The 57,671-nt window shown below is 50.3% G+C and carries 59 protein-coding genes, 1 other RNA gene, 1 pseudogene and 1 riboswitch (2 of these 62 cut by a window edge); of the genes and pseudogenes, 50 read left to right on the top strand and 11 right to left on the bottom strand.

Going from position 1 to position 57,671, the window contains the following annotated elements; all coding sequences use genetic code 11:
- The 8 genes and pseudogenes from dnaJ to deoC form a co-directional block, all read left to right on the top strand.
- Positions 1-289, top strand: partial view of a molecular chaperone DnaJ gene (gene dnaJ / locus C8J48_RS10385; protein WP_107726537.1) — the 3' end only. 845 nt of this gene lie to the left of the window's left edge; 289 of the gene's 1,134 nt are visible here — the last part of the coding sequence; its start codon lies off the left edge, out of view; its stop codon occupies positions 287-289.
- Between the two features lie 45 nt (positions 290-334).
- Complete coding sequence (prmA, locus tag C8J48_RS10380; protein WP_107726536.1) at positions 335-1,270, top strand: 50S ribosomal protein L11 methyltransferase; 936 nt, start codon at positions 335-337, stop codon at positions 1,268-1,270.
- Positions 1,271-1,290: 20 nt separating this feature from the next.
- On the top strand, positions 1,291-2,037 hold the full coding sequence (locus C8J48_RS10375; protein WP_107726534.1) for a 16S rRNA (uracil(1498)-N(3))-methyltransferase: 747 nt from the start codon (positions 1,291-1,293) through the stop codon (positions 2,035-2,037).
- Positions 2,034-3,380 carry a tRNA (N(6)-L-threonylcarbamoyladenosine(37)-C(2))-methylthiotransferase MtaB gene (gene mtaB, locus C8J48_RS10370; protein WP_107726532.1) on the top strand — a complete coding sequence of 449 codons (1,347 nt, stop codon included), beginning with the start codon at positions 2,034-2,036 and terminating at the stop codon, positions 3,378-3,380. The genes C8J48_RS10375 and mtaB overlap by 4 nt, the downstream gene beginning before the upstream one ends.
- Positions 3,381-3,529: 149 nt before the next feature.
- Entirely contained in the window at positions 3,530-4,033 is a 504-nt protein-coding gene (locus C8J48_RS10365) for a hypothetical protein (protein ID WP_107726530.1), read from the top strand.
- A 59-nt stretch (positions 4,034-4,092) separates the two neighbouring features.
- Positions 4,093-4,905, top strand: a complete 813-nt coding sequence (locus tag C8J48_RS10360; RefSeq protein WP_107726528.1) for an AAC(3) family N-acetyltransferase — start codon at positions 4,093-4,095, stop codon at positions 4,903-4,905.
- A gap of 81 nt (positions 4,906-4,986) precedes the next feature.
- Positions 4,987-5,340, top strand: a pseudogene (locus tag C8J48_RS19095) (NUDIX hydrolase); the annotation flags it as partial.
- A 105-nt stretch (positions 5,341-5,445) separates the two neighbouring features.
- Positions 5,446-6,117, top strand: coding sequence for a deoxyribose-phosphate aldolase (deoC, locus tag C8J48_RS19090; RefSeq protein WP_245891210.1), 672 nt, complete (start codon positions 5,446-5,448; stop codon positions 6,115-6,117).
- A gap of 37 nt (positions 6,118-6,154) precedes the next feature.
- Here the strand turns inward: deoC and C8J48_RS10350 are convergent, their stop codons facing one another.
- The 6 genes from C8J48_RS10350 to C8J48_RS10325 form a co-directional block, all read right to left on the bottom strand.
- Positions 6,155-6,610 carry a tripartite tricarboxylate transporter TctB family protein gene (locus C8J48_RS10350; RefSeq protein WP_107726526.1) on the bottom strand — a complete coding sequence of 152 codons (456 nt, stop codon included), beginning with the start codon at positions 6,608-6,610 and terminating at the stop codon, positions 6,155-6,157.
- 19 nt (positions 6,611-6,629) lie between these two features.
- Positions 6,630-8,129 carry a tripartite tricarboxylate transporter permease gene (locus C8J48_RS10345; RefSeq protein ID WP_107726524.1) on the bottom strand — a complete coding sequence of 500 codons (1,500 nt, stop codon included), beginning with the start codon at positions 8,127-8,129 and terminating at the stop codon, positions 6,630-6,632.
- A gap of 27 nt (positions 8,130-8,156) precedes the next feature.
- Positions 8,157-9,128, bottom strand: coding sequence for a tripartite tricarboxylate transporter substrate binding protein (locus tag C8J48_RS10340; protein WP_107726522.1), 972 nt, complete (start codon positions 9,126-9,128; stop codon positions 8,157-8,159).
- A gap of 311 nt (positions 9,129-9,439) precedes the next feature.
- Positions 9,440-10,468: an Ldh family oxidoreductase gene (locus tag C8J48_RS10335; RefSeq protein ID WP_211316616.1), complete on the bottom strand. Its 1,029-nt coding sequence runs from the start codon at positions 10,466-10,468 to the stop codon at positions 9,440-9,442.
- Between the two features lie 229 nt (positions 10,469-10,697).
- Positions 10,698-11,633 (bottom strand): Na/Pi cotransporter family protein, encoded by a 936-nt coding sequence (locus tag C8J48_RS10330; RefSeq protein WP_107726520.1) that lies wholly within the window; start codon positions 11,631-11,633, stop codon positions 10,698-10,700.
- A 317-nt stretch (positions 11,634-11,950) separates the two neighbouring features.
- A complete protein-coding gene (locus C8J48_RS10325) occupies positions 11,951-12,262 on the bottom strand; it encodes a hypothetical protein (RefSeq protein ID WP_107726518.1) in 312 nt (103 codons plus the stop codon).
- Positions 12,263-12,430: 168 nt separating this feature from the next.
- Here C8J48_RS10325 and C8J48_RS10320 point away from each other — a divergent pair, with 168 nt between their 5' ends.
- From C8J48_RS10320 to glyS, 20 genes are all read left to right on the top strand, one after another.
- A complete protein-coding gene (locus C8J48_RS10320; protein WP_107726516.1) occupies positions 12,431-12,775 on the top strand; it encodes a histidine triad nucleotide-binding protein in 345 nt (114 codons plus the stop codon).
- Positions 12,776-13,065: 290 nt separating this feature from the next.
- Positions 13,066-13,236, top strand: coding sequence for a 30S ribosomal protein S21 (gene rpsU / locus C8J48_RS10315; RefSeq protein WP_107727695.1), 171 nt, complete (start codon positions 13,066-13,068; stop codon positions 13,234-13,236).
- A gap of 20 nt (positions 13,237-13,256) precedes the next feature.
- Positions 13,257-13,700: a GatB/YqeY domain-containing protein gene (locus tag C8J48_RS10310; RefSeq protein ID WP_107726514.1), complete on the top strand. Its 444-nt coding sequence runs from the start codon at positions 13,257-13,259 to the stop codon at positions 13,698-13,700.
- A gap of 76 nt (positions 13,701-13,776) precedes the next feature.
- Positions 13,777-15,165, top strand: a complete 1,389-nt coding sequence (locus C8J48_RS10305) for an NfeD family protein (protein ID WP_107726512.1) — start codon at positions 13,777-13,779, stop codon at positions 15,163-15,165.
- A gap of 4 nt (positions 15,166-15,169) precedes the next feature.
- Positions 15,170-16,153, top strand: coding sequence for a flotillin-like protein FloA (floA, locus tag C8J48_RS10300; protein WP_107726510.1), 984 nt, complete (start codon positions 15,170-15,172; stop codon positions 16,151-16,153).
- A 52-nt stretch (positions 16,154-16,205) separates the two neighbouring features.
- A complete protein-coding gene (locus C8J48_RS10295) occupies positions 16,206-16,610 on the top strand; it encodes a hypothetical protein (protein WP_107726509.1) in 405 nt (134 codons plus the stop codon).
- 125 nt (positions 16,611-16,735) lie between these two features.
- Positions 16,736-16,942 (top strand): alpha/beta-type small acid-soluble spore protein, encoded by a 207-nt coding sequence (locus C8J48_RS10290; protein ID WP_107726507.1) that lies wholly within the window; start codon positions 16,736-16,738, stop codon positions 16,940-16,942.
- Positions 16,943-17,115: 173 nt separating this feature from the next.
- Entirely contained in the window at positions 17,116-17,394 is a 279-nt protein-coding gene (gene yqfC / locus C8J48_RS10285) for a sporulation protein YqfC (RefSeq protein WP_170105364.1), read from the top strand.
- 12 nt (positions 17,395-17,406) lie between these two features.
- Positions 17,407-18,615 (top strand): sporulation protein YqfD, encoded by a 1,209-nt coding sequence (yqfD, locus tag C8J48_RS10280; RefSeq protein WP_107726503.1) that lies wholly within the window; start codon positions 17,407-17,409, stop codon positions 18,613-18,615.
- A 4-nt stretch (positions 18,616-18,619) separates the two neighbouring features.
- Positions 18,620-19,576: a PhoH family protein gene (locus tag C8J48_RS10275; RefSeq protein ID WP_107726501.1), complete on the top strand. Its 957-nt coding sequence runs from the start codon at positions 18,620-18,622 to the stop codon at positions 19,574-19,576.
- Positions 19,577-19,601: 25 nt separating this feature from the next.
- On the top strand, positions 19,602-21,737 hold the full coding sequence (locus C8J48_RS10270; RefSeq protein ID WP_170105362.1) for an HD family phosphohydrolase: 2,136 nt from the start codon (positions 19,602-19,604) through the stop codon (positions 21,735-21,737).
- Positions 21,734-22,201 (top strand): rRNA maturation RNase YbeY, encoded by a 468-nt coding sequence (gene ybeY / locus C8J48_RS10265; RefSeq protein ID WP_107726498.1) that lies wholly within the window; start codon positions 21,734-21,736, stop codon positions 22,199-22,201. Before C8J48_RS10270 ends, ybeY begins: the two co-directional genes overlap by 4 nt.
- An 8-nt stretch (positions 22,202-22,209) precedes the next feature.
- Positions 22,210-22,899 (top strand): diacylglycerol kinase, encoded by a 690-nt coding sequence (locus C8J48_RS10260; protein WP_107726496.1) that lies wholly within the window; start codon positions 22,210-22,212, stop codon positions 22,897-22,899.
- Between the two features lie 25 nt (positions 22,900-22,924).
- Positions 22,925-23,623 (top strand): DUF502 domain-containing protein, encoded by a 699-nt coding sequence (locus C8J48_RS10255; RefSeq protein WP_107726494.1) that lies wholly within the window; start codon positions 22,925-22,927, stop codon positions 23,621-23,623.
- Positions 23,620-24,015: a cytidine deaminase gene (locus C8J48_RS10250; RefSeq protein WP_107726492.1), complete on the top strand. Its 396-nt coding sequence runs from the start codon at positions 23,620-23,622 to the stop codon at positions 24,013-24,015. The genes C8J48_RS10255 and C8J48_RS10250 overlap by 4 nt, the downstream gene beginning before the upstream one ends.
- Positions 24,012-24,917: a GTPase Era gene (gene era / locus C8J48_RS10245; RefSeq protein WP_107726490.1), complete on the top strand. Its 906-nt coding sequence runs from the start codon at positions 24,012-24,014 to the stop codon at positions 24,915-24,917. Before C8J48_RS10250 ends, era begins: the two co-directional genes overlap by 4 nt.
- A gap of 108 nt (positions 24,918-25,025) precedes the next feature.
- The gene (locus tag C8J48_RS10240) at positions 25,026-25,172 is read left to right on the top strand and encodes a YqzL family protein (RefSeq protein WP_425430457.1); all 147 of its coding nucleotides are present in this window, start codon (positions 25,026-25,028) and stop codon (positions 25,170-25,172) included.
- Between the two features lie 10 nt (positions 25,173-25,182).
- Entirely contained in the window at positions 25,183-25,938 is a 756-nt protein-coding gene (gene recO / locus C8J48_RS10235; protein WP_107726486.1) for a DNA repair protein RecO, read from the top strand.
- Positions 25,939-26,237: 299 nt separating this feature from the next.
- Positions 26,238-27,119 carry a glycine--tRNA ligase subunit alpha gene (gene glyQ, locus C8J48_RS10230; protein ID WP_425430456.1) on the top strand — a complete coding sequence of 294 codons (882 nt, stop codon included), beginning with the start codon at positions 26,238-26,240 and terminating at the stop codon, positions 27,117-27,119.
- Complete coding sequence (gene glyS / locus C8J48_RS10225) at positions 27,112-29,202, top strand: glycine--tRNA ligase subunit beta (protein WP_107726482.1); 2,091 nt, start codon at positions 27,112-27,114, stop codon at positions 29,200-29,202. Before glyQ ends, glyS begins: the two co-directional genes overlap by 8 nt.
- 227 nt (positions 29,203-29,429) lie before the next feature.
- On the opposite strand, the gene C8J48_RS10220 is transcribed toward glyS, so the two are convergent.
- Positions 29,430-30,353 (bottom strand): hypothetical protein, encoded by a 924-nt coding sequence (locus C8J48_RS10220; RefSeq protein ID WP_107726480.1) that lies wholly within the window; start codon positions 30,351-30,353, stop codon positions 29,430-29,432.
- Between the two features lie 286 nt (positions 30,354-30,639).
- Between C8J48_RS10220 and ccpN the strand changes: the two genes are divergently transcribed.
- The 7 genes from ccpN (at position 30,640) to trhO (ending at position 40,629) form a co-directional block, all read left to right on the top strand.
- The gene (gene ccpN / locus C8J48_RS10215; RefSeq protein WP_107726478.1) at positions 30,640-31,293 is read left to right on the top strand and encodes a transcriptional regulator CcpN; all 654 of its coding nucleotides are present in this window, start codon (positions 30,640-30,642) and stop codon (positions 31,291-31,293) included.
- Positions 31,294-31,314: 21 nt separating this feature from the next.
- Positions 31,315-32,142, top strand: coding sequence for a pyruvate, water dikinase regulatory protein (locus C8J48_RS10210; protein ID WP_107726476.1), 828 nt, complete (start codon positions 31,315-31,317; stop codon positions 32,140-32,142).
- Positions 32,139-34,787, top strand: a complete 2,649-nt coding sequence (gene ppdK, locus C8J48_RS10205; protein WP_107726474.1) for a pyruvate, phosphate dikinase — start codon at positions 32,139-32,141, stop codon at positions 34,785-34,787. The genes C8J48_RS10210 and ppdK overlap by 4 nt, the downstream gene beginning before the upstream one ends.
- 397 nt (positions 34,788-35,184) lie before the next feature.
- Positions 35,185-37,014, top strand: coding sequence for a DNA primase (gene dnaG / locus C8J48_RS10200; RefSeq protein WP_107726472.1), 1,830 nt, complete (start codon positions 35,185-35,187; stop codon positions 37,012-37,014).
- A 127-nt stretch (positions 37,015-37,141) separates the two neighbouring features.
- Positions 37,142-38,260 (top strand): RNA polymerase sigma factor RpoD, encoded by a 1,119-nt coding sequence (gene rpoD / locus C8J48_RS10195; protein ID WP_107726470.1) that lies wholly within the window; start codon positions 37,142-37,144, stop codon positions 38,258-38,260.
- 257 nt (positions 38,261-38,517) lie between these two features.
- Positions 38,518-39,648, top strand: a complete 1,131-nt coding sequence (locus C8J48_RS10190; RefSeq protein ID WP_107727694.1) for an acyl-CoA dehydrogenase family protein — start codon at positions 38,518-38,520, stop codon at positions 39,646-39,648.
- An 87-nt stretch (positions 39,649-39,735) separates the two neighbouring features.
- Positions 39,736-40,629 (top strand): oxygen-dependent tRNA uridine(34) hydroxylase TrhO, encoded by an 894-nt coding sequence (gene trhO / locus C8J48_RS10185; protein ID WP_107727693.1) that lies wholly within the window; start codon positions 39,736-39,738, stop codon positions 40,627-40,629.
- A gap of 53 nt (positions 40,630-40,682) precedes the next feature.
- On the opposite strand, the gene C8J48_RS10180 is transcribed toward trhO, so the two are convergent.
- Positions 40,683-41,282, bottom strand: a complete 600-nt coding sequence (locus tag C8J48_RS10180; RefSeq protein WP_107726468.1) for a nitroreductase family protein — start codon at positions 41,280-41,282, stop codon at positions 40,683-40,685.
- A gap of 220 nt (positions 41,283-41,502) precedes the next feature.
- Between C8J48_RS10180 and C8J48_RS10175 the strand changes: the two genes are divergently transcribed.
- Both C8J48_RS10175 and C8J48_RS10170 read left to right on the top strand, forming a co-directional pair.
- Positions 41,503-43,161, top strand: a complete 1,659-nt coding sequence (locus tag C8J48_RS10175; RefSeq protein WP_281261199.1) for an AMP-binding protein — start codon at positions 41,503-41,505, stop codon at positions 43,159-43,161.
- Positions 43,162-43,432: 271 nt separating this feature from the next.
- The gene (locus C8J48_RS10170; protein WP_107726466.1) at positions 43,433-44,857 is read left to right on the top strand and encodes a M1 family metallopeptidase; all 1,425 of its coding nucleotides are present in this window, start codon (positions 43,433-43,435) and stop codon (positions 44,855-44,857) included.
- A gap of 66 nt (positions 44,858-44,923) precedes the next feature.
- Here C8J48_RS10170 and C8J48_RS10165 read toward each other — a convergent pair whose 3' ends face one another.
- Both C8J48_RS10165 and C8J48_RS10160 read right to left on the bottom strand, forming a co-directional pair.
- On the bottom strand, positions 44,924-45,127 hold the full coding sequence (locus tag C8J48_RS10165) for a spore germination protein (protein WP_107726464.1): 204 nt from the start codon (positions 45,125-45,127) through the stop codon (positions 44,924-44,926).
- 53 nt (positions 45,128-45,180) lie between these two features.
- Positions 45,181-45,384, bottom strand: coding sequence for a spore germination protein (locus C8J48_RS10160; RefSeq protein ID WP_107726462.1), 204 nt, complete (start codon positions 45,382-45,384; stop codon positions 45,181-45,183).
- Between the two features lie 106 nt (positions 45,385-45,490).
- Between C8J48_RS10160 and C8J48_RS10155 the strand changes: the two genes are divergently transcribed.
- The 6 genes from C8J48_RS10155 to C8J48_RS10130 all read left to right on the top strand — a co-directional run bounded on the left by C8J48_RS10155 (position 45,491) and on the right by C8J48_RS10130 (position 50,010).
- Positions 45,491-46,189, top strand: coding sequence for an endonuclease/exonuclease/phosphatase family protein (locus tag C8J48_RS10155; RefSeq protein WP_245891209.1), 699 nt, complete (start codon positions 45,491-45,493; stop codon positions 46,187-46,189).
- Between the two features lie 47 nt (positions 46,190-46,236).
- Complete coding sequence (locus C8J48_RS10150) at positions 46,237-46,992, top strand: tRNA (adenine(22)-N(1))-methyltransferase (RefSeq protein ID WP_170105360.1); 756 nt, start codon at positions 46,237-46,239, stop codon at positions 46,990-46,992.
- Positions 46,959-48,077 carry a Nif3-like dinuclear metal center hexameric protein gene (locus C8J48_RS10145; RefSeq protein WP_245891121.1) on the top strand — a complete coding sequence of 373 codons (1,119 nt, stop codon included), beginning with the start codon at positions 46,959-46,961 and terminating at the stop codon, positions 48,075-48,077. The genes C8J48_RS10150 and C8J48_RS10145 overlap by 34 nt, the downstream gene beginning before the upstream one ends.
- 87 nt (positions 48,078-48,164) lie before the next feature.
- Positions 48,165-48,590, top strand: an RNA gene (rnpB, locus tag C8J48_RS10140) — RNase P RNA component class A.
- A 206-nt stretch (positions 48,591-48,796) separates the two neighbouring features.
- The gene (locus C8J48_RS10135; RefSeq protein ID WP_107726454.1) at positions 48,797-49,630 is read left to right on the top strand and encodes a GDSL-type esterase/lipase family protein; all 834 of its coding nucleotides are present in this window, start codon (positions 48,797-48,799) and stop codon (positions 49,628-49,630) included.
- A gap of 74 nt (positions 49,631-49,704) precedes the next feature.
- On the top strand, positions 49,705-50,010 hold the full coding sequence (locus C8J48_RS10130; RefSeq protein ID WP_107726452.1) for a hypothetical protein: 306 nt from the start codon (positions 49,705-49,707) through the stop codon (positions 50,008-50,010).
- A 207-nt stretch (positions 50,011-50,217) separates the two neighbouring features.
- Here C8J48_RS10130 and C8J48_RS10125 read toward each other — a convergent pair whose 3' ends face one another.
- A complete protein-coding gene (locus tag C8J48_RS10125) occupies positions 50,218-51,864 on the bottom strand; it encodes a hypothetical protein (protein ID WP_107726450.1) in 1,647 nt (548 codons plus the stop codon).
- Positions 51,865-52,080: 216 nt separating this feature from the next.
- On the opposite strand from C8J48_RS10125, the gene C8J48_RS10120 reads away from it, so the two are divergent.
- The 7 genes from C8J48_RS10120 to C8J48_RS10090 all read left to right on the top strand — a co-directional run.
- Positions 52,081-53,154, top strand: a complete 1,074-nt coding sequence (locus tag C8J48_RS10120) for a M42 family metallopeptidase (protein WP_107727691.1) — start codon at positions 52,081-52,083, stop codon at positions 53,152-53,154.
- A 159-nt stretch (positions 53,155-53,313) separates the two neighbouring features.
- Positions 53,314-54,048: an isochorismatase family protein gene (locus C8J48_RS10115; protein ID WP_107726448.1), complete on the top strand. Its 735-nt coding sequence runs from the start codon at positions 53,314-53,316 to the stop codon at positions 54,046-54,048.
- 11 nt (positions 54,049-54,059) lie between these two features.
- Positions 54,060-55,205, top strand: coding sequence for an NADH-quinone oxidoreductase subunit D (locus C8J48_RS10110; protein WP_107726446.1), 1,146 nt, complete (start codon positions 54,060-54,062; stop codon positions 55,203-55,205).
- 270 nt (positions 55,206-55,475) lie between these two features.
- Positions 55,476-56,087: a DedA family protein gene (locus tag C8J48_RS10105; RefSeq protein WP_107727690.1), complete on the top strand. Its 612-nt coding sequence runs from the start codon at positions 55,476-55,478 to the stop codon at positions 56,085-56,087.
- 110 nt (positions 56,088-56,197) lie between these two features.
- Positions 56,198-56,683 carry a COG2426 family protein gene (locus C8J48_RS10100; protein WP_107726444.1) on the top strand — a complete coding sequence of 162 codons (486 nt, stop codon included), beginning with the start codon at positions 56,198-56,200 and terminating at the stop codon, positions 56,681-56,683.
- 140 nt (positions 56,684-56,823) lie between these two features.
- A complete protein-coding gene (locus C8J48_RS10095; protein WP_107726442.1) occupies positions 56,824-57,123 on the top strand; it encodes a 2Fe-2S iron-sulfur cluster-binding protein in 300 nt (99 codons plus the stop codon).
- Between the two features lie 67 nt (positions 57,124-57,190).
- A riboswitch (TPP riboswitch) is annotated at positions 57,191-57,292 on the top strand.
- Positions 57,290-57,671, top strand: partial view of a thiamine phosphate synthase gene (locus tag C8J48_RS10090; RefSeq protein ID WP_107727689.1) — the 5' portion only. It continues 275 nt past the right edge of the window; 382 of the gene's 657 nt are visible here — the first part of the coding sequence; the start codon lies at positions 57,290-57,292; its stop codon lies off the right edge, out of view. Its footprint overlaps the riboswitch before it by 3 nt.

Raw genomic sequence — 57,671 nt, 5'->3', positions numbered from 1 at the left:
AGGGGATGAAGTGGTGGTACCCACCTTGGACGGAAAGAAAGCGAAAATGAAGATTCCAGCCGGAACCCAGACCGGTGCCGAATTCCGTCTACGCGGCAAAGGTGTTCCCCGACTGTACGGCAACGGCGAGGGCGATCAGCGGGTGAAGGTGAAAGTGGTCACCCCGACCAATATGACGGAGGAGCAAAAACGCATCCTACGCGAATTTGGCCGCTTGAGCGGAGACTATATTTCTGAACAGAACTCCAGCTTTTTTGATAAAATGAAACGGGCCTTTACCGGAGATTGATAAAAACGGGTTTTGCCCGTTTTTTTGTGAAAGGGAAGTGACGTAGTGGATTGGATCGAAGTGCGCGTCCATGTGGGGGCCGATGCGGAAGAAGCGGTCTGCTACCTGTTGCAGAGCCATGGTGCTGAGGGTACGGCGATCTATGATTCAGCCGTGTTGCGTAAGGAGTGGGATACTCCCTTTGGGGAATGGTATACACTCTCACAAGAAGATTATCCCGCTGAAGGTGTTTGGATCTCCGCCTATTTTCCGAAAAGTGTCTACCCCGATGGGTTAGCGGAAAAGCTGGAAAAGGAAATTCGCGGATTATCCCGGTTTGGACTAAATCCGGAACCAGCCCAAGTGATGACGCGCCGGTTGGCGGAAGAATCCTGGGAACAAGCGTGGAAAGCGTATTATAAACCGTTGCGGGTCACTTCCCGTTTGACCGTTAAACCCCGATGGGAGACGTATCACCCGGAATCATCCACTGAAGCTGTCATTGAATTAGATCCCGGCATGGCTTTTGGTACCGGAACCCATCCTACTACCATCCTCAGTATGCAATTGCTGGAACAGTGGTTGCAGCCAGGAGCCCAGGTGGTCGATGTAGGGTGTGGCAGCGGCATATTATCGATTGCTGCGGCTAAGCTGGGAGCCGCTAAAGTAACCGCTTTGGATCTGGATCCGGTAGCGGTGGAGAAAGCGCAGGAAAATGTCGATCTCAACGGGGAAAGCCATCGCATCGCGGTACGGCAGAACGATTTGCTCCATGGCTTCAACGGTGAGGCTGACCTAGTGGTTGCCAACATTTTGGCGGAGATCATCGTCAAGCTGGTTCCCGACTTGAGGCGGGTGTTGGAGCGGCAAGGGACGTTTCTTGCATCTGGCATTATAAGGGAAAAAGAGGAAGTGGTGGCGGAAGCCTTGCAACAACACGGCTTCCAGGTGGTGGAAACCCTTCGTGACGGCGACTGGGTGGCTCTAGCAGCCCGAACATGATAGGATAGTGGGAGTGAATCATGCAGCGTTATTTTATCGACGCTCACCAATGCAGCAGTGATGCTATCCGCATTGAGGGGAGCGACGCTCATCATATTACGCGTGTGTTGCGTATGCAGCTGGGAGCGCAGGTGATCTGTTGTGATGGGAAGGGAACCGACCTCCTGGCGGAAGTGAAAGCGGTGGAGGGGGACGCTGTTCTTTTGCGTGTCCACAAGCGGATGACCTCCCGTGGAGAGCCTGCGATCGCGGTAACCGTGGCCCAGGCATTGCCCAAAGGCGACAAATGGGAATGGGTGTTACAAAAGGGAACGGAGCTAGGTGCCGTCTCTTTTTTGCCGGTATTGACAACGCGTACGGTGGTCAAACTGGAGGCGAAAAAAGCGGACAAAAAGCGGGAACGCTGGCAGAAGATCGTCAAAGAGGCAGCAGAACAATCGCACCGCGGCCGTATTCCTGTAGTGGAACCGGTTATCCGCTGGAGTCCGTTACTTGATCTTTTTCCCACCTATGACCGTGTTTTGTTCGCCTATGAAAAAGGGGGGCAACCGCTGCGTCATGTGTTGGAGGAAAGTCGCTGTGAGCGGATGCTGATCGTCGTCGGACCCGAAGGGGGCTTTACAGCGGAGGAAGCGGAGCAGGCACAAGCGGCCGGCGCTGTGGCGATCACCCTGGGATCACGTATTTTACGGGCGGAAACCGCTCCACTGGCACTGTTGTCTTGTCTGATGTATGCGCATGGAGAGATGGGAGGTGAGCCATTGTGAATACAGTGGCATTCCATACACTGGGGTGTAAAGTGAACGCCTATGAAACGGAAGCGATTTGGCAACTGTTTCAACGGCACGGTTACGATAAAGTGGAATTTGATCAGCAGGCGGATGTTTATGTGATCAACACCTGCACCGTTACCAATACCGGGGATCGCAAGAGCCGCCAGATGATTCGGCGGGCGGTTCGCCAAAATCCGGAAGCGGTGGTGGCGGTAACCGGCTGCTATGCTCAAACCTCACCGGGGGAGATATTGGAGATTCCCGGTGTTGATGTAGTAGTAGGAACCCAGGGGCGGGAAAAATTGCTGGAGTATATCGAAGAGCACCGGCAAACCCGCCAACCGGTTAACGCCGTTAAAAACATCATGAAAGCGCGGGAATTCGAGGAGTTGGATGTTCCCACCTTCTCTGACCGTACCCGGGCCTCTCTGAAGATCCAGGAAGGGTGTAATAACTTTTGTACCTTTTGCATCATTCCTTGGGCACGGGGGCTTCTGCGCAGCCGCAAGCCGGAAAGTGTGCTAAAACAAGCTCACCAACTGGTGGAAGCCGGTTACAAAGAGATCGTACTGACAGGTATCCATACCGGTGGGTATGGCGAAGATATGGAGGATTACAAACTGGCTGATCTCCTGTGGGATCTGGATCGGGTCGAAGGGTTAAAACGAATCCGGATCAGTTCCATTGAAGCCAGCCAGATTGATGAACGGGTGATCGAGGTCCTCAATCACTCCGAAAAAATGTGCCGTCATCTGCACATCCCCCTGCAAGCGGGGGACGACGCGGTCTTAAAACGGATGCGTCGCCGCTATACCGTGGATGAATACCGGCGCAAGGTGGAACACATTCAGCAAGCGATGCCACAGGTGGGTATTACCACTGATGTGATTGTGGGTTTCCCTGGTGAATCTGACGAAATGTATGAAAACGGCTATCGTCTGATCGAGGAGTTGCAATTCTCCGAGCTGCACGTTTTCCCCTATTCGCAGCGGACCGGTACACCGGCAGCGCGGATGGAGGACCAAGTCGATGCCGAAGTCAAACAGGAGCGGGTACAGCGTTTAATTCAATTGTCGGATCGATTGTCGTTGCAATACGCTTCCCGCTTTACAGGAGATGTGTTGGAAGTAATCCCGGAGCGGCCGTATAAAGAAGAGCCGGACAGCGGTTTGTATATGGGATACTCCGATAACTACCTACAAGTCGTTTTCCCCGGTAATGACGATCTGATCGGCAAAGTATGCCGGGTGCGCCTCGATCAGTCGAGCTCCGATGTCAACAGAGGCACCTTTGTCCGAGTGGTGGATGAAGTGCCCCGTCCCTCTCGGGCAGTGTAAGGGACCATCGTTGTTTTAACCTCGCGCTTTAGACGGCGCGGGGTTTTTTGTGGTTTCCCTAGACGGTTCTTTGTCCTATACTGTTTGTTGCGGCATCTTTTGTATTTTTTACAATTCATCCGCGCGGACGCAAAAAAGGGGGAACTTCGATGAGCCAAAACGAGGATTGGGAATCCGCGTTGGACAAGATCGATTGGAACGATGTGTTGCAGGATGTAGACAAACAACTGTTGGAAAATCTGGCGGCAGAACTTCGCTTTAAAAGTTATGAATCGCTGGAACTCGCTTCTCAACCTCTGGGGGACGGGTATTATATCACCTATTTATCGGAGGGAACATGGGCTTTTTGGAACAATGCCCGTTATGTAGAAGAGGATGTTCAATTCTTTGAAACAAGTCAGCAATTTTTGCATTTCGCCCTTGAGCGCTTTAAGATCCAGGGTGAAGAAGTGGAGTCACTGATAAATTTGTTGTCTGAAACACGTCAGATGAAACAATGCGCTTATTGTGAATGTGAGTTTGATCCAGAAGATCCGGCACGAAAAGAGTTGGGCATTGACGGTATTTACCTGGATGAAGAAGAGCAGGAGCGAGAATGTTGCAGTCCGCAGTGTGCGGTGGAAGCGATGGTGCAGGAGTGGAAAGAGGGTTAAGGATTTTGTGACTGGAGCATGTGGAGACTAAGACAACCCCAGTTGGAGGAGGGATCTCAATGGGACAAACGGATGTGGAGAAACGAAGCGAACTGCCACAGACGCGGGTTCGTGTGCGCGACGATCTAAGAAAGCTGGGAGTGTCAGCAGGGGAGATGTTGATGGTTCATAGCTCCCTTTCTTCCCTCGGCTATGTGGTGGGGGGAGCACAGACAGTGGTGGAAGCGCTGATGGAGGTGGTTACACCTACCGGTACTCTGGTGATGCCGTCCCAGTCGGGGGATTGGTCGGATCCCGCGCGGTGGGAAGCGCCACCGGTACCGGAATCCTGGTGGCAAACGATTCGCGCAGAAATGCCCGCCTACAACCCTCGCCTCACACCAGTACTGGGAATGGGGCAAGTAGTGGAACAGTTTCTCAAATATGATGCCGTTTTTCGCAGCCCTCATCCCAAACTCTCCTTTGCTGCCTGGGGAGCAGGGGCGGAAGAATTGGTACGGCATCATCCGCTCGATGACGGGTTAAGTGATCACTCTCCCTTGGGGGAAATGTATCGCAAACAGGCGCGGGTGCTGTTTTTAGGTACAGATTATCATAGCTGTACCGCCTTTCACCTAGCGGAACACCGCGCCGGTGTGGTAGATGAAATCACCGATGGTGCTCCGGTGTTAGAAAATGATCAACGTCGATGGAAATGGTATCGCGACTTTGATTATCGGACGGACTGCTTTGCCGCGATTGGAGAAGCGTGGGAACGCCGAGGGAATGTGATCAGAGGCAAGGTAGGCTCTGCAGAAGTCCGCCTGTTTCCGTTAAAAGAAGCGGTTGATTTTGCGGAAGAATGGCTTCGTAATGAGGGAAGCCGTAAATGATAAAAAACATCGTCACTCTAGTATGATACAATCAACCCGAGCATAGCCGGAAGCGACTTCAGGGGAAAGGATGTGAAAGCGATGAAAGAAGTATCTGCAGGCGGTGTTGTCTACTTTGAAGAACGAGGGTGCCCCTATATTTTGCTGATCGAGGACCGGTATTCCCGTTGGACGCTACCAAAAGGAAAACAGGAACCAGGAGAGACGTTGCTAGAGACGGCTCTACGTGAAATTGAAGAAGAGACGGGAGTGAAAGGGCGGATCATCGCTCCCCTGAATCAAATCGGTTACTCCTACTTTCACCCTGACCATGGTGATGTGGAGAAAGAAGTCCATTACTACCTGGTGGAAACGGATATTTTGCAATTCCTGCAAGCAAAAGCACAGCTGTCGGAGATCGATCAAATTGCATGGTTTACACCGCAACAAGCCTGGGAAAAACAGCGCCAGGACGGGTATGATAACAATCATCAGATTTTGTTGCAGGCGTTGTTGCGACTGGAGTCGAAGGGATTTGTGGATGAGAAAGGAGTATCGACATTGACACAACAGGATTTAGCCTCTTTGATTGATCATACTTTACTAAAACCGGAAGCGACCGCTGAACAGATCGATCGCTTATGTCAGGAAGCGGCTGTGCATCATTTTGCTTCGGTTTGTGTCAATCCAACCTGGGTGGCACGGGCGGCGCAGCGATTAGAGGGGACGGATGTAAAAGTTTGCACCGTAGTCGGTTTTCCTCTGGGCGCCTCCCATACGGAGATAAAAGCTGTAGAGACCAAGCGGGCGATTCAGGACGGCGCTCAGGAGATCGATATGGTAATGAATATCGGCGCATTAAAGTCCGGCGATCTCGAAGCGGTTCGTCGTGATATCACTGCCGTGGTAGAAGCGGCTGACGGGGTTTTGGTCAAAGTGATCCTGGAGACAGGGCTTTTATCCGCAGATGAGATTCGAATTGCATCGGAGCAAGCCAAAGCAGCGGGGGCTCACTTCGTCAAAACTTCGACCGGCTTTGGCAACGGCGGTGCGACAGTGGAAGCAGTCGCCCTGATGCGCCAAACCGTCGGCCCGGATTTAGGCGTCAAAGCCTCCGGCGGTGTCCGTGATCGCAAAACTGCGGAAGCAATGATCCGTGCCGGCGCCACCCGTATCGGCGCCAGTGCCAGCATCGCCATTGTTACCGGTGGCGTGGGAAACGAAGGGTATTGATTGGATTGGGGAGAGGAGGAAATCCTCTCCTTTTTTATTAGCTTCCAAACAATACCCCGTTCGGTAGCGGAACCACAAAAACATAGCGAAACAGCAGATAAAAGGAGCCACCGACGGCAAACGCAAAAACAACGGCCCGCATCAGGCGCAATCGTAGCTGTAACTCTCTCTTTTGCAGAAAGCAGGCAAAGAATGTGAGATAGAGCAAACTGGCCCATAAAAACCCGATCAACCCTATCAAGGCGCCGTAAAATACGATCCCAACCGTTGCGATAATGACACGCCGTCGATCGACCGCGGCGAATCGCTTTTCTCCCCTTGGTCGCCAGAAACTCTTGCTGAAATAAACGATGCTTAAGCCCACCAAAATCCATCCAACCGTACGGGGAAAAGCAGCACTCATCTCATTTAGTTCCCGTGTGTGCCACAGTGCGATCGATGCCACTAACATTAAGAGGATGGCGGTGATCCCGTCGCTATTGATTCCTCGCAAGATATTTCCTCCCTCCCGCTTATTTGGGCGATCGTGTGAAACGATGGGAAAGCAAAGGCCACAGCAAGGAAAGAAGACAAAACACCATCAGTACCATCGACAGGGGACGGCTGAAGAATATCGTCCAAACACTTCCTTGCGCTTGAGCCATTAACATGGTTTGCGCCAATCCCGTCTCTGCGATCGGGCCTAAAATCAACCCCAGCACAATCGGCCCCGGTTCAAATCCCACTTTCTTCAGAATGTATGCTGCAATGCCAAACGCAATCATCATGGAGATGTCAAAGAAGTGGTTACGGATCGCATACGATCCTATCACGCTTAAAAAGACGATTAGTGGTGCCAGGTAATGGGTGGAGAGAGTGACGATTTGAGCAACATATTTTGAACCGAAGAAACCAAATAGAAACATCACGAGGTTGGCAACGATAAAAGCCCAGCAAAAGGTGTACACCAGCCCAGGGGAAGTGGCGTATAAATCGGGTCCCGGCTGTATCCCTTGCATCATAAGGGCTCCCAGCAATACCGCAGCAGGGGCGGCCCCTGGAATCCCCAGCGAGAGCAGAGGGACCAACGAGCCGCCGACTTCGGCGTTGTTTCCCGCTTCAGAAGCGGCCACGCCTTCGATGTTCCCTTTGCCAAAGGATGATTTCTGTTTGGAAAAGCGCACCGTCATGTCGTAAGAGAGCAAACTGGCTACATTGCCGCCAGCACCGGGAATTATCCCCACCATAATCCCGATCACAGCGGAACGAAGATATAAGATCGGTTTTTGAAACAATTGCTTGATGACGGTGAGAGCTACCCCTTTTTGGGGGTTGTAGGAGACTTGCTTTCCCGTCTGTCCTTTCCGTTCAATCATGTTGAGCACTTCAGGAATGCAAAACATCCCAATCATAATCACAATCAATTGCAATCCTCCGAGAAGAGGAGGAAATCCAAATGTAAAACGGGATTCTCCACCGACCGGCGCGATCCCGATGGTACTTAACAAGAGGCCGAGGCATCCACCGATTAACCCTTTTATGATGGAGCCGGTGGATATCGTGGCGATAATCGTTAAACCTAGTACAGCGATCCAAAAATATTCCGGTGGTCCAAACTTCAAAGCGAGGTTGGCCAGCAGCGGTGAAAGCAACAGCAGGGCGCATCCCCCCAGTACCCCACCAATCCCGGAGCTGACGGCGGCAGCCACCAACGCATGTTCCGCTTTGCCTGTTTGCGCCAAGGGATAACCGTCAAAAGTTGTGGCGATGGAAGAGGGGGTACCGGGGGTGTTGAGAAGAATCGCCACAATGGAGCCACCGTAGATGGCGCCGATATAGATCCCCCCCAGCATAATCAATGCGGCATCCGCTTCCATGGAATAAGTAAAGGGCAGCATCAAGGCCAGGGCCATGGTGGCAGTTAAACCGGGCAAGGCACCAACCAAGATTCCTCCGGCCACACCGGTGATTAATAAGGCGATATTGATCGGGTCCAATAGAGAGGCGAAGATCTCAGGCAAAACGGATGACATCGCTATCCCCTTCCCTCTGTGTAAATGTCAATCTGCCACGACACCCAATTCCCTCAATAGCGATTGATATTCCAATGTTTTTTCTTTTATATAAGATTCAGACTCCCTTGCGTCTAATGACTTAGGCTCAAAACCTTCCGCTTTCATCTGTTGTTGGACCTTAGAATCGTCGGCGATCTTTAAGAAGGCGGATTCCAGCGTTTGCACAATCGCTTGCGGTGTATCAGCCGGGACTGCAACACCCCGATCGATGCTGGCGGTAATGTTGAGGCCCGCCTCTTTAAAAGTAGGCACATCAGGCAGCGGTTCAAACCGCTCTTCCGATCCAATCGCCAATATACGTAAGCGATCCTTATGTTTTACCAAATCATCCGAGTTGGCCAAAATGGCTGTTGTGTTGCCGCCGAGAAAAGCTTGCACCTGTGTAGCGGCGCCGGTAAAGGATATATATTGCAGATTGATATCGGCGCTGTTTTGCAGTTGTTGATAGGCCAAATGGTGTCCAGAATAGGTGCCAGAGCCAGCGATGGTGATTTTACCCGGTTGTTTTTGGGCGGCAGCGATAAAATCTTCAATCGTTTGCAGATTACTCTCTTTTGGAACGGCTAAGCCAATTGGGGTTGCTTGGAATATCGCGACCGTCTTCAGCTGTTCTGTTTGATAGCCGGCGTCCTTTTGCGCGATTGGCTGTAGAATGATATGAGGGAGATTGATCCCGGCGATATAAGTTCCATCCGGCTTTTTTTGCGCCAGTTCAGACCAACCGATGGCACCACCGCCACCGGGTCTATACTCGATAATAATCTCTTGCCCCAGGGTATCGCGCAATAGCGGTTGTTGCCTGCGGGCCTCAATATCTGACTGCCCACCTGCATCAAAGGGAATCACATAATGAATCGGTTTTGACGGATAGTTGCCTCCCCCATCAACTGTCTGGTTGCAAGCGGTAAGTACCATGATCGCCACGATTGAAAAAATCCACTTCAAACTTCTGTACATACGAATTCACTCCCTGGTGTGGAAGATTGGATATTTTGAAACCGTTATTTCCTTCATGAAGGATAGCGATATCAACGATGAGACATGAGCCCAACATCGATTAAACGGAAGAAAGGCCCACTGTTCCCGTGAAAAAGGGAAGGGGCCTTCGTTTGTGTGATCGGCATATATTCGACTATAATCATTTGTTTAGTCGTGATTGAATTGAATCTTAGCGATTTGTTCGTTGTCAAAAACTTTGGGCCCCACATCAGCATATGTGGGCGCTTATAAAGTGATATGGGTATCCGCCCAAAAAGTGATTGTCTGTTTCAATGGTTCATGCGTTGCAATTCCGACCAAACTTCTTCCGCCACAGGAATGCCGTCACGCCGGTAACGACACTCTTTGCGCTGCTTTCTTTCGCCGGGGAGTAGAATTTCGGTAAAACCTTCCGCTAATGAGTTGGCTTTTATTTCGGATTTCATTTGTTCGACGCGCTTTTCATAAGCGTTGACATCGATAAATTTTGCAATGTCCATCAGAATAAAAAAGTGTCCAACATCGGCAGGTTCACGGTTGTCATCGTATATCCAACCTACATGGGGGCCGAATGCGGCTCCCGTCAGCATGGCCGCCATCATTTCAACGGCGAGTGCAAGTGCATAGCCTTTGGGTCCGGCCATCGGCAAAATGGCCCCTTTTAAGGCCGCTTCTGCGTCCGTCGTTGTGCGTCCGTTTTCATCCACTGCCCAACCAGTTGGAATCGGTTCCCCGTTTTTGGCGGCGAGTATGATTTTCCCGCGCGCTGCTACGCTTGTCGATAAATCGACCACAATCGGCTCATCCCGGTAAGGAAAGCCAAATGCGATCGGATTGGTGCCAAAGTAGGCTTCTTTGCCACCCCAAGGCGGCATGCCTTTGGGCGAATTGGTGAAAGCGATCATGGCCAGTTGATGTTGACACATGTGTTTACAGTAATAAGAGGCAGCACCAAAGTGGTTACTCTGTTTGACGGCGACACCGACTAAGCCCAATTCCTTTGCTGTCGGGATCGCTGCATTGAGAGCGTGCATCGATGTGATAATCCCCAGTCCGTTATCGCCATCCACCGATATGACGGCCCCTTTTTGGTTAATTGTGATGGATGGCGTCGGGTTGATCTTGCCGGTTTGTAAACAGCGAATATAGACGGGGAGTCGAGAAATACCGTGGCTGTGGACGCCTTCCAGATCAGCCTGTACCAGTGCGTTTGCGCTGATCGTCGCATCACTCTCACTCATGCCCGCTTTTATAAAAGCCTCAATCGCAAGAGATACCAGCGTTTCAGCCTTAACCGTGATGGTTTTTTTGGCGGTCAAGGAGTAGCCCCCTCTCTTGAAAGATCGAAAGCGAAGTGCCTTTGCTGTGCCACTCAACGGAAGCTGCTGAGGCGGGAAAAGCGGACTACATGTTTGAGCGACAGCGAGTTTTGTCTGCTCCCGTCCTCGGCGGATGGAGTGGACAGGTTCTTTCTTCTTGCAAACAGCAAGAGTATAGAGATACAATAGTCCCCCTTCAATAGGATCGGCATACTCGATTGTATCACGCTTATGATCGGCTCTGCTCCGGTAACAGTCGATCGATAAAAGTTGCAAACCAACCGGCAAAGGGGAGAACGAGCAGGGAGCAGATAAGATTGTATAAGGTTTGGATGTGGGCGATTTGTGCAGCGGGGTGAGAGGAGAGCAGCGGGGCAAGTGGTGCGATCCATCCGATCAAGGGGGCGAATAATAGAATGCCGCCCACATTGAGCACCAAATGGGCCAAAGCGACCCGCTTCGCTCCACGGTTAGAACCGATCGCCGCCAACAAACCGGTAACACAGGTACCGGCATTGCTTCCCAATACGATAGCAATCGCAAACGGCAGACTGATCAGGCCCGTCGCAAAAAAACCCATAGTCATGGCGATGACGGCATTACCGCTCTGTACGATGGCGGTTACTACAATGCCCGCCAGCACGCCCACCCATAGGTTATCGCCGGTAACATCCATGACCGCTCCCAACCACCCCCGGCTTTTTAAGGGTTCCACGATCCATTGCATTGCTTCCATCCCCAGAAAGATGCAGCCAAAACCGCCCAATACCAAGCCGGTGGTCTGCGTTCCTTTCCAGGGGATCATATAACAAACAGCGCCGATAAGAAGCAGAGGAACAGCGAAATCCTCCACTTTCAACGCCAAGATCTCAGTGGTGATGGTGGTGCCGATATTGGTTCCCAAGATAATGCCGATGGTATGTGTAAAGCTGATCATACCGGCATTGACAAATCCAATCGTCAAAACAGTGACGGCGCTGCTGCTCTGAAGCAGGGCTGTTGCGATCATTCCCGTCACCATGCCGCGGGTGGGGGTTTTGGTAAATCGGAGCAATATCGAACGGAGCCGATCTTGTGCGGCCAACTCCAACCCTAGTCGCATCAATTGCATACCAAATAAAAAAATAGCCAAACCCGTTGCCAACGGGATCACGATTTCCTTCACGATGCATGCCCCCTCCACCCTCGTTTCCATATATATGGGACAGGGCGGACAGGCATGACGCCAATAAAGTGAAACTTCAATCGAAAGCGTAATAAAAAACCACCCTGCTACAGGTGGTAAAGATGCTGATAAAAGGAAACATAGGCTAGATATCCCTCTCACTAAGTTGGAGCGGGCTAATCCCTCGCCCTAATCTGCGGCCGTTGGAAAAGCGTGTATGGCCGTAAAGCGGTTGGGGTATTTAAGCACTCGCCGGAACCGGCCTTCCCTCTTAGGCTGAGTGATCCTGGGGCAGCTCCTTTAGTCGACGGTTTCCTCTACTGTTTGTTTCGAGGCGGTATATAGGGCGGGGGATTTAGATTTGATTGCGCAAGAAAAGGACCGAAGTTTTTTTGTGGCGATAAAGGAGCGGAATTCGTAAGTTCCGGTGCGGGTTGGGGTGACCCAAACACTGCCCAGGGGGACGATGAGGAGGGTTGCGCTTCGGAAGGGATTTCCCATTCTTCTTCCCCAAAATCGGTCGTATCCAGCGCAGAAGGGTGATCCAACTCCATCCGCGACAATTCTTCCCGTAAAATCTGCCGAATCAATCGGCGTAGCGCAGATTCAATCTGTTTCTCTCTGCTCAATGTGGCCACTCCTTTCCAGGCGGGGTATAGGCGTAATCCCATGTTATGCCCATAACATTAAGAGGTGAGCGGGAAGGTTTGTGATTGGATGTTGCCATAGAAGCTCTGGTATAATGGGGATAGTAGTGGGATATCGATTCCCGGTATCAGTGGGAAAGGAGGATACATATGGCGGATTGTATTTTTTGTCAAATTATTGATGGGAAAATTCCATCCCAAAAAGTATATGAAGATGCGGATGTACTCGCTTTTAACGATATCCATGCGCAAGCGCCGGTACATGTGCTGGTTATCCCGAAAAAACATATTGCTTCCGCTCAGGAATTGGGAGAAAAGGACGGTGCCCTTCTCGGCAAGATATTTACTGTGATCAAGCGGGTGGCTGAGGAGAAGGGGCTGGCGGAGAAAGGATATCGAATTGTCAACAACTGCGGTGAAGATGGGGGACAAACGGTTCATCATATTCATTTTCATCTTCTCGGCGGCCGCCAACTAACGTGGCCTCCAGGTTGATCAGGCGAAAACGAATGGGGGTTTCTTCCCTCGACCGTTCCGCGATCGGTTTGTCAGCGGCTTTGGGGGATTTTCGCGCCAAAATGGGATGAAATATCGTTTGCTACTTTGACACTTTCTTTTTCCCTATAGTATAATGGACGGTGTTTGTGGCTTCTTTGTACCAATAGAAGCTCGGCAGGTGTAGGTCGGTCTCCCTCTGGGGAAGCCTTCGCTTGCATTATCGCTTCAGGGTGTACATCCCGGCGATCAAGCCCGGGCGATTGCCGCCCGCGGAGGGAGGGAAAGAGATGGCGGAAATTCACGTTCGTAAAAACGAATCGCTGGATAAAGCGCTGCGCCGCTTAAAAAAATCCATCGCCAAAGATGGCACCATGCGGGAGCTAAAAAAGCGCAAATTCTATGAGAAACCCAGTGTGAAGCGGAAGAAAAAAGCTGATGCCGCGCGTAAGCGTAAATAAGAGTGTGAGGTGCGGTTTCCTTGACTTTGATTGAGCGGTTAAACCATGATATGAAAACCGCGATGAAAAATAAAGACAAACAAACTCTAACTGTCATTCGCACGATTCGATCCTCGATAAAAAACGAAGAAATCGGATTACAACGCTCCCTCAATGAAGAGGAGGCGTTGGGCGTGGTTATGAAAGAACTAAAACAGCAGAAGGACGCCTTAGGCGAGTTTGAACAGGCGGGGCGGGACGATTTGGCTCTCAAAGCAAAGTCCGAAATCGCTGTTTTAGAGAAATACCTTCCACAACCTTTGAGCGATGATGAACTCCGTACGGTGATCCAAGAAGCGATTAACCGGATTGGAGCAGTTGCCAAAAGTGATATGGGCAAAGTGATGAAAGAAGTGTTGCCCAAGGTGAAAGGACGCGCCGACGGCAAACGGGTGAATCAGTTGGTGCAGGAGTATTTACAATGAACACAGCGTCTGTTTGCGCTGTGTTTTTTCACTTCCGATCGTTGCTTGTAAAACGATCGGGCAGGAGGGAAGTCGGATGAGGATAAAGGGATCCTTGCTGGCAAGTGTCCTCTTGTTGTGCTTGGGATTAGCCAGTTTGTTTTCTACAATTTCCCCTCCCGCTGTAGATGCCGCAGATAGTCAAATGGTATACTGGATACCGGTGGAACAGGAAGTGGAGCGGGGATTACTCCGTTTTTTGGAACGAGGCTTCCAGGAAGCACAGGAAGCCGGTGCCGATGAAATCGTCTTGGAAATGGACACACTGGGTGGTGAGGTAAACGCCGCTCTCGACATTGGCAAGCTGCTCCGCGCCTCTGAGATCCCGGTAACCGTGTATATTAAGGGAGAAGCGATCTCAGCCGGCGCCTATATCGCTCTCAATGCCGATCATATCCTGATGACGCCCGGCAGTGCCATGGGGGCTGCTGCTCCGGTTACCATTACCGGTGAAGAGGCCGATCCCAAAACTGTTGCTTTCTGGCGGTCCAATATGCAGGCAGCGGCGGAAGCACAGGGACGCGATCCGGAAATTGCCGGTGGAATGGTGGATAGAAACGTCGAAATTGAGGGTATAAAGGAGAAAGGGGAGCTGATCAGTTTGTCCGCCCAACAGGCGGTTAAGCTGGAGATGGCGGATAAGTTGGTGGCCAATGAGCAGGAAGTGCTCCGTTTTCTTAAGGCGGAAGACGCAGAAGTGGTCCATACCGATTTGACAGTGAGTGAACGGATTGCCCGGTTTGTGACCAGTCCCTATGTGATCCCCGTACTGTTTACCATCGGTCTGGCCGGAATCGCGATTGAACTTTTCTCCCCCGGATTTGGTATTCCCGGCACCATTGGGCTTGGCGCGTTTGTACTTTACTTTTTTGGACACTTCCTCGCCGGATTTGCCGGTTATGAAACCCTTGTTCTGTTTGTGATCGGTTTAATTCTGTTGGCGATTGAAATTTTTGTGGCAGGTTTCGGCCTGTTTGGTATCTTGGGTTTAATTGCGTTGGTAGCTTCCCTCATCACCGCTGCACCCAATGTAATTTTTGGTTTGATCTCGCTGTTGATCGCTATGGCAGTGACAACGGTGGGAGTTTATCTGGCGATCCGCCGCCTGGGAACGCGGGGAGTGTGGAAGCGTTTGGTTCTCTTGGATAACCAACGCAACGAATCCGGTTACATTTCACAAGCGAATCGCTCTACTCTGACGGGAAAAAAAGGGAAGACAGTCACTCCCTTGCGCCCGTCTGGAACTGCAATGATTGACGGAGTGCGACAAGATGTGGTGAGCGATGGGGGATTTATCCCTGTGCACACCCCTGTCGAAGTTGTGGGAGCGGAAGGAGGGCGTCTGGTTGTACGCCAGGTGAAAAACCCGCCACCCGTATCTGCCGCGGATGACTCCGTTAACCATAAATCAATCAAGGAGGACTGACCTTATGGATCCTGCTGTTTTAAGCTTCTTCTTTATCGCAATTCTCGTCGTAATCGGCTTGTCCATCTTATTAACCTTCGTACCGGTCATGCTCTGGATTTCGGCAATGGCCTCAGGTGTATATGTCGGACTGACAACCTTGATCGGAATGCGGCTGCGGCGAATTGCACCCGCTAGAATCATCAATCCGCTGATTAAAGCGCGTAAAGCTGGGTTGGATGTCAACATTGCACAGTTGGAAACACACTACCTCGCTGGTGGTAATGTTGACCGTGTTGTCGATGCTTTAATCGCTGCGCAACGGGCCGATATCGACCTGATGTTTGAGCGGGCAGCGGCGATTGACTTAGCGGGTCGAGATGTGTTGCAAGCGGTACAGATGAGCGTCAATCCCAAAGTGATTGAAACACCAGTCGTCTCCGCTGTAGCTAAAGACGGAATCGAAGTAAGAGTCGTGGCCCGGGTAACCGTGCGTGCCAATATCGACCGCCTCGTCGGGGGTGCTGGTGAAGAGACCATCATCGCGCGTGTTGGTGAGGGGATCGTCACCACCAACGGTTCTGCCAACAGTCATAAGGAAGTGTTGGAAAACCCGGATCTAATTTCAAGTACAGTCTTATCTAAAGGCTTAGATGCCGGAACCGCTTTTGAAATTTTGTCCATCGATATTGCCGATGTGGATGTAGGGAAAAATATTGGTGCCACACTGCAGATCGACCAAGCAGAAGCGGACAAAAATATCGCCCAAGCGAAAGCGGAAGAGCGGCGTGCCATGGCTGTGGCCAAAGAGCAAGAGATGCGCGCTCGTGTCGAAGAGATGCGCGCCAAAGTGGTAGAAGCAGAAGCCGAGGTTCCGATGGCGATGGCCGAAGCCTTCCGTGCAGGGAAACTGGGTGTAATGGACTACTACAACATGCAAAACGTCATAGCCGATACCGATATGCGTAAATCCATCTCCCAAACGGAAGAAGACGAAGAGAACAAATAACGGGGATTAACCGGAAACTCCGTCCCCAGGTTCTCATGAGGGAGGTGTCGCTGTGGAAGAACTATTTAAGCTCCTCTTTGCCAATGGGTTTATTACATTGCTGGTTATCTACTTTATCATTTCAGCTGTTTCCCGAATGTTGAAAGGAGCAGCAGAAGAAAAGCGGCGCCAGCAACAATCCCCTAAAAAACAAACAAAACAAAATTCCTGGGCTCAAGCTAAAAACCAGGGTATACAGGAAACAAAAGAGTTGAAGGAGCGGCTGAAAGAAAAGCATCGTCACCGCTTATCCGATGATTTAGCTGAGAATCCGATTGTCATGATGGAAGCCAGCTCAAAAAAGTCCTCCTCTCCCTGGGCGAAACTGCCCAAACAAGAATGGAAGCGGGGGATCATTCTCAAAGAGATACTGGATCCACCCAAAGCCCGCCGTCGCAGCGGATACCCTTATCGTTGATAAAACACACCCGCCAATAAGGCGGGTGTTTGTTTTGGTATCCTCTCCAACCCTTCCCATGGAAACATGTATGTAACATGACTCTTCTCGCTGTGCTCAGACTAGAGATACAGGAGGTGAAGATCATGCCACGTACTCGCAGTAGCAACCGCTTGCTGGTCCCGGGTTCCGCCGGCGTCTTGCAACAGTATAAAGAAGAGATCGCTTCTGAATTCGGCGTTCAACTGGGGGGGTCCAGCACTGCACGCGCCAACGGTTCCGTTGGCGGAGAGATCACAAAACGCCTGGTACAACAGGCCGAACAACAGCAATCCGGTTACGGCCAACAATAATCAAGAAATCATCAACTTTGCGATGCGATGTCCGCATCGCTTTTTCCTTTTTCATGGGACAATGGCTTCTTACATACACTGATATGATTTGATGTCCAGAGGGAATGAGACGACCTTTCATATTTGTGGACAATCATGCATACAAGTACTATTGATGGATGGAGGGCGTTTCCATGGGGAAAATCGGAAACAAACTGCGGAAGATCGCTTCCGATTGGTTGGATATTCCTCCCGATGTTGCCGCCAATGTACCCAGGGTGCTGATGGTAGGGCCTTATCGGATTCATGTGGAAAATCATCGCGGTGTGGAGTCGTTTCAAGAAAACGAGCTCATTTTGAAAACAGATCAGGGAGCGGTGGTGATTACGGGAGAGCGCCTAAAAATTAAGGTGATTTACCCGGAAGAAATATGGGTGGAAGGGGAGATTTCCGAGGTTCGACTTCGGGGATAGGGGGGAGGAGCGTTGTCTCAGGCTGGATGGCCTCGCCAGATCAAGGGTCAATTGGTGGTGGAATTGACTGGACCGGAGTTGACCCGGTTTATCAATGAAGCGACCCGTGCACGGCTACAACTACAATCCATCACCTGGGTTGGAGCCGAAAAGATTCGGTTCACCCTTCCGGTGGCTGACTTTTTTCGGTTGCGTCCCTTGTTACGATCAACGGGTTCAAAGGTACGAATTATCCGTAAACAAGGGTTTCCGTTTTGGTGGGCGCGTCTGATGCGACGTCGCTTTTTCGCCTGGGGGGTGGTGTTGTTTCTCGTCATTCTTTTTAGCTTGTCCTCGCTGGTGTGGAGTGTAGAAGTGGAAGGGAACGAACGGATCCCTGAGTCGGAGCTGCGATCGTTGTTACGGGAGGAAGGGGTATACATCGGTCAATTGAAACATCGGATCGGGTCGGCGGAGGATATTCAGTACAACCTTAGTGCTAAAATGCCGCAGTTATCCTGGATCGGGTTTCGCATGGAAGGAACCCGAGCGATATTGACGGTGGTGGAGAAAAAAAGGGTGGAAGAAGGAGAGAGCGAAGGGGAACGAGGTCCTGTCAACCTGATCGCCAAACGGGGTGGCTTGATTTACGACATGCAGGTGGAACGAGGACGGCCGGTGGTGGAAGTAAAGGATGTCGTCAAAAAAGGAGAGCTTCTGGTGTCCGGTTATTACGGGAACCCGGAGCAGTCTAATGAGGGGAAACTGGTGGGAGCTAAGGGCAAAGTTTGGGGACAGGTATGGTATGAATCCGAGGTGGAAGTTCCGCTGGTACAAAAGCGAAAAGTGTATACCGGTAATCGTGAGACCGGATACTATCCGTTTCTGGCTGCCCGAATTGTGCGCCCCCCTTTTTGGCAAAAGGAATCCTTTACACGGTTTGAGACGATCCAACATGTAAAAGCATTACAATTGGGTTCATGGCGCATGCCGTTTGGTTGGGTGGAAGAAGAGCGGTTGGAGATGGAATGGGTAAAGAAAAAAATCCCTGAAAAGGAAGCAATCGCTTTAGGGGTGGAGCGTGCGAGAGAAGACCTTTTGTCTCAGATGGGTGAAGGGGCAAGGGTTTTAGACCAAAAAGTTTTGCACCCTCGCGTGGACAATGGTAAAGTTGTTATGAAGATACAGTTTGACGCGATTGAGGATATTAGCCATCCACAACCGATTTTGCAAGGAGAATGAGACATTGTCAGTGGACCAAACAATTAAAATCCGACTGAAGGATCCCCATGAGGCACTCAGCCTGTTCGGTCCCCAGGACGGGTTTTTACGTAACATTGAAGAACACACCAATGCAAAAATTGTTTCCAGGGGAGAAGAGGTGGTCATCTCCGGTTCCCAGCAAGAACTGGAAATCCTGAGCCACCTGTTTCGTGTGCTGTTAACATTGATCCGGCGTGGGGTCACCCTGACGGAGCGGGATGTGGTCTACGCTCAACGATTGGCTCGCGATGGAATAGCGGATGAAATATTGGAGCTATACGGCGAAGCCATCGGCGTCACCCAAAAAGGAAAGCCGATCCGAGTAAAAACACTGGGACAACGGGATTACGTCAGTGCGATTCAAAAATCGGACATCGTTTTTGGGATTGGCCCAGCCGGGACGGGTAAGACTTTTTTGGCCGTCGTGTTGGCGGTGACTGCCTTAAAAGCGCAACAAGTGAAACGGATTGTGTTGACGCGTCCCGCTGTGGAAGCGGGGGAAAGCTTAGGCTTTTTGCCAGGAGATCTACAGGAAAAAGTGGACCCTTATCTCCGTCCCCTCTATGACAGCCTCTACACGATGATGGGAGTGGAGCAAGTCAATAAGTTGATGGAACGGGGTATGATTGAGGTGGCTCCATTGGCTTATATGCGGGGGCGTACTTTGGAAGATTCGTTTGTCATCTTGGATGAAGCGCAAAACACAACCACGGAACAGATGAAGATGTTTCTGACACGCTTAGGTTTTGGCTCTAAGATGGTGGTAACCGGCGATGTAACCCAGGTGGATCTGCCAAAAGGCAAAGAATCCGGTTTACGCGTGGCGGAAAAGGTGCTAAAACCGGTGCAGGAAATTCCTTTCGTCTATTTAACCCAAGCGGATGTGGTGCGTCACACGCTGGTGCAAAAGGTGATTGACGCCTATGAACAAGCGGAGTAACTCCCCCATAAGGAGTTGGTCATCGATGAAAGAACCCCATCAACCGAAAAAACCAACTTGGCGGAGACGATTCCGCTTTCCCGCCTTTTGGAGGACAAGCAGGCGGGTCCGTTTTTTACTGTACACCGGTTTGGGTTTATTCTGTTTTCTGTTACTGATGAAAGATGTACTCCCACAGCAGTATGATCTCTCTCCCGGCTCCGTTTCAGCGGAAACAATCGTCTCTCCGGTAACCAAGGTGGATCAAGAGGCAACGGAGCGGGCGCGTGAACAGGCTGCGGAATCGGTAGGGAAGCAATATCAAGTAGATGAGCAGTTGACGGAGCGGCAATTGAAGCGGTTGGAGACGATCTTTACCGATGTACGCCGCAATCTGGAAGATGAATCGCTGTCAGAAAAAGAGAAGATCACCAACTTTCAAGATATTATCCCGACAGAGATGTCGGAAGAATTTTATCTTAAGCTGGCGAGGATCCCGGTGGAGCAATTGACTGAGATGCGTATCATCAGCCGGGATATTTTATATGATACACTCTCCAACGGTGTGCGGGAAGAGGAGTTGGAGAATAAGCAAGATCAGGTGGATCGTGCTTTGGTCACTTCCAATCTCGGGGCGGATGCTCGCTTTATTGTGCGGGAATTAATCCGGGAGATGATCTTGCCCAACGAGTTGTATGATCGCGAACGAACGGAAAAGTTGCGGGAGGCGGCACGGGACAGCGTTGAACCGATCCCGATACGGAAAGGGGAGACGATTGTAGCGGCCGGCGATGTTGTCACCAGCGATCAATATCGTCAATTGCAGGAGCTGGGAGTATTACGGGATCAAACCAATTCTTGGCCACTCATCGGTTTAGGATTATTGGTTGGGCTGTTGATGGGGTTGTTGGCTTGGTTTATTCGCCGTTTTCAGCCGGAAGTTTATCGTGACAACTTAAAAACGTTGATGTTGGTCTCCGTTTTTCTTATCACCCTGTTAGGGATGAAGATCCTCAGCCTGGGGCAAAATTTGGAGTGGAGCACGGTAGGCTACTTGGCTCCTGCCGCTCTGGGAACCATGCTGGTCACCTTGCTGCTCAATCTGCAATTGGCGCTGTGGTGTAGCGTGCTGCTCAGTATTTTTGCCGGGATGTTCTTTAATGCGGAAAATCATCTGCTGTTTGATTATCGTTATGGGCTGGTTGCATTGGTAAGCGGTTCGGCGGGGGCTTTTGCCTTGGCGGGTGTACGCGATCGTCTCACCATTTTCCGGGCGGGTTTAGTGGCTGCGGCTGCTGCGGTGGTGACGATTGCTGCTCTTTACGCTTTAGCTCCTGTCGATGGGGATTGGAAGGTATTGTTGCAATCCCTCGCCTTTGGTGCCGCTGGAGGTGTGTTTTCGGCGGTATTGACGATCGGGTTTCTGCAGCACTTTGAGGCGTTGTTTGATATTTTGTCACCACTGCGTTTATTGGAGCTTTCCAATCCCAATCACCCACTGTTGCGTAAATTGCTGACCAAAACACCGGGAAGCTACCATCATTCCATTATTGTGGGTAATTTAGCGGAAGCGGCGGCAGAGGCGATTGGGGCCGATGGTTTGTTGGCGCGAGTGGGGTCCTATTATCATGATGTCGGCAAAACAAAACGGCCGCAGTTTTTTATCGAGAATCAACTGCAATCGGAAAATCCTCACGATAAAATTTCCCCTCATCTGAGCAGGACGATTATCATCTCTCATGCCCGTGACGGATATGACATGCTAAAAGAGTACAACATTCCAACGCCGATCTGTGATATTGCGGCACAGCATCATGGAACGACATTGCTGAAATACTTTTATTTTAAAGCAAAGGAACAAGGGGACGGTTCCAATGTGTTGGAGGCGGATTTTCGCTATCCGGGACCCAAAGCGCAAACAAAAGAAGCGGCCATTGTCGGGATCGCTGATTGTGTCGAGGCAGCGGTACGTTCCCTAGCGCGGCCGACTCCAGACCGGATTGAAACCATGGTGCGTAAGATTATTCGCGATCGGCTGGATGACGGTCAGTTTGATGAGTGCGACCTTACATTAAGGGAACTGGATGTGATTGCCCGTTCCATCTGTGAAACGTTACAGGGAATTTTTCATTCCCGTATTGAGTATCCCGAAGAGGGTGGGAAAGGGGTGAAGCCTGCATGAGTCTTTATGTGGATATGGATATCCAAATCGATTGGGATGAATCGAAACAAGCCGTGATTGCGGATATGGAGCGCTGTTTAGAACAGGCTGCTGCGATGGAAGGGATAAAGGAGGCGGAAGTATCCGTCTCCATCGTCGATGATGACACGATTCATCGCTTAAATCGGAAATTTCGTGATGTGGATCGTCCCACGGATGTGCTCTCTTTTCCGCAGTGGGAGCCAGGGGAGGAACCGAGCACAATAGTAGGAGAACTGATCCCGTTGGGAGATGTGGTGATCTCGTTTACACGGGCACAGGAGCAGGCGCAGGCTTACGGCCACAGCCTAGGGCGGGAAATGGCGTTTCTCGCGGTTCATGGATTTTTGCACCTGCTCGGTTATGATCACCAAGATGAAGACGAAGAAAAACGAATGTTTTCCCGGCAGGAAGCGATTTTAGCCCATGCCGGCCTAAAAAGGTAGGAATTTTTATGTGGTGGTCGAAAGTACTCCACAGTTTTCGCTTCGCCTTGGAAGGATTAAAATATACGCTGGTAAGTCAGCGAAATATGCGGATTCATTATATGGCCGCATTGATCGTGCTGCTTTTGGCGCTTTATCTGCCCCTCAGCAAGATGGAGGTTTTGCTACTGTTTATCAGCATCTTATTGGTGCTGGTGGCGGAACTGTTTAATACCGCAGTTGAGGCGGTGGTTGATATGGTCTCCCCTGACTTTCATCCCCTAGCCAAAGTGGCCAAGGATGTAGCAGCAGGGGCGGTGTTGTTGTGTGCCGGGTTGGCGGTGGTGGTAGGGGTCAGCATTTTTTATCCGTATTTGGCCGCTTTTGCCTTTCAAACTTTTGAACAATCGTCTCATCCACCTGATATCAGTTTGGCCGCTTTAATCACTCTGGATTTCTTTTTAACGTTAATGTTAAAAAGCGCTATGCACCGTTGGGGACGTCCAGAGCTTGAACCCAGTATGACAACATCCCTCGCCAGTTGTATCGCCACCTCATTGGTGCTGATGACCGGTCATTTATTGGTTATCTTATTAGTTCTGTTTTTGACAGCGCTATTGATCGGGACACGGTTGCGCATCAAAACACGAAAAAACCCGGTCATCCTGGGGACGATTCTGGGTATTGTCATCGCTTGGATCGGTTTTCAATTGATGTGAGAAAGAAAGGGGTCCGACATCAGGAATGTTCAAGCGTTTTCGCACCTACCTCATTATCGGTGTCATCGCGTTATTGCCAACCCTTGCCACACTTTATATTTTAAAGCTGCTCTTTGGGATCATCGATCCTACCTTGGGCATTGCTGTGGCAAATATATTGGATTGGCTGGGCATCTTGGAATTCCCCTTGGTGGTTGGGGGGATTGTTTTTCAGACCCACATCCCTGGGGTGGGTACGATTTTAACATTACTCTTGCTGGCATGGTTCGGCATGATCACCCGCAGTTTTGTTGGGACCCGATTGTTGCGATATACGGACTATCTCTTTTATCGGATCCCTTTGGCCCGTACGATTTACTCCACCGTCAAGCAGATTACCAGTACTTTTGAAGGGGATCAAGCCAGTTTTAAAAAGGTGGTTTTGGTTCCGTACCCGCGCCATGGCATCTATACCATGGGCTTTTTTACAGGAGATTCCAGTGGAGAAGTGCAGGAAAAAGGAAAAGAAAAAGAGAAAGGGCGCATCCTTAATATTTTTCTGCCAACCACACCCAATCCCACTTCCGGTTGGTTGGTGATGATTCCGGAAGAAGATGTGATCTTTTTGGAAATGACTGTAGAACAAGGATTAAAATATATTATCTCTGGGGGAGTGGTTACTCCCACCTGGCCAGTAGCGAGTCCAGGCGATTCCACCGAACAGAAGGAAGAGAAGGTCCCATGAAGCGAGACCGACTGATTGAGGAAGCCATAGAAGCGCGCAAGCAGGCGTATGTCCCTTATTCAAACTTTGCCGTGGGGGCGGCAGTGGTCGCTCCAGATGGCCGTATTTTCCGGGGTTGCAATATTGAGAACGCCTCCTATAGTCTAACCAACTGTGCCGAACGGACCGCTGTGTTTAAAGCGGTCTCTGCCGGAATTACTTCGTTTGTTGCGGTGGCTGTGGTCGCCGACACCACTGGTCCCGTTTCCCCCTGTGGTGCCTGTCGCCAGGTGCTGGCGGAATTTTGCCAAGCGGAGACACCGGTTTATCTGACCAACCTATACGGGGATATTGAGGAGACATCGGTAGGGGAGTTATTACCGGGGGCATTTACCAAGGGGGATTTGTTATGACGGGCAACGGGTTTCGATCGGGATTTGCAGCGTTGATCGGACGTCCCAATGTAGGGAAGTCAACACTCTTAAATCATGTGCTGGGGCAAAAAGTGGCGATTATGTCGGATAAGCCCCAGACGACGCGCAACCAGATTCGCGGGGTTTACACCACTGAGGAGTCACAGATTATCTTTTTGGATACCCCGGGTATTCATAAACCGAAGTCACGGCTGGGTGAATGGATGGTGAAAACCGCGCGAGACACCTTTGCCGAAGTGGATGTGGTGTTGTTTTTGATCGATGCCAAAGAAGGGATGGGAGCAGGGGATCAGTTTATCATGGATCTGCTGCAAGAGGTAAAAACGCCGGTGTTCCTGGTGGTAAACAAAATTGACCAGGTTCATCCTGAATCGCTGTTGCCACTGATCGATCAATATCGGACGCGTTTTTCTTTTCGTGAAGTGGTTCCCATCTCGGCGAAACTGGGTAACAACACCGGCAAACTGTTGGAGCTGATTTTGGCAGAATTCCCGGAAGGCCCGCCTTATTATCCCTCCGAATATGTAACCGATCATCCGGAACGGTTTATCGTCGCTGAACTGATCCGGGAAAAAGTGTTGCACCTGACGCGAGAAGAGGTGCCCCATTCCGTCGCTGTCGTGGTGGAGGAGATGTCACGCCAGGATGAGGGTGATCTGGTGGATGTACGGGCGACCATCATTACGGAACGGGCTTCGCAAAAAGGGATTTTAATCGGTAAACAGGGATCGATGCTAAAAGAAGTGGGCCGCCGTGCCCGTCACGAGATCCAGCGTTTATTGGGTAGTAAAGTGTATCTCGATTTATGGGTAAAGGTAAAAAAGGATTGGCGCAATGAGGATTTTTATCTGCGTCAGTTTGGCTACCGCGACGAAGAGTAGATTTCTATTTGGAAAATCTTATCGGTCCGATTCTGGTTATACTCCTGCTGCGATCGGCCCATCCTAATTCCTAGAGTTTTCGTTTGACCGATTTCTCTGATGGGGAGGATGAACCGTTTGTGTGACTTTTCGTGGAAATGTTTCACTGTGACGGGCAGTATTGATGCATACCTCTTGTATAAGGATGCCATCACTTACACCGACAGCAGCGACAAAGGAGGGCAACGGGAATCGGAAGCGAAGGTGGAGGGTTGACACCTGTTCCATGCTGGCAAAATGTGAAGGGATTGTGATCCGAACTCGGGATTACGGAGAAAGCCATAAAGTGGTCACTCTGTTTACACAGGAGCAGGGGAAAATTGCGGTAATGGCCCGTGGAGCCAAAAAAACCAAAAGCCGTCTGGGAGCGGTGACGCAACCCTTTACATCCGGTTGGTTCCTCTGTTTTTCCGGCTCCTCGGGTATGGCCACTCTTTCCCAGGCGGAAATTCAACGTGCGCGCTACTCCCTGCGTTCCGATTTAACGCTGACGGCGGTGGCCGCCTACATGACGGAATTATTGGATAGACTGACAGAGGAAAGGGAAGTGCAGCCGGTTTTATACTCGCTGCTGGAAACAACCTTGGATATGTTGGAAGAAGGGGCCGATCCCGATATTCTCACCCATATTTTTGAACTAAAGGTGTTGGAAGTCGGGGGATACCGTCCGCGCCTGGACGGTTGTGTCCACTGTGGGGCCGTTGATCGATCGGTCCGCTTTAGCGTGGCGATGGGTGGTTTTCTCTGCCTTGATTGTAGCCACCGGGATCGACAGGCGATCGCCATTTCTGCGGCGACGGCTCGTGTGTTAAAGTTGTTGCAACGGATGACGCCTGACCGTGTCGGTGAGGTGGATTTAAAAGCGGAAACCCGTACCCAATTGGAGAAGGTAATCCGCGCCTTTCTTGACGAATATGTGGGCCAATCCCTGAAATCACGGGATTTCCTCGATCGGATGAAGCGGGATTGGCGCGATGAATGATTGACAGGCAACGGTACAGTTTGGTATATATATAATTATATATAGCTGTAAAATTTACGCGCGATGATAGAAGGGAGTAGCCGGTCCTTTGTGACCTCAGCGAGCCGGGAATGGTGCAAGCCCGGACACAAATCCGGTGAAGGGCGGTCTGGAGCGCTTGTCCAATGAAGGGGATTCGGTGAGTTACCGGGTCAATTAGGGTGGAACCGCGGGAAACCTCCCGTCCCTATGAAAGCGATCGCTTTCGTAAGGAGATGGAAGAGGTTTTTTTATTTGCCTGAAGGTGGGGGAGATTGAAGATGCAATCAATTATTTTAAAATTGCAGGCGTATTGGAGTGCCAGGGGATGTGTATTGGCCCAACCCTATGATGTAGAAAAAGGGGCTGGTACCATGAATCCGATGACTTTTTTGCGTACATTGGGACCGGAACCGTGGAATACAGCCTATGTGGAACCTTCCCGCCGCCCGGCTGACGGCCGTTATGGTGAAAACCCTAATCGGGTGTATCAACACCATCAATTTCAAGTGATTATGAAGCCGTCACCGGACGATATTCAAGAAGTATATCTCAACAGCTTAAAAGAGTTGGGGATCGACCCTCTGGAACATGATATTCGCTTTGTTGAAGACAACTGGGAAAATCCGGCCATGGGAGCTGCCGGTTTAGGTTGGGAAGTATGGTTGGACGGAATGGAGATTACCCAGTTTACCTATTTTCAACAGATCGGCGGCCTGGAAGCCGACCCGGTCTCAGTAGAGATCACCTACGGGTTGGAGCGTTTGGCTTCCTATATCCAGGATAAAGAAAATATCTACAATCTCTCCTGGGTGCATGGAGTGAAGTACGGCGATATTTTTAAACAGCCGGAATATGAGCATTCCAAGTATTCCTTTGAGGTTTCCGATAGTGCCAAACTGTTTCGTTGGTTTGACGAATATGAGGAAGAGGCCAACCGGGCATTAGAAGAAAATCTGGTGTTTCCCGCTTATGATTATATTTTGAAGTGCTCGCACACGTTTAACTTGTTGGATGCTCGCGGCGCCATCAGCGTCACCGAACGGACCGGTTATCTGGCACGGGTGCGGGCATTGGCTCGCCGCTGTGCCAAAACCTATGTGGCGGAACGGGAACGCCTCGGCTTTCCGCTGATGAAAGAGGGAGGGAACGCCCATGTCTGAACGGGATTGGCTATTGGAAATCGGATGCGAGGAGATTCCCGCCCGTTTTGTTGAAGGCGGATTGAAACAATTGCGGGAGAAGACAGTCACTTGGCTCAAAGAAAAGCGGATCGCCCACGGTGAAGTAAACGCCTATGCCACTCCCCGCCGCTTCACCTTGTTGATCAAGGGAGTGGCCGCAAAACAAGAAGATATCGCTGCGGAAGTGCGCGGACCCGCCAAAAGAATCGCCATGGACGAAGACGGCTTCTGGACCAAGGCGGCACAGGGGTTTGCGCGGAAGCAGGGCGTAGATGTGACCGGCCTCGCCTTAAAAGAGTATAAAGGGGAGACTTATGTCTTCGCTTTAAAGCATGAAGAGGGAAAAGAGACCGACAGCTTGCTGCAAGAAGAGTTGCCCACAGTGCTGAACAGTATCCATTTTCCAAAAGCGATGCGCTGGGGTAGTGGCCGCACCCGTTTTATCCGCCCGGTTCGCTGGTTGGTCTGCCTGTGGGGAGAAGAAGTGGTGCCCGTATCCTGGGCAGGTGTAACCGCCGGACGTCAAACCCGGGGGCATCGTTTTCTCGGTGCTGCTGTTGATTTGGATCATCCGGCTTCCTATGTAGAAACGCTGCGCCAACAACATGTGATGGTCGACGCAATGGAACGGCAAGCCTTGATCCGCTCCCAGCTTGAACAATTGGAGCAGCAGCACGGCTGGACGATCCCGGTGGATCCCGATCTGTTGGACGAGGTTACCTATTTGGTGGAAACGCCTACTGCTTTGTTCGGTCGCTATGATGAGGCTTATTTAAGCTTACCCCCAGCCGTCTTAATTACGACCATGCGAGAGCATCAGCGTTATTTTCCGGTGGAAGGGGCAGACGGAAAGCTGTTGCCCTATTTTGTAACCGTGCGCAATGGTGATGACCATGCCCTTGTCACAGTGGCGAAAGGAAATGAAAAGGTGCTCTCCGCCCGTCTAGCCGATGCCCGCTTCTTCTATGAAGAAGATCAAAAGCTGCCGATTGCGACTGCGGTGGCGAAGTTGGACCAAGTGGTTTATTACGAAGAGTTGGGTACCATCGGGGACCAGGTCCGCCGCATCCGTGCAGGGGTGCAGGAAATGGCCGCACGGTTGCAGCTTTCTGAGGCCGAAGTAGCGCAATTGGCGCGGGCGGCAGAGATATGCAAATTTGATCTATCGACGCAGATGGTGTATGAATTTCCCGAGTTGAGCGGCTTAATGGGGCGAGATTACGCTGTAAAAGCGGGGGAAGACCAGCAGGTGGCGGATGCGATCGAGGAGTATCACTATCCGCGCTTTGCCGGTGATCGTCTGCCGACGGGAACCATCGGCACCCTCATCAGCATCGCCGATAAGATGGATGCGGTGGTCTCCGCCTTTGCTATCGGCATTCAACCCACCGGTTCCCAAGATCCATACGGCTTACGCCGTCGCGCCGCAGGGGTGATACATATCTTGGCTGAACGGGGTTGGAGTCCATTGACCCTTTCGGCTTTGATCGATCTCACCTTGCAAAAGCTGACCGCAGACGGGTGGGTGAAACGCTCCGAAGAGGAAGTGCGGGCGGAATTGGAATCCTTTTTCCGTTTGCGGGTAAAAGCATTGCTACAAGAAGCAGAAATTCGCTACGATATTATTGATGCGGTGTTGGCGGCAGGTGTGGATCAACCGAAGTTGGTATTGGATAAAGCCCGTACGTTGGCTACCCGCGTCAATGCGGAGGAATTTAAAACCGTAGTAGAAGGATTTAGTCGCGCGGCCAATCTGGCAAAGCAAGGAACGGATGAGAGTACAGTGGACAGTGGTCGCTTTGAGACACCGGCGGAGCATGCCTTGTGGAATGCGATCCAAGAGACACGGGAAACCTTTGCCACCGCAGCGGCTGACCGAGACACAGAGCGCATGCTGGATGCGTTAAGTGAACTGGCTCCATCCATCCACACGTTCTTTGAAGATGTGCTGGTGATGGCGGAAGATGAGGCGGTGCGACGCAATCGTCTAGCCCTTCTGCGTGAAATTAACGACATCGTTGGTCGCTATGCCGCCTTTAATCAGTTGGTGTTTGCTTCTTGATGTCGTATAAAAAAAGACTGCTCCCAAACAGGGGGTAGTCTTTTTTTAAAAGCTATATTTAATGACATGACGGTGAATTTCAGTGATTCCTAATTGACTCAAAAGTTCAGAGGTATCACGGGCCATTTGAGCAAAACTTAAGGGACGGTTAATGTCATCAGTATGGCTAAGCCAGCGACCAACCCGTCGTTGGTTGCTGGCTTTTCACATCTTCGATAAGTGGTTTTCTATCGCATTTTCAAGCGCATCAACGGCTCCATCATTTCCTTCAATTTGTTGTTGCCGGTGGGAAGGATAACAGGGAGCTCCGGATGAAGAAGTTGTGCAAATGCCAACAGCTCCGGATATGCGCCTTCAGGAAAAGGGATATGGTGGGTTGCCGGAGTGTCTCCCCAACTGATGGCGAAGGAAAGGCGAGTGAGAGCGGTATGCTCTTTCAACTCCCGGTAAAAGTCGATCCATGTGCGGGTGGCATTGAGAACTTCTTTTTCCGTTGCCGCTGCAAACAGGCTACGGGAGCGGTGCATATAGGATAAAACGTGAGAGGTGATACGGGCATTGGCGCTATCAAAGCAGATACCCGTTCCTGTGGCCTCCGCGATCTGCAACAGATGGCGCGGGGTCCGTAAAGCGGGGTGAATCCAGTCCTGTCCCGGTTCAAAGTATTCTTGACCGCTCATGGGGGCATTTTCGATTAACAGTTTGATGTTTAAAGCTTGGGCCACGTTTTCTAACGTGTTCAATTGTTGGATGACAGTTTCTACATATTGTGTTTTGTAATCATGTAGACCGTTAAAATCGCGGGGCCGGGCATCCAGATAGTCAAACACCTCATTTAAAGTGACCGCCGCACCATGACAAATAAAATATCGATAAGGGCTATCGCCATATAATTCAGCAGCGGTTTCCAGCCAAAACTCCCAATCCTCCAGATTGAGGGGGACTTTTCCTAAAGCCATATTTTCCGGTGCCCGCAATGCAATCGGCTCTATCTGGCTAAAGCTGAGCAGATTGAACAGCTCATGGGTAGCAAATGAATGCCGGGTACTGGGCAATTGAAGTTCAACATACTGTAAACCCTGTTTGCCGACCAGGGATACCTGGTGAGGGTCCGCTTCTACTCGGGCAGCCAACGGGTTGGAAAACAACATAGGCCTTCCTCCAATCGATATGTTCCGTCCTCATTCTAAAGAGAATTTTGTCCGTTGACAATGAACTGCGCCAAAGTTATTCCATGAATCGATAAAAGGTACAAAAATGCTTGCTTAAAAGGATAGTGGAATATAGTATATACTATATAGTATTTACTATCCTAAAGTATGTCATATTTAAAAGTCGGTTTTATAATTCGAACGAAGGGGGGATTTTGAAGCGAAGTGCCTTTGCTGTGCCACTCAAAATCCCACCTACTACAATGAATCGGGCCATTTACGAAGATTGAGGAGGTGTCCGACAATCGAGCTAAGCCAGCGACAGGAAAAGATCTTGCAAATCGTAAAAGATGAGGGACCAATCACCGGCGAACAAATCGCGGAACGATTAAACTTAACCCGTGCTACTCTGCGTCCGGATCTGGCGATTTTGACGATGTCCGGATTTTTAGATGCTCGTCCACGAGTGGGGTATTTTTATTCCGGCAAATCGGGGAATCAACTACTGGGTGAACATCTGAGTAAGCTAATGGTGCGGGATTACAAATCGGTACCCGTCGTCTGTCAAGATGAGATGTCGGTGTACGATGCGATCTGCACCATGTTTTTAGAAGATGTAGGAACCTTGTTTGTGGTGAAGGAAGGTGGAATTCTCACCGGTGTTCTCTCCCGCAAGGATCTGTTAAAAAGCTCAATGGGAAATCAAGCGCTACAAAATATTCCGGTGGGTGTAGCGATGACCCGTATGCCTAACATTGTCACCTGTGGTTTAGAGGAAACATTATTGACAGCTGCTACGAAGCTGATCCGTAACCAAGTGGACGCCTTGCCAGTCGTCAAAGAGCCGGAAAAAGGTGATGGCTTGGAGGTTGTAGGACGAATCACAAAAACCACCATTACAAAAGTATTTGTAGAGATGGGTCAGGGTACTTCAGTCTAAACTGTCAGGGAGGGATCAACGATTACTACTGCGTCCGATCAACCAGTTATTTTCATTTTGTCCGATTCCGTGGGGGAGACGGCGGAATTTGTCATCCGCGCCGCCTCTAGTCAGTTTAACGGCGGTCAGGCGGATATCCGCCGCATCCCTTATGTGGATGATAAAAAAACGATAGCGGAAATGGTACAGGCGGCCGCTGAGGTAAACGGCATGATCGCATTTACCATGGTGGTGAGCGAACTGTACCAATTTCTCCTTGATGAAGCAAATCGCAAAGGGGTTCCGGTGGTGGATATTATGGGACCGATGATAGAGGGTCTCTCCGCGCTGTATGGCCGGGAACCAAAACGGGAGCCGGGTTTGGTTCGCCGCTTGGATGATGAATATTTTCGTAAAGTGGAAGCGATTGAATTTGCGGTGAAATACGACGATGGCCGCGATCCGCGCGGGCTGTTACGGGCGGATGTGGTTTTAATCGGTGTTTCCCGCACCTCAAAAACGCCTTTATCCATGTATCTGGCCCATAAGCGTCTTAAGGTGGCCAATGTCCCGCTCGTGCCCGAAGTGGAACCGGCAGAGGAATTATTTATGGTACCGGCGGAAAAATGTATTGGGTTGACGATCAATCCCGATCAATTAAACGGAATTCGGCGGGAGCGGTTAAAGTCTCTCGGACTTACTGCCAGGGCTAATTATGCCAATATGGAACGGATTTTGCAGGAGCTGGAGTACTCAGAAAAAGTGATGAAGCGGGTGGGGTGCCCCATTATCGACGTTTCCAATAAAGCGGTGGAAGAGACGGCCAACAGCATCCTCGATATGCTTCGTAAAGGAGGGAAGCACTTATGAGTGTGGCCACGATTATTCCCTTTGCTGAAGGTGGACAGGATTGGAAGCATTTGATGGGGGGGAAAGGAGCCAACCTGGCGGAGATGACCCGTGCCGGGTTGCCTGTCCCCCCTGGTTTTACAATTACGACTACGGCGTGTCTGCAATATTATGACGCGGAACGCACCTTAACGGATGAGCGTAAACAAGAGATCGCTCGTGCCTTATCCGAACTGGAGAAACACTCCGGTAAAAAGCTTGGCGATCCTGCCGCCCCTCTATTGGTATCCGTTCGCTCCGGTGCGGTTGTATCGATGCCGGGGATGATGGATACCGTACTCAATCTGGGTCTAAACGATCGCACCGTTGCGGGCTTGGCCACCCTTACCGGCGATGCTCGCTTTGCTTGGGATTGTTATCGGCGCTTTATCCAGATGTTTGGGGATGTGGTGTTGGAAATCCCCTCCTATCGATTTGAGCGGGTGATCGAACAGAAAAAAGAAGCGCGCGGAGTCGCTGCCGACCCCGATTTGACGGCAGATGATTGGATGGATGTGATTCAATCTTTTAAGCGAGTGGTAACGGAAGAGACAGGGGAATCGTTCCCACAGGATCCCGTCGATCAGCTGTACCGTGCGATTGTGGCGGTGTTCGATTCCTGGAACAACCAACGCGCTCGTATTTATCGCAATATTCATCGTATCGCGGATGATTTGGGTACCGCCGTCAATGTGCAGATGATGGTATTCGGCAATATGGGAGAAGACTCTGGCACTGGTGTCGCCTTTACACGCAATCCCTCCACTGGGGAAAAAGAGTTGTATGGGGAGTATTTGATCAATGCTCAGGGAGAAGATGTGGTAGCGGGGATTCGAACTCCTGAGCCGATTGCCCGCTTGGCCGACCGAATGCCACCCATCTATGATGCATTTGTTCAGATTACCCGACAGTTGGAAGCGCATTATCGCGATATGCAGGATATTGAGTTTACGGTGGAACAGGGAAAGCTCTACCTTCTCCAAACCCGCTCCGGCAAACGGACGGCTCATGCCGCCGTCAAAATCGCTGTCGATTTGGTGGAAGAAGGCGTCATCACTAAGGAAGAAGCCTTGATGCGGGTTGATCCCGATCAACTGGATCAAATTTTACACCGCCGCATCGATCCTGAAGCAAAACTGGATGTCTTGACCAAAGGGCTTCCCGCCTCCCCTGGAGCCGCTTCGGGACAAGTGGTGTTTGAGGCGGATACCGCAGAACGGTGGGCACAAACCGGGAAAAAAGTGATCTTGGTGCGGCCGGAAACGACGCCGGAAGATATTCACGGCATTGTAGCCGCGCAGGGGGTGTTGACTACCCGTGGCGGTATGACCAGTCACGCCGCTGTGGTCGCCCGCGGAATGGGAAAACCGTGTATCTGTGGTTGTGAAGACGCTATCATCGACCACAAGAAAAAAGAGCTTCGCATCGAGGGGCAGGTTTTAACGGAAGGGGATGAACTTTCGATTGAAGGTGGCAGCGGTCGCGTGATCCGCGGGCAAGTGCCGCTGATCGATCCCGAACTGTCCGAGGAGTTTAAGCGATTGTTGCAATGGACGGATGAGATCCGGACGTTGCGCGTACGTACCAATGCGGATAATCCCGCAGATGCGGCCAAAGCCCGTGAATTTGGGGCGGAGGGAGTGGGTCTGTGCCGGACGGAGCATATGTTTATGGATGCGGACAGGGTGCCGTTGGTTCGCTCCATGATTTTGGCGGAATCGGCAGAAGAACGACAACTGGCCCTTGAAGCGCTGTTGCCGTTACAGCGTGAGGATTTTTATGGAATCTTTCGGGCGATGGAGGGGTTGCCAGTCACCATCCGCCTGTTGGACCCCCCTTTGCACGAGTTTTTGCCCAACCTGGAAGAATTGCAGTTGGAAGTTGCCAAACTGCAGGTAATGGAAGGAATCGACCTGGGGGATTTACGAAAAAAAGAGATGCTACTGCGTCAGGTTCGTGCCTTACACGAATTTAATCCGATGTTGGGTCATCGCGGTTGCCGCCTAGGTTTAACCCATCCTGAGATTTATGCAATGCAGGTAGAAGCGATTTTTCAGGCGGCTGCTCAGGCGATCGAAGCAGGAATCATAGTGGAGCCGGAGATTATGATTCCACTGGTGGGACATATCAATGAATTAAAGGAAATGAGACGATTGGTGGAAGAGGTGGCAAGGGAGGTGCAGCGGCAAAGCGGCATTCCCATCCCTTTTACGGTGGGAACAATGATTGAGGTGCCCAGAGCCGCTCTAACCGCAGGAGAGATTGCAACCGCCGCCGACTTTTTCTCTTTTGGCACCAACGACTTAACGCAGACCACGTTTGGCTTTAGCCGTGATGACGCAGAGGGAAAGTTTTTGCATCAGTATCTGGACCGCAAGATTTTGCCTGAAAATCCGTTTATCACGCTGGACCACGACGGAGTGGGACGGCTCGTTTCTCTCGGAGTGGAGGAAGGGCGACGTGCCAAGCCGAGTCTAAAAACTGGTATCTGCGGGGAACATGGCGGTGAAAAGCACTCCATTCACTTTTGCCACCAAGCTGGGCTTGATTATGTCAGCTGCTCGCCATTTCGTGTGCCTCTTGCCCGCTTGGCAGCGGCCCAAGCCACCCTGCAGGAAAAAGAGTAGCAGCAAAAACAAATTGATGACAAACGACTGGAGTTTGAGACGGATAATCACCCCGACCGTCCTGCGACCAGTTTGTTAACATCCACATCTCCCACTCTCCAGTTTAGCAGGAGTGTGGGCCTCTTTTTGAAAAGGATTTTTTTCAAGTATCCGCGTATAATACAAGAGATGATGAATCGAAGACGCAACCGATTTTCTCACATGGAAACAGTGGCAGGGTTTTGGGGAATCGTGTAGAATAAAAGGATGTGTGGTTGAATATTTGCCGCATTCATCCAACTTTTCCCTGTGAAATCAAAGAAGGAAAAATGCAGGATTTTGACGAATCTCGGCGAATAGGTACGATTGTTACCCTGCCTGGGCAACGAAAAATGGATTTCTAGGAGGCGGTGATTTCATGCGGGGACGTATCCCTGACGAAGTCATCGACCGTATCCGGGAGCATCATGATATCGTCGATGTGGTCAGCCAGTCGGTACAGCTAAAAAAAAGCGGCCGCAACTACTTCGGTCTCTGTCCATTTCACTCTGAAAACACTCCCTCCTTTTCTGTCTCCCCGGATAAACAAATTTATTACTGTTTTGGCTGTGGGGCTGGTGGGAATGTCTTTAAGTTTGTCATGGAAATGGAGCAGTTTACCTTTATCGAGGCTGTCCGATATTTGGCGGAACAGGTGGGAATTGAACTGCCTCGTTGGGATGAAGGCGAGTCGGATCCAGAGGAGAAACGGCGGCAGCGGTTGCGGGAAGCGGTCGAGTTGGCCGCGCGCTTGTTTCACCATCTGTTGATGAATACCGAGCATGGAGAGGAGGCGAGGGACTATCTGACCCGCCGCGGGATCCAACGTTCCACAATGGAAGAATTCCAACTGGGATATGCCCCCGACTCTTATCGCTTCTTGCTGTCCTTTCTTAAACGGCGGGGATTTCAAGAGGAAGAATTGATCAATGCCGGTCTGATCGCCCAACGAGATACTTCCGCTAACGGCGTACTCTCTTATTATGATCGCTTTCGGGGGCGGGTGATGTTTCCCATCCACGACTCCCAGGGAAGGGTTATCGCTTTTGGGGGGCGGTTATTGGGAGAGGGGCGGCCCAAATATTTAAATAGCCCGGAGACGCCTTTGTTTCATAAAGGGAAATTTTTATTCAATCTGCACCGTGCCCGCAAATCGATTCGCAAGCAAAATCAAGCGGTGCTGTTTGAGGGTTATATGGATGTGATCGCAGCGTGGCAAGCTGGTGTGACACATGGTGTGGCCACCCTGGGTACGGCGCTGACGGATTCTCAGGCTCAGGTTATCCGTCGTAATGCGGAGACGGCGATTATCTGTTATGACTCTGACACCGCCGGACAACAGGCGGCGGACCGAGGGCTGGACGTGTTAAAAAATCGGGAATGTATCGTGAAGGTTGCTCAGATGCCTCATGGAATGGACCCCGACGATTATATTGGTCGCTTTGGGTCGCAAGCATTTATCGATAAGGTGCTGGCCCAGGCCCTTCCCTTTACCGCGTTTAAGCTGGAAACCCTCAAAAAAAATGTAGACCTAAAAGATGAAGATGAGCGGATGCAGTATCTGACTCAGGCCGTTGAAGTGGTGGCACAATTGCCCCGAGCGATTGAGCGTGATCACTATCTCCGCCGCTTATCCGAGGAGTTTGGCATCTCACTGGATGCCCTCAAACAGGAACAACGGAAAGCGGCGTCGAAAAAGAAGAGAGAATCGATGGGGGATAAAGGTCAGGGGAAGTGGAATAATGGATATCATGGCAGCAAACACATGGTCGCTTCCAACCGGTCGCGATCGTCCCTTGCGATTGCAGAGCGGCGGTTGTTAGCGATCTTGCTCCAATATCCCGAGTATGTGGGCAGGGCAATGGAAGGTCTTCAGGTTGACTTTCAGACGGAGGAGCACGAAGCGATCGCTGCATACCTTTATTCATACCACCGGTCAGGCAGCGACGGGGGGTTACACGCATTCATCCGCTTGGTTGACGATGACCAATTGACTTCGGTGATCACAGAGCTGGGTATGATGGATTTGCCCCAGGACCATTTGCAAGAAGAAGTGGATGGTTGCATCCGTCGCATTCGCCAATTAATGCGTGAACAGGAACTGTTGGCGCAAAAGCGGGAATCGGAAAAGGCGATCGATCCGATCGAGGCTGCACGGTTGGCACAAGAATCCATCCTCCGTCTGTACCGGGATCGAAACCATGACTGATTATCCATATTGTTTGATGATGTGCTGGCATTTGCCACAGCCGTCCCGATGCGATTGAATGGATGCATTTACGGGAACAGGTTTAAAAGAGGCTGAAGCAAAGGGCCAGGAAGGAGGGAACGCAACGTTGGCAAACGAACAGAATGTAGACATGGAGCAAGAACTGACACTGGAACAGGTGAAAGAGCAATTGGTGGATTTCGGGAAAAAACGCGGGATCCTCACATATAAAGAGATTATGGAAAAGATGTCTTCCTTTGACCAAGATCCTCAGCAGATGGATGAGTTTTTTGAAGCCTTAAATGAGCAGGGGATCGAAGTAATCAATGAGGAAGACGACAATATCGTCTTTTCCCAAAATGATAATTCCGATGGAGACGACTTGTTGGAGGATGACCTGAGCGTTCCTCCCGGCGTAAAGATCAATGACCCCGTTCGTATGTATCTAAAAGAGATCGGTCGGGTTCCACTGTTGTCTGCACAGGAAGAGGTGGAGTTGGCCACCCGGATCGAACAAGGCGATGAAGAAGCCAAGCGCCGTCTGGCTGAAGCCAACCTGCGTTTGGTCGTAAGCATTGCCAAACGGTATGTGGGCCGTGGCATGCTGTTTCTCGACCTGATCCAGGAAGGAAATATGGGTCTGATCAAAGCGGTAGAGAAATTTGACTACCGCAAAGGATTTAAGTTTAGCACCTACGCCACCTGGTGGATCCGTCAAGCGATTACACGGGCGATCGCCGATCAGGCGCGTACGATCCGCATCCCTGTGCACATGGTTGAAACGATCAACAAGTTGATTCGCGTATCCCGTCAACTATTACAGGAACTTGGGCGTGAACCTACGCCGGAAGAGATCGCGGAAGAAATGGGTCTCAGCCCGGAGAAAGTCCGGGAAATTATGAAAATTGCCCAGGAGCCAGTCTCTTTGGAAACACCGATCGGTGAAGAAGACGATTCCCATCTCGGCGACTTTATTCCGGACGATGACGCCCAGGCGCCGGCGGATGCAGCCGCTTATGAACTGTTGAAAGAACAGCTGAAAGATGTGTTGGATACGTTGTCCGACCGGGAAGAAAATGTTTTGCGGCTCCGGTTTGGGCTGGATGATGGTCGTACCCGCACACTGGAAGAAGTGGGCAAAGTATTTGGCGTCACCCGAGAACGGATTCGTCAGATCGAGGCGAAAGCATTGCGCAAGCTTCGTCATCCCAGCCGCAGCAAACGGTTGAAGGATTTCCTCGAATAACGAATAGACAACTTCATATGTTTTGGCAAAAGCACCGATCAAATGGGTGCTTTTATTTTTTGTTTTTCCTTGGTGCCTTTTTTCTGGTTTAATTTTATCCCTTTTCCGACCCCAATGCAAACCTCTTAAGCAGGCGGAGAGGTCGAAAAATAGGTGGATTCTAAAAATTCTTGCTGCAAATTCGTTTCTGCTCATATAATGGTGATGAAAGCGCTGCCATCATTGGGGGGTATGCAAAATACTCGGGGGTGGAGAAAATGGACTTTGCTCTAACGGAAGAACAACGGATGATACGGAAGTTGATGCGAGATTTTGCTGAAGGGGAAGTAGCGCCGGGGGCGGATGAACGGGATCGGACCAAGGAATTTCCGCGGGAGATCTTTCTCAAAATGGCCGACCTCGGTTTGATGGGGTTGCCTTTTCCGGAGGAGTTTGGCGGTGGTGGCGCAGATACCATCAGCTTCGCCATCGCGGTGGAGGAGTTGAGTCGGGTTTGTGCTTCTAGCGGTCTTACGTATTCCGCCCATATATCCTTAGGTTGTGCGCCGCTGTATTTGTTTGGTACCGAGGAGCAGAAAAAGATGTACTTGGTCCCGCTCTGTACAGGTCAAACCTTAGGTGCATTTGGCTTGACCGAACCCAATGCTGGCTCCGACGCCGGCGGTACAAAGACGACGGCGGTTCTAGAGGAAGGGGAGTGGGTGATCAATGGTTCCAAATGTTTTATCACCAATGCCAGCTATGCCGATTTTGTCGCTTTAACCGCGGTGACAGGGCCGGGCCCCGAGATTACTGCCTTCCTTGTTCCTACGGATAGTGCCGGGTTTCAAGTGATCGATCAATATCACAAAATGGGATTGCACAGTTCCAATACAACGGAGTTGGTGCTGGAAAACGTTCGCATTCCAAAAGGGAATGTCTTGGGTACGATTGGTCAAGGGTTGAAACAGTTTCTGATCACTTTGGACGGCGGACGGATCGGGATTGGGGCGATGGCCGTCGGAATTGCGCAGGGGGCTTATGAAGCGGCCCTTCGCTATGCAAAAGAGAGGGTTCAGTTTGGTCAGTCGTTGTCCAAATTTCAGGTGATCCAACATAAGCTGGCCGATATGGCGATGAATATTGAACTGGCGCGCACCATGGTACATAAAGCGGCGTGGTTGAAGGATCAGGGCAAGAAAATGACCAAGGAAGCTTCTATCTGTAAGTTGTTTGCGTCGGAGATGGCGATGAAGGTGTGCGACCAGGCTGTTCAGATTCACGGTGGGTATGGTTATATGCACGATTACAAGGTGGAGCGCTTTTTCCGTGATGCCAAGTTGACGGAGATTGGAGAAGGCACCTCCGAAATTCAACGACTGGTCATCGCCCGAGAGATTGGTTGTTGATACTTTTTTCGGTTTTCCTTCCGGGCGCGGTTTGGGTTACAATGGTGATAGTGGATGCCCTTTGTGTTGGAAGGAGAGAAACAACCGATGACCACTAAACCAACCTATCAGGTTTTGTTATATTATCAATATGTCCGGATTGAAGACCCGAATACCTTTGCTGCGGAACATTGGCAGCTTTGTCGAAAGCTGGATCTGAAGGGGCGAATCCTGGTGGCGCCTGAGGGAATCAACGGCACAGTGTCGGGAACTGTCGCACAAACGGAAGCTTATATGGCGCATATGCATCAGGATGAGCGTTTTGCGGATATGGTGTTTAAAGTGGATCCTCATGACGGCCACGCGTTTCCCAAGATAGCGGTAAAGCCAAAAAAAGAATTGGTAACGTTCCGGGTAGAAAAAGAGTTGGACCCCAATAAACGTTCCGGCAAACGGTTAAGTCCGCAGGAGTTTTTTGAGGCGATGCAGCGGGAGGATGTTATCATCGTCGACGGGCGCAATGACTATGAATATGATCTGGGCCATTTTCGTCATGCGATTCGTCCTGATGTGCGCTCATTCCGCGAGTTTCCTGATTGGATACGCGACCATCTGTCCTCCTATAAGGATAAAACGATCTTGACGTACTGTACCGGCGGTATCCGTTGTGAGAAATTGACTGCTTTTATGTTGGAGGAGGGCTTTCAAGACGTTGCCCAGCTGGAGGGTGGCATCGTCACCTATGGCCAGGACGAGCAAGTGCGCGGACGCGGCTTTGATGGAAAATGCTTTGTCTTTGATGAACGCCTATCTGTACCCATTAACCGCGAAGAAGAAGTGGTGGTGGGCACCTGTCACCATTGTGGTACAGCGACGGAAAACCTTCATAATTGTAACGATCCCCGTTGTCACCAGTTACATCTGTGTTGTAGCGATTGCCTAGAGCAGCATCAGGGATACTGTTCTCCCGCTTGCCGGGATCATCATGCCGCTGTCTCCTAAGCGTCAACAACGGCAAAAAACCTGACCCTTTAGGGGTCAGGTTTTTTGGTGTTTTACTTATACATTTTTAAGCGCTCTTCCAGCGGTTGGAAATCTTTATCCGTGGGCGGGGCGGTCGGCTTTCCAAAAGGCATCTGCGCCCGTAATTTCCATTCGGCGGGGATGTTCCACTCTTTTTTCACTTCATCGTCGATCAGTGGATTGTAGTGTTGCAAAGAAGCGCCGTATCCTTCCAGTTCAAGGGCGGTCCAAACGACAAATTGGAGCATACCGGAAGATTGTTCAGACCATACTGGGAAATTCTCTTTGTACAGTGCGAATTGTTCTTGCAAGCCTTGGATAACGGTTTGATCTTCAAAGAATAAGACGGTCCCATAACCGCTTTTAAACCCGTTCATTCTTTCTTCCGTTGAAGCAAAGTCCGCTTCCGGAACAATTTTGCGCAAGGTTTCGGTTGTGATGTTCCACAGTTTGTCGTGTTGTTCGCCGAGCAAGATAACCACTCGCGCACTTTGCGAATTAAAGGACGAAGGTGTATGGAGTACAGCCTCGCCTACGATTTCTTTAATTTTTTCATCGGAAGTGACCGCTTCTTTGCTTAGCCCATAAATGGTACGTCTCTTTTTGATATCTTGCAAAAACTGGTTGCTCATACTGATATCCTCCTTTGGGGTTGCTCTAAATTAATTTATCCAATTGTTGAGGTCAACATCTATTTTTAATGATAGTTAGTCAGTAACTTTTTTTCAAGTGCTATCTTTAATAAAGTTTATTTCCTGAATGGGAAGAAGGGAATGCTGCCAAATTGTACGAATAGAAGGGATAAGAATTCAGATTTGTTAATGATCTGTACACTTCCGCAAGGGGGCCGGTATGGTGAAGGAGTTGCGGGATAGAACAGTAGGCGGCTTGCTGGATGAAATGGCGGAGCGTTTTGGGGAACGGGAGGCGGTCGTTTATCCGGAGCGACAACTGCGATGGAATTACCAGGAGTTCCACCGCCAATGCAATCAGGCGGCCAAGGGATTGATGAGACTGGGAATCCGTGCCGGGGATCATTTGGCAGTGTGGGCGAGTAATCAGCCAGAATGGCTGGTGATGCAATTTGCTACGGGGAAGATGGGGGCGGTATTGGTAACGGTGAATACTAACTACCGCACGCAGGAGTTGGAGTATCTGTTACGCCAGTCGGATACGGAAACCTTGATTTTGATGGACTCCTTTAAAGGCGTCAGTTATGTGGATATGTTAGTTGAAATCTGTCCTGAGCTCATGCAGGCGGAGCCGGGGCAACTTCGCGCAGAGCGGTTACCGCGTCTGCGCAATGTGATTTTTCTGGGAGATGAACGGAAGCCGGGGATGTTCAACTGGTCTGAAGTGATGCGTATGGGTGAACATGTACCCGATACAGCCCTATGGGAACGACAGCGATCCCTCCGCTGTGAAGAGGTGATCAATATGCAATACACATCCGGAACCACCGGCTTTCCCAAGGGTGTGATGTTGACTCACCACAATATCGTCAATAACGCGCATCAGATCGCCGCTTGTATGCAATTAACGGAACACGATCGCATGTGCATTCCCGTTCCTTTCTTTCATTGTTTTGGGTGTGTGTTGGGAACGCTGGCCTGTGTCAGCGTGGGGGCGACGATGGTTCCAGTCGTGGAATTTAATCCGCTTACAGTGTTAAAAACGGTGGAGAAAGAACGGTGTACCGCTTTACACGGGGTGCCGACTATGTTTATTGCTGAATTGGATCACCCTGACTTTTCTCGTTTCAACTTGTCCAGTCTGCGCACCGGGATCATGGCGGGGTCCAATTGTCCGATGGAAGTGATGAAACGCGTCATACACGATATGGGAGCGACGGAAATCACCATCGCCTACGGCCAGACAGAGTCGTCTCCGGTTATTAGCCAGACCCGGACAAAAGATTCGATTGAGCGACGGGTCTCTACTGTCGGCCAAAAGCTGCCCCATGTGGAGGTAAAGGTAATCGATCCGGATACTGGGGAAGAAGTGGCCCCAGGGGTACAAGGGGAGCTCTGCACCCGCGGTTATCATGTGATGAAAGGATATTACCGCATGCCGGAGGAGACGGCTCTTGCGATCGACGATGACGGCTGGCTGCACACCGGTGATTTGGCACGGATGGATGAAGAGGGATATCTCAGGATTACCGGCCGTCTAAAAGATATGATCATCCGTGGTGGGGAAAATATCTACCCCCGAGAGATTGAGGAGTTTCTGCATACCCATCCCAAAGTCCGGGATATACAAGTGGTCGGTATCCCGGATGAAAAATACGGGGAAGAAGTGATGGCCTTTATTCGAGTAGAAGAGGGGGAGAGCCTCGATCTGGATGAGATGCGCGCTTTTTGCGACGGGATGATTGCCCCCTATAAAATTCCCAGCCGTATGGAGATTGTAGCCGACTATCCCTTAACCGCCAGCGGCAAGGTGCAGAAGTTTCGACTACGGGAGATGGCCGTCAAGGCATTGGGACGAAGCGATTTGGTGGAGCGGTGAATCTGGTAAAAAAGCGCGATAATGAGGTTGGCAATCGAAGGCATACCTCGGCTTTTTCTGTAAACAGGTTGTCAGACTTGTGGGAGGGGTAAAGACACCCCTCCCACAAGTCTGACGCGCCATTCCTCTCACCGCTTATAGAAGCGGGAGACTTCTGACGCAATAGGTTAAAGGATAGACTGGATCGACTTTTCCCTATGCATCCACATAACGGAAAACCCGTTGGGCAACCTATTGAAGTAGGATTTTCCAACGAACGGAGGAGCGATGGATGCAGATACGGTGGGTTTATACGGTTTTCTTGGTGATGTTGATAGGGATGGGATCGTTGGGGTTATCGCTACCGACAGCACAAGCGGCAGTACAACCAACGGGAAAAGAGCGTCCCTATTATCGATTGGAAGCGACATACTCCAATGAAAGTCAATCGGTGTGCGGACATATGAAGGTGAGACTGCCCGATCAACGGCAGCAAGCATGGAATGAGGTGTATTTTCATCTCTATCCCAATGCGTTTAAGGATTGGAAGTGGGGAGCGGAATCAAAGCCGGAAAAGCCAGGGTATCTCAAGGTAAATAAGGTGAAAGTAGATGGGGTGCCGGTCTCCACGCAAGAAAAGGGGACTCTCCTAAAGGTGAAATTGAAGCGACCCCTTAAGACAGGAGAAACAGCTGAGGTAGAGATGGATTATGAACTAAAAATACCCAAGGGGGGCACCCGTCTCAATGTTTACGGCAATACCGCCTTTTTAGCCCAATGGTATCCGATGTTGGCTGTGCACGATTCCAAGGGGTGGCATACGGATCCGTATACGACGACTGGGGATCCTTTTTTCAGCCAAGTTTCCGATTTTGAAGTAAAGTTTCAAGTGCCAAAAGGATACCAAATTATCTCCAGCGCTCGAGATGCCGAAAAGCCCACATCGACGGTATTTTTGCGGCAAGCCCGTGTACGGGATTTTGCGGTGGTAATTACAAAGGATTACGAACCGATCAAAGGGAAAATAGGCAATACCAGTGTCAACCTCTGGTATCTCAAAGGGATGGAGGATGTGGCTCAACCCTTACACGATGCGGCGGTCAGCAGTATGTCTTTCTTTACAAAAAAATTTGGCGCTTACCCCTATCGCGAGGTGGATGTGGTGCTGGGGGAGACCGGTTATGGTATTGCCGGGATGGAGTATCCTGGATTAGTAACCTCGGTAGCCCGCATTCCGACGCGGAATGGAGAACAAGCGGCAGTCAATGTGGTGGCGCATGAGCTGGCGCACCAATGGTGGTATGGTGTCGTGGGAAATAATCAAGTGAAAGAACCCTGGTTGGATGAAGGATTGACCACTTTTTCTGAACTGCTATTTATGCATGATCAGATGGGTCAAAATGAGCGGGAATGGTTGATGCGGGCGGCACAACGAACCGATGAGATTTACAAGCAAAAGGGTGTGACTTCAGTAGAATCACTCTACAAGTATTCCGATCCCATTTATGGTTTGATGGTGTATACCCGTCCGGCAGCGATGATGTGGGAACTGGTGGATCGGTTAGGGAAAGAGCAGGTACTAAAAATCCTGCACACCTATTATGATCAGTATCAGTTCCAAACGGCCACCACGGAAGATTTTATTCAAGTGGCCAATCGGGTGTCAGGACAAAATTTGCGTCCCTTCTTTGAGCGATGGCTTTACTTTAAAGGATAAATGTTTATAAAAGTGAAGCCCAGCGAATCTTCGCTGGGCTTTTGATTATGAGACGATTGAGTAAGATCACACTTGATCGATCACATCTGGATCAAAGGAGAAGTTGTTATTGGCCTTAATATTACTGATGAAGTCACCGACGGGAAAGTTGGGACCCAGTGTTTTTTGATTGAAAAGGCGCCCAACATTAACGACATCCCCCATATTGACAGCACCCGTCGAGGCGACTTGTAAAATCTTTGCATTAAAAATTTGATTTGCTACAGGCATTCCGTATCACTCCATTGCTTATTTTTTCAGTAGCTGGATAGATGTAAATTCGGTCACACCTGATCGATGACATCCGGATCAAAGGAGAAGTTGTTGTTGGCTTTGATATTGCTTATAAAGTCACCAACTGGAAAATTAGGACCCAATGCTTTCCAATTGAAGACACGACCGACATTGACGGCATCTCCCAAGTTGACGGCACCGGTCTGGCTAACCGATAAAATCTTTGCGTTAAATATTTGGTTGGCCACAGCCATAGTGGACCACTCCCCTGTTATTTTAGATGCCCATATTGTACGTTGTATCGGCAGAACGAGTACCTGTCTTCCATCTTCTTTTGAGGAGGAAATTCGCGTGAAAGTGATGAGTTATAATATTCGCCATGGATTAGGGTGTGATGGCCGTTTGGATATAAACAGAATTGCCGAGGTGATACAGCTGCAGCAAGCGGATGTAGTCGGCCTCAATGAAGTGGATGTTCGATTTCATCGCCGTACTGCGTTTGCCGATCAGCTTGATATTCTCACAACTCGTTTAAACATGGATGGCGCATTTGCACCGGCCATCAAAGTGGGAAACGAGGCGAGCAATGATGGCTATGGTAATGCGCTACTGCTCCGAAAAGGCGGTTTGATCGATTATACTTCCGAGATATTTACGGGAAAAGGAGAAGAGTGCCGCAGCTTGTTATTGGCCAATGTTGAAATAGACGGTTGCCACTGGCGCATAGCGGTTACGCATATCGGATTTAGTCCGTGGATGCGGCGCCGTCAAGTGGAACGATTGGAACAGTTGGCGTTGGAAAGGACGCCGCCGTTGGTGGTGATGGGGGATTTTAATATGAGTCCGGGACATATCGCATTAGCTCCCTTGGAATGTCGGATGATAGATGTGCTGGCCCAAGTAGAAGAAGGAACCTACCCTTGTTATCGCCCACGTCGGCGAATTGACGGCATTTACTGCACCCCAGGGGTGAAGGTGATCACTGGCTGGGTGGTGGATACCCCCGATTGTCCATCTGATCATCGACCGGTAATGGGAGAGTTGCAATCCTCGCTTTAAACAAATCGGAAATTCGATATAATGGCAGGGGAGGAATGGACGAAGAGATGAAAATGAACAAGCAGGTCAGACAGGTTGATGGTTTATCCCTGCGTTTGTCTGCGGTGGCGGATGCAATTCCATCCGGTCGTGTAGTGGCGGATATCGGCTCGGATCACGCCCAGTTGTTGATTGCCTTGGCTCAGGCCGGTTTGCTAAAGCGGGGAATCGCAGGGGAAGTAAATGAAGGCCCCTGGAAAAATGCAAGCCAAAACGTCAACGATGCCGATTTACAACACCAGATCCAGGTGCGAAGAGGAAACGGCTTGGATGTGTTAAAGGTTGGAGAGGCTGAGGTAGTGGTCATTGCCGGTATGGGTGGCCACTTAATCACATCCATCCTGGATCGCAGCTTGCATAAGATGGAGAAGCTGGAACGGTTGGTATTACAACCGAACAATGGTGTTGACCATGTACGTCGCTGGCTTTATCGTCACGGATGGGAGATAGACGGGGAAAACCTGGTGCGCGAAGCGGGTATCCTTTATGAAGTGGTGACCGCCTCACCGGGAGATCCCGATCAACCTTATCGCGGGTTGCCGTTGCCGTTGGAACAGGCATATGAGGTAGGCCCGCTATTGTGGCAAGAGCGGCACCCGCTGTTGCTGCACAAATTGACGGAGAAGTTGGAAGGATTGGATCGTATTTTACAACAGTTGGAATTGGGGCGCTCCCCAGAAGCGCGCCAACGCTTGCAACAACTGAAGCAAACACGGGAGGAATGGAGGCGATGGCAACAATGGCTACAACAGGACGAAAATTGATCGCGCAGATGGAGCGGTTATCTCCACCTGTACTGGCGATGGAAAAGGATCGCATCGGACTGCAAGTGGGCGATCCGGAGGCGGAAGTGAAGGGAGTGCTGTTGGCACTGGATGTGACGGAAGCCGTTGTAGATGAAGCAATTGCACTGGGTGCTAACTGGATTATTGCGCATCATGCCGTCATCTTTCGGCCTCTGGGCGATTTGCGGCGCGATCGCCCGGCGGGACGCCTCTTCGCCAAACTGTTAAAGCACGATATCCAAGTGTATGTCGCCCATACCAATTTTGATTCCGCCACTGGCGGCGTTAACGATGTGCTGGCGCAAAAGTTGGGCCTGACAGAAACAGACGTGTTAATCCCCGTTCATCGCGAAACCTATAAAAAATTGGTGGTCACGATCCCGAAGGACCATCATGACGCGGTGTTGCAAGCAATTTGTAAAGCGGGTGCTGGCTGGATCGGCAATTATAGCCATTGTACTTTTAACTTGGAAGGGACGGGTACGTTTCGGCCGGAGGAAGGGACCGATCCTTACATCGGTGAACAGGGTCAATTAGAGCGAGTAGGGGAAGTACGGTTGGAGACGATTGTGCCGACCACTATTCAAACCCGGGTAGTCTCAGCGTTGATCAAAGCGCACCCCTATGAAGAAGTGGCGTATGATCTTTATCCTCTCGACCTGGAGGGAGCGGTGCAGGGACTGGGACGCGTAGGCCGATTGGATCAAACCCTCTCTTTAAGCCATTTGGCTAATCAAGTGAAAAAAGCTTATGGTTTATCCCACTTGCGCTTTGTAGGTAATCCAGATGTGAGGGTACAGACGGTGGCGGTTCTCGGTGGTGCAGGTGGCCGCTACTGGCCTGAGGCTAAACGGTTGGGTGCTGATGTCTATATTACCGGCGATATCGATCACCATACAGCAATGGATGCCCGAGAAGCGGGCGTCTGTCTCATTGACCCGGGTCACCATGTGGAATATTTGGCGTTGGAATCGCTTCGACAGCAGCTATCGGAAATGAACACTGAAAAAGAAATAACCATCCAGGTTTCAACGATTGAAACCAGTCCTTTTTCCTTTGTTTAAATCTAAAAATAACCATTAAAACCATTTAAATGATCTTGATTGCCGTCGTCATTTTTGGTAAAATCATGGTTGTCGTTTGACTTTAGGAAAGTAAACTAGGCAATCGCCGGTGGAGTACCGCAAGGTCCCACGGGAGGAAAGTCCGAGCTCCGCAGGGCAGGGTGCCGGCTAACGGCCGGTGGGGGCAACCCTAAGGCTAGTGCCACAGAAATGGAGACCGCCGATGGGAACGAAACCTTTTTCGTTTCACAGGCAAGGATGCAACGGTGCGGTAAGAGCGCACCAGCAGCATGGAGACATGCTGGCTAGGTAAACCCCACCTGGAGCAAGACCTGAAAGGGGATCGGCGCATTTGATGCGCAGCTGTTGCCCGCAGTGATCCCGGGTTGGTCGCTGGAGCGACGCAGCAATGCGTCGCCTAGATAGATGATTGCCACTCCAAGGGTGGGAGGTGACAAACGTCACCGCTGTACCACTGGGAGGACAGAACTCGGCTTATGGTTTGCTTTCCTGATGTCATCAAGGAATAAAAACGGTACCGTTTTTTGGTGCCGTTTTTTCTTTTGCATTGAATGTAATAATAAGGTTATCGAACTGTCATTGCTGTGAGAATGGCATGTAATGGTATTTTGTTAATATTGGATTCAAATGGATAGAGCGTTTGCTCGTTATTTTTAACTTTTACAAGTAAAGCGCATTTGAAAGGAGGGGTCTTCAACATGAAAAAGCGGCTTTTTATCATCGGTGTTGTGCTCTCCCTGGTTGTAATCGCCTTTGCCGTTATCCGATATTACCCCATCGCCCAACTGATGTTGACAAAAGATGAACAAGACCCCTTCGTGGTTTCCAATGTTAATATCCTATCCAAATTACAGAAAGACGCCAGTAATAAAGATTCATTGCATTATCTAGTATTGGGTGACTCTGTTGCCAGGGGGGTCGGTTCCAACCAGTCTGCTCCCCATGGATATAGCAGTTTAGTGGTAAAAGGTCTGGGCGATGCGGAACGCATTCCGCTTCAATTGAACAATCAAGGTGTCTCGGGTCAAACATCCCAACGCCTACTTTCGTCCTTACAGCGTTCGGATCTACAACAGCAGATCGCTGATGCCGACTTAATCTCCCTTACAATCGGCGGAAATGATGTATTGAAAAAAGCATTGCAGAAAAATAATCCGGTCAGTGTTTTGTCTGATTTTCCAGCTATACAAGAGGAGTATTATCGTAATTTAAACAACATCCTCAAAGAAATCAGGGGGTTAAATCCAGATGCACCTATTTTACTCACCTCCCTCTATAATCCCATTTCACCGGATGAATCTTATTACGGGCTGTCGGTTAAATTGCTACAGCAATGGAATCGGGGGATGAAAAAGATCGCTTATCAATATGGCCTTACCCATGTGGTGGATGTGGATGATCGTTTACGTACAGCTCATAACAGTTGGCTATCGGATGAAATTCATCCCAATGAGAAGGGATACCGGTTGATCGCTGACGGAATTCTAGAGGAAATCCGTAACCAACCCCGGTCTTCCGCCGATAATCGCTAAACGATCTTCATTTGTATAACCCTGTTTTCTTTTCGGCATCTTAAGGGATAATCGATGGCGGGGAGGGAATGGGGGTGTATCCGTTTCACACCTATGAAGCATACCTGGATCGTTACCGTACATTTTGGTCGGAAGAGGGGGACGGTCGTCCCGGAATCATGGACGAAAGTGATTTTTCCCGGTGTATGAAGTTACTGCGAGAGAGTTATGACAACTATCAAGGGTTGTTAATCTCCGGTCAAGAAGAGGAGGCAGCGACATACTACGGCCATGTGATTCATGCATTGGAAAATCAATTGGCAATCGCTGACGGATCGGACAATTTTCTCCCTCCCGGTGTGATCGACAGGGGTGAACTCCGGGATAATCATGATGTATAGGGAGCTCTCACACGGAAATTCTAATAATAATACAACTTAGAGGCAGGAGTGAGGGCGATGCCGTGGATAATCGGTTATATTGCCGGAGCGGCGCTCGGTGCTTTAACAATGGTGCTCTCTTAACGGTAAAACAACAAGGCTGTTGATACAGATCAACAGCCTTGTTGTTTTTTTAGCTGCCACAGGTGGCTTTTTTATTTCTGCCCTTTATCGCTTTGTCGTCAATAAATGTTTTAGCAGTTGGCCTTCTTCTACCAGCTTTTTCCCTTGTGGATTTCTTTTTAAGGGTTGCATCAGTTCATCTAAAAACAGAAGTGCTTGTGAAGATCGCCCCTGCAACAAATGATCGCGAAAGCTTATTTGCTGCTCTTGCCATCGCTCAGGCAGGATTGAAGACACCTCTTCCTGCCAGCGGTACCCCCGATATAAAGCCATTGCATTGAGAAAGACGCGCATGCGACGCTGGGGATCGTATATCAGCGTGTCACCGATGATCGCAGAATGGTTAGCGTAAGCGCTCCAGCCGAGGGAGCTTTCAAACTCGGGACTTTCCAACTGAAATCCCTGTGACTCCATATGGTCAAAGCCGGCAAACAACCAAGTGGGTGAACCGGTACGTTTTCGCGTCAATCGCAATTGCAGGACCGCTTCCGGTTTTTCCTTTAACCAAGGGGTAAGATCCAATTCTTGTCGTTGCCATCCTTTGCGGGAGGCGGTGGCGGCGTCCTGCGACCAGACTTTTTTTCCGTCGATACGGATTTCTTGCATATATTGTCCCACAGGTAGCCGGGCTGGTGCGATCACCCGCTGATAAAATCTGAGTCGATAAGAGGAGGTGCGATCTGGGAACACAACTTGTTTCAATTCGCCGAATCCCCCTGCGGGTGGATGGGAACCGGGAGGAACAAAGAGACATCCATAGCCGTATCCCACTTTAGCCAGGTGATCGTTGCTTTCTGGAAACCAATTTTTTTGCAGAGCATAAGTAACCACTCCTTGCAATTCCTCTTTGCCTAAATGGTGCAGGCCGGCTCGCAAGGTTTCATCGACATAGCGGGTGGAGGGGTTGGCAGGTGTGGCTGATAACTTACTGGCGTGAACCATCAATACAAAAGGAACTCCTTCTCGTTTCAACAGACGGGAGGTTTTTGTGATCTGTTGTTGTAGACGCTGGGTCCGTTGTGTATTTCGGTAGATCCCGTCCCGATAAGTCATGACGATACCGTCAAACAATCCCCGGTATTGCTGGAGCAGAGGCGGACGGATGGCTGTATGGTAGATTTGCGGATAAAAGCGAACAGCGGGATTGGCGCGCTGGCCGGCCTCCCGCATCTGTTTGACATATTCCGGGGTGAATACGGACAAGTTGTGGTTGAAGTCATCCATAACCATCCCCTTTAAATTGGGAAATGAACGGGACAAATGGCCAATTGCTCGCATCCAAGCCACATAATCCGTTCCATAGGGCTCAGAGCGCTTTTCCCTGGCTTCACTAGGAGGAACCAGATATACCCACACATCGATGCCCGCTTTCTGGGCGGCAGGAAGAAATTCCTTGCGCAAATCATCCCAATCGGAAGAAGCGTGCCAGATCAGATAAAAATAGGTGTTGACGCCTACATCCTGCAACCGACGGATGAGGCGGGGAGTATCAACATGGGTAAAACCGTCTTTTCGCGGATGCTGTTCCCGTATCTCTCCCGCATAGTCTCCAAGTATGGGCGTCGGTTTGGCGGCAGTCACCCCCTTGAGTGTCATCAGAGATGAAGCGGGTAACACAGCGGCAAAAAAAAGAATGCATGCCAACATCCCTAAACTTCCATAAGTCGAAAAACTTCTGCTGCGACTCTCCATCCGCCTACCCCCGTCCCCGTTCTTTTATCCGGTTTCCACCCGTCTTACTGTCTAACTTTTACGGATGGGATGAATCAGCCGTCGTTTTCGTTTCTAGTTTGGGACAGGGAGGGGGGGAATATGTGCCTCCCTTTGCATGGATGAAAAATGACCGCCTTGTTTACCATAAAAGGAAACACTGTGTAGCGACATAAAAGATAGGGTGATATTGCAATGATGGATTTATTGAAAGACCTGACGCTAGCCAGAGGTGTTCCTGGATATGAGAAAGAAGTGCGCCAACTGATGGAACGAACGCTGAAACAGGTTGGAAGCCGTGTGATTACGGATGAGACAGGCAGCATTTTTGGGGAAAAAGAAGGAAACAGCCCCTCTCCGCGCATCCTGCTAGCGGGACATATGGATGAAGTGGGTTTTATGGTGACGGAGATCGACAAGAGCGGTATGCTTTATTTTACTCCTTTGGGCGGATGGTGGAGCCAAGTTCTGCTGTCGCAACGGGTCACGATTTTAACGGAAGGGAAATCGTTTACGGGAGTGATCGGTTCTAAACCGCCGCACCTCTTAACCCCGGAAGAACGGGGCAAAGTATATCCAATGCGGGAAATGTATATCGATGTGGGGGCAAAAGATGAGGAACAGGTTAAAAAATGGGGGATTTGCATCGGTGATCCGGTGATTCCAATTTGCTCCTTTGAGATTATGCCGGATCATGACACGATTCTGGCTAAGGCTTTGGACAACCGCTTGGGCTGTTATTTGGCGTTGGAAGTGTTGCGCCGCTTAAAAGAGGAGGATCACCCCAACACAGTGATCGCTGGTGCTACCGTTCAGGAAGAAGTGGGGTTACGCGGTGCCAAGACTGCTCCCTATGTGGTGGAACCCGATATTGCCTTTGCTCTGGATGTAGGCATTGCCCAAGACGGTCCCGGCGGCAAAAAAGATAAACCGCGTCTCGGTGGAGGCCCCTTGATCACTTTTCTCGATGCCACCATGATTCCCAATATCGGCTTGCGCAATCTAGTGTTAGAGACCGCCGATGAATTTCAGATCCCTTATCAGGTGGATACCATGATGGGTGGGGGTACGGATGCGGGTCAATTCCATCTTCATCACAAAGGTGTTCCTTCCTTGGTCATTGGAACAGCGGCTCGCTACATTCACAGCCACGTCTCCATGATCAGCAAAACCGATGTGGAATTGACGGTAAAATTGTTGGTGGAAGTGATTAAAAAGCTGGATCGCCATCGGGTGCAGTCGTTTACGCGGTTTACGGAAACTCAACACTGAGGTTGCGGATAACTCAGATAAAGAACCGAGGCCAGATATTCGTCAGCTGTCATCCCGCCTTTTTTGGCGGTTTTTTTACATGCTCGCCAGTCTGATCAGTTTTTGATAAAGTAAAAGTGTTAAACGGTTTTGCTGTACGGTCGAGAGGAGAGGGATGACATGGACGCCAAACAAAGCTTAACCTTTTTAGAGGATGCGCAACAACGGCTCGCTGAACTTCCATTTGAAACCGTTTCCGCGATTCTAGCACAGGCTCAAGGGGCGGAGCGGGTTTATCTGGTATTTGTCGATATCATTCGCGGTTTTTGCGATGAAGGAGTGTTAGCTTCCGAGCGTGTGCGGGAGATGGTAAAGCCGGTGCGAAGCTTGGCGGATGCCTTTTTAGCACAGGGTCTGCCTGCTTCTAACCTTCTTTTTTTGCAGGATGACCATCCAGCGGATGCGGTGGAGTTTGCCGCCTTCCCTCCTCACTGTGTACGGGGAAGCGGAGAAGAGGAGACGGTAGAGGAGTTGCGTTCGTTGGTGGAAATGGAAGGAGCGCAGCTCTTTCGCAAGAACGCTACCAATGGACTGTTTGGAGTGAATACTGCGGGAGAACCTTTTCACGCGTTTTTGCGACGGGTGTTAACAGAGCCGGTTACTTTCGTCGTGGTGGGAGATTGTACGGATCTCTGTATCTATCAAAATGCGATGGGGATTCGATTGTTGGCCAATCAAGACAATGTGCAGGCGCGAGTGATCGTATCCCGCTCGCATGTTCGCACCTATGATCTTCCGGTTGCGGCGGCAAAGCAGATCGGGGCACTTCCCCATGACGGGGATCTGTTGGATGTTGTGTTTTTATCCCATATGCGTCAAAACGGCATCGATGTGGTGGCGGGGATTCAGTCTTAAGGTGTGTTTTGATGATTACAACAACAGACAGAGGCTTGAAAACTGGGAGGGGTGGATCGTTGCGAACGGAAGAGATGCTGCTCAATGTGGGCCCACAGCACCCGAGCACCCATGGTGTTTTTCGACTTGTCTTAAAGATTGACGGGGAAATCATTCGGGAAGCGACACCGGTAATCGGATATTTGCACCGGGGAACGGAAAAGTTGGCTGAAGACCTGCCTTATACACAGATTATCCCTTATACCGACCGCATGGATTATGTAAATGCGATGAACAACAATCACGCCGTGGTCTTGGCGGTAGAGACGTTAATGGGCGTGGAAGTGCCGGAGCGAGCGGAATACCTACGGGTGATTGTGACGGAATTAAACCGGGTGGCTAGTCATCTGGTCTGGTTTGGCACCTATCTGTTGGATATCGGGGCGATGAGTCCGTTTTTGTATGCCTTTCGCGATCGGGAAAAAATTGTGGAACTGTTCAATGAACTGTGTGGGGCACGGCTCACCTACAACTATATGCGTGTCGGCGGAGTCAAGTGGGATGCGCCGGAAGGATGGTTGGATCAAGCGCGGGAGTTGGTGGGTTATCTAAGAGGAAAGTTGGATGAATATCACAATCTCGTCAGTGGCAATGAGATTTTTCTGTCGCGGGTAAAAGGAATCGGTCGCTATGATGCGGCGACAGCGATTCAATATGGGTTATCCGGTCCTAGTCTTCGCTGTACCGGGGTAAAACGGGATTTACGCAAAGATCAATCCTATTCACTCTATGATCGCTTTGAATTTGATGTTCCTGTCGGTACAGACGGCGATTGTTACACCCGGTTTAACCTGCGCATGGAAGAGATCGTTCAGTCGCTCGCCATTGTAGAACAAGCGCTGGAGCAGATTCCGAATGAAGGTGCGGTTATGGCCAAAGTTCCCCGTGTGTTACGCCCACCGGAAGGGGAAGTATATGTGGCCGTAGAAAATCCCCGGGGTGAATTGGGTGTCCATCTGGTCAGCAAAGGAAAAGATAAACCGTGGCGTATCCACTGGAAGCGACCCTCCTTTAGTAACCTTCAAATCTTGCCCCATTTGCTGCAAGGGGAAAACGTGGCTAATCTGATCGCCATTCTCGGTGCTGTTGATATTGTGTTGGGTGATGTGGATGCATGAGTTGGACTACTCAAGCTAAAGACGGATTACCATCCCAACCAGCGTGGGATACGTTTGTTAGCAGCCTCTCCCCCTGAGTGGGGAAGTTTTTTTTATGCAGCTTTTCCAAGTGTGTACATATACTTAAATAGGGAGATCCTAATTGATAGAGGTGTTAAGTGTTAAGGCGATCCCGATTGGTAAGTTTCCTCAAGCGGTATCCCTTTTGGCTGAAGGGTAGTTATGATATTCTAATCTTATTGGGCGTGAAGGATGGAGCGGGGCTGAGTGATGGAACAGACGATGTTGGAAATCATTTGGCAATACGGATACCTGGGTATCTTTCTCTTTTTGGCGTTGGGAATCGTCGGATTACCTTTGCCGGATGAGATTATGATGACCTTTGTCGGTTATCTGGCCTCTGTGGGGCAATTAAATCTAGCTCTGACGTTTTTTAGTGCATGGGCAGGTTCCATGTGCGGGATTTCAGTCAGCTATTGGTTGGGGAAGCGGTTAGGCTATCCTTTTTTTAATCGCTATGGGAATAAGGTATGGATTACCCGTAGGCGTTTAATACAGGCCCGGCTTCTCTTTCGCAAATACGGCAGCTGGGTTTTGTTTTTTGGTTACTTTATTCCCGGGGTCCGTCATGTGACTGCTTATATTGCTGGTATTTCCCAACTATCGATAAATCAATTTGCCCTATATGCTTATAGCGGGGCGTTCACCTGGTGTACCACCTTCATCGGAGTCGGTTTTTTCGTTGGTGCCAAGTGGGGAAAAATGATCGAAATGGTCCATCATTACGGAGTGATGCTGCTGTGGATGATGTTGGCAATCGGCACCGTTTGGATCGTGCGCCACATTGTCTCACAATACTCACACCTGTTCATCCGAAAATAGGTCACAATCGAGGAACATACCCATAACAGACCCTGGTTTGTGACCATATCCTATAAGAACAACCATGCTCATCACTGCTTCTTTGTTCTGGAGAGGAGAAATCAGTCGAGATGACCGAATGGTTGGCTTGGTTCCCTAAGGAATTGCAAGTATTAATATTGGCGGGCACCCCTTTTGTCGAGCTAAGGGGGGCGATTCCTTATGCAACCGTGATCGGCCTGCCGTATCATCAAGCTCTTTTGTTTGGGATCCTCGGCAATCTGATCCCGATTATCCCTTTGCTCTACTTTTTTGAACCGTTGATGAAGTGGCTATACAAACAGTCTCCGCGCTATCGCCGTTATTTTGACCGCATTCAGAAAAATGCGGTGGAAAAAGGCGGTTCGATTCGCAAATTTGGGGCGCCGTTGGGACTGTTTCTGTTTGTGGCCATACCGATGCCGGGTACGGGTGCGTATACCGCCTGTTTTGCAGCGTCTTTCTTCCGTGTGCCCTTCTGGGTTTCAGTTGGTTCAATCGCAGGGGGAACGATTGTTTCCGGCCTGATGTTTGCCACGTTGAGCCATTACTTGGCTTCCTGGTTTGGTTGGATGTAGAAAGAAAAAACCATGGGTGTTTCGCCCATGGCAATGATGGACAAGCCAAAAAGAGATTGAGACATGTTGATTATCAAGAGGGTGGAAGGGTTTTTGAAAGCGAAGAGCCTTAGATAAGAGAAAAAAGGAGGAATCAAACCATGCCAAAGGTACACATCATCGTTGGAAAAGAAGAGCATTCCCTGGAAGTGGGAGAAGGGGACAACTTGCTGTTTGAAGCGGTTTCCCGTTCGGTGATGATTCCTTTTAACTGTACTTCCGGCCGATGTGGAACTTGTCGTGTCCGCGTAGTGGAAGGAGCGGAACATTTAAGCGAAATGGGCGACCGGGAGGAGCTCCGCCTGGGAGACGAACAGGTGGAAAAAGGGTATCGCTTGGCTTGTCAATCGTTTGTGTTTGGTGATGTTACGGTAGAAGTGCCGCAACCTCGCTTATATTAAAGTGAATTTGCCGTTTGACGGAATCTCGAATCCATTGCTACAATGGAGACAAATCACATACCTGATCTTACTCCACTAGGGGTGCACCATGTGCTGAGAGGGGGCTTGCTCCCAACCCTTTGAACTTGACCTGGTTCATACCAGCGTAAGAAAGTGGGGAAACCGTATGATTGAGCATTTTCGCCGGTATCCCCATGGATACCGGCTTTCTCATGTGGTTAACCGTCAACGGCCCCAACTCCACTTGGTTGTTGGGCATCCGTACTCATTGGAACAGGTGGTAGAGGTGTGTCAAGAAGCACATTCTTATCTGGATCATATTCATCTGCGATTAAAGGGAAGCACAGCGAAGACGGTAACACAATGGGCAGAAAAGTTGCTGTCGATAACGAGCACACTTTCCCACCAGTTAGTAATCAATGGCATGCCTGAGGTAGCCAAAACGTTTAATGTTGGCTTGCATTTGCCGGAATCGGCCCCTTTTGTCAAAGATCATTCGCGGGCGGTGGGTGTTTCGGTTCATTCCGTTGCATCGGCCCAAGTCAAGG

Origin of the sequence: Desmospora activa DSM 45169 (assembly GCF_003046315.1) — a bacterium.
GTDB classification, from domain to species: Bacteria; Bacillota; Bacilli; order Thermoactinomycetales; family DSM-45169; genus Desmospora; species Desmospora activa.
The sequence above is the reverse complement of the archived record's forward strand: the minus strand, read 5'-3'. Positions and strand labels throughout refer to the sequence as shown.

Coding starts and splice junctions, on each gene's coding strand:
- C8J48_RS10145 (WP_245891121.1), top strand. CDS start 46,959: ATGGCAACAATGGCTACAACAGGACGAAAATTGATCGCGCAGATGGAG.
- C8J48_RS10170 (WP_107726466.1), top strand. CDS start 43,433: ATGCAGATACGGTGGGTTTATACGGTTTTCTTGGTGATGTTGATAGGG.
- C8J48_RS10255 (WP_107726494.1), top strand. CDS start 22,925: ATGTTCAAGCGTTTTCGCACCTACCTCATTATCGGTGTCATCGCGTTA.
- C8J48_RS10125 (WP_107726450.1), bottom strand. CDS start 51,864: ATGGAGAGTCGCAGCAGAAGTTTTTCGACTTATGGAAGTTTAGGGATG.
- C8J48_RS10345 (WP_107726524.1), bottom strand. CDS start 8,129: ATGTCATCCGTTTTGCCTGAGATCTTCGCCTCTCTATTGGACCCGATC.
- dnaG (WP_107726472.1), top strand. CDS start 35,185: ATGCGGGGACGTATCCCTGACGAAGTCATCGACCGTATCCGGGAGCAT.
- C8J48_RS10365 (WP_107726530.1), top strand. CDS start 3,530: ATGAGCCAAAACGAGGATTGGGAATCCGCGTTGGACAAGATCGATTGG.
- glyS (WP_107726482.1), top strand. CDS start 27,112: ATGTCTGAACGGGATTGGCTATTGGAAATCGGATGCGAGGAGATTCCC.
- C8J48_RS10190 (WP_107727694.1), top strand. CDS start 38,518: ATGGACTTTGCTCTAACGGAAGAACAACGGATGATACGGAAGTTGATG.
- C8J48_RS10260 (WP_107726496.1), top strand. CDS start 22,210: ATGTGGTGGTCGAAAGTACTCCACAGTTTTCGCTTCGCCTTGGAAGGA.
- ybeY (WP_107726498.1), top strand. CDS start 21,734: ATGAGTCTTTATGTGGATATGGATATCCAAATCGATTGGGATGAATCG.
- C8J48_RS10110 (WP_107726446.1), top strand. CDS start 54,060: ATGATTACAACAACAGACAGAGGCTTGAAAACTGGGAGGGGTGGATCG.
- C8J48_RS10175 (WP_281261199.1), top strand. CDS start 41,503: ATGGTGAAGGAGTTGCGGGATAGAACAGTAGGCGGCTTGCTGGATGAA.
- C8J48_RS10165 (WP_107726464.1), bottom strand. CDS start 45,127: ATGCCTGTAGCAAATCAAATTTTTAATGCAAAGATTTTACAAGTCGCC.
- C8J48_RS10120 (WP_107727691.1), top strand. CDS start 52,081: ATGGATTTATTGAAAGACCTGACGCTAGCCAGAGGTGTTCCTGGATAT.
- rpsU (WP_107727695.1), top strand. CDS start 13,066: ATGGCGGAAATTCACGTTCGTAAAAACGAATCGCTGGATAAAGCGCTG.
- C8J48_RS10115 (WP_107726448.1), top strand. CDS start 53,314: ATGGACGCCAAACAAAGCTTAACCTTTTTAGAGGATGCGCAACAACGG.
- C8J48_RS10250 (WP_107726492.1), top strand. CDS start 23,620: ATGAAGCGAGACCGACTGATTGAGGAAGCCATAGAAGCGCGCAAGCAG.
- C8J48_RS10105 (WP_107727690.1), top strand. CDS start 55,476: ATGGAACAGACGATGTTGGAAATCATTTGGCAATACGGATACCTGGGT.
- C8J48_RS10270 (WP_170105362.1), top strand. CDS start 19,602: ATGAAAGAACCCCATCAACCGAAAAAACCAACTTGGCGGAGACGATTC.
- C8J48_RS10100 (WP_107726444.1), top strand. CDS start 56,198: ATGACCGAATGGTTGGCTTGGTTCCCTAAGGAATTGCAAGTATTAATA.
- ppdK (WP_107726474.1), top strand. CDS start 32,139: ATGAGTGTGGCCACGATTATTCCCTTTGCTGAAGGTGGACAGGATTGG.
- C8J48_RS10160 (WP_107726462.1), bottom strand. CDS start 45,384: ATGGCTGTGGCCAACCAAATATTTAACGCAAAGATTTTATCGGTTAGC.
- C8J48_RS10305 (WP_107726512.1), top strand. CDS start 13,777: ATGAGGATAAAGGGATCCTTGCTGGCAAGTGTCCTCTTGTTGTGCTTG.
- floA (WP_107726510.1), top strand. CDS start 15,170: ATGGATCCTGCTGTTTTAAGCTTCTTCTTTATCGCAATTCTCGTCGTA.
- C8J48_RS10320 (WP_107726516.1), top strand. CDS start 12,431: ATGGCGGATTGTATTTTTTGTCAAATTATTGATGGGAAAATTCCATCC.
- C8J48_RS10095 (WP_107726442.1), top strand. CDS start 56,824: ATGCCAAAGGTACACATCATCGTTGGAAAAGAAGAGCATTCCCTGGAA.
- C8J48_RS10375 (WP_107726534.1), top strand. CDS start 1,291: ATGCAGCGTTATTTTATCGACGCTCACCAATGCAGCAGTGATGCTATC.
- C8J48_RS10180 (WP_107726468.1), bottom strand. CDS start 41,282: ATGAGCAACCAGTTTTTGCAAGATATCAAAAAGAGACGTACCATTTAT.
- trhO (WP_107727693.1), top strand. CDS start 39,736: ATGACCACTAAACCAACCTATCAGGTTTTGTTATATTATCAATATGTC.
- recO (WP_107726486.1), top strand. CDS start 25,183: ATGCTGGCAAAATGTGAAGGGATTGTGATCCGAACTCGGGATTACGGA.
- C8J48_RS10150 (WP_170105360.1), top strand. CDS start 46,237: ATGAAAATGAACAAGCAGGTCAGACAGGTTGATGGTTTATCCCTGCGT.
- yqfC (WP_170105364.1), top strand. CDS start 17,116: ATGGGGAAAATCGGAAACAAACTGCGGAAGATCGCTTCCGATTGGTTG.
- era (WP_107726490.1), top strand. CDS start 24,012: ATGACGGGCAACGGGTTTCGATCGGGATTTGCAGCGTTGATCGGACGT.
- C8J48_RS10135 (WP_107726454.1), top strand. CDS start 48,797: ATGAAAAAGCGGCTTTTTATCATCGGTGTTGTGCTCTCCCTGGTTGTA.
- C8J48_RS10220 (WP_107726480.1), bottom strand. CDS start 30,353: ATGTTGTTTTCCAACCCGTTGGCTGCCCGAGTAGAAGCGGACCCTCAC.
- C8J48_RS10340 (WP_107726522.1), bottom strand. CDS start 9,128: ATGTACAGAAGTTTGAAGTGGATTTTTTCAATCGTGGCGATCATGGTA.
- C8J48_RS10290 (WP_107726507.1), top strand. CDS start 16,736: ATGCCACGTACTCGCAGTAGCAACCGCTTGCTGGTCCCGGGTTCCGCC.
- C8J48_RS10155 (WP_245891209.1), top strand. CDS start 45,491: ATGAGTTATAATATTCGCCATGGATTAGGGTGTGATGGCCGTTTGGAT.
- C8J48_RS10240 (WP_425430457.1), top strand. CDS start 25,026: ATGAACCGTTTGTGTGACTTTTCGTGGAAATGTTTCACTGTGACGGGC.
- glyQ (WP_425430456.1), top strand. CDS start 26,238: ATGCAATCAATTATTTTAAAATTGCAGGCGTATTGGAGTGCCAGGGGA.
- C8J48_RS10360 (WP_107726528.1), top strand. CDS start 4,093: ATGGGACAAACGGATGTGGAGAAACGAAGCGAACTGCCACAGACGCGG.